37 protein-coding genes and 2 pseudogenes (1 of these 39 running past the window's edge) are annotated in these 57671 nt (G+C 71.9%); 29 read left to right on the top strand and 10 right to left on the bottom strand.

Going from position 1 to position 57671, the window contains the following annotated elements; all coding sequences use genetic code 11:
- Nucleotides 1–914: the 5' portion of a 4-aminobutyrate--2-oxoglutarate transaminase gene (gene gabT / locus SMA5143A_RS21400; protein ID WP_107464515.1), read on the bottom strand. Its footprint begins 421 nt before the window's first position; only the first 914 of its 1335 coding nucleotides appear in the window; the start codon lies at nt 912–914; its stop codon lies beyond the left edge, outside the window.
- 271 nt (nt 915–1185) lie between these two features.
- Between gabT and SMA5143A_RS21395 the strand changes: the two genes are divergently transcribed.
- The 3 genes from SMA5143A_RS21395 to SMA5143A_RS21385 all read left to right on the top strand — a co-directional run bounded on the left by SMA5143A_RS21395 (nt 1186) and on the right by SMA5143A_RS21385 (nt 7287).
- Nucleotides 1186–3306 (top strand): ATP-binding protein, encoded by a 2121-nt coding sequence (locus SMA5143A_RS21395; protein ID WP_107464514.1) that lies wholly within the window; start codon nt 1186–1188, stop codon nt 3304–3306.
- Nucleotides 3307–3545: 239 nt separating this feature from the next.
- Entirely contained in the window at nt 3546–5435 is a 1890-nt protein-coding gene (locus SMA5143A_RS21390; protein WP_107464513.1) for a PucR family transcriptional regulator, read from the top strand.
- Between the two features lie 406 nt (nt 5436–5841).
- A complete protein-coding gene (locus SMA5143A_RS21385) occupies nt 5842–7287 on the top strand; it encodes an aldehyde dehydrogenase family protein (RefSeq protein ID WP_107464512.1) in 1446 nt (481 codons plus the stop codon).
- A gap of 181 nt (nt 7288–7468) precedes the next feature.
- Here the strand turns inward: SMA5143A_RS21385 and SMA5143A_RS21380 are convergent, their stop codons facing one another.
- Complete coding sequence (locus SMA5143A_RS21380; protein ID WP_107464511.1) at nt 7469–10324, bottom strand: glycoside hydrolase family 3 C-terminal domain-containing protein; 2856 nt, start codon at nt 10322–10324, stop codon at nt 7469–7471.
- Nucleotides 10325–10699: 375 nt separating this feature from the next.
- Here SMA5143A_RS21380 and SMA5143A_RS21370 point away from each other — a divergent pair, with 375 nt between their 5' ends.
- The 6 genes from SMA5143A_RS21370 (at nt 10700) to SMA5143A_RS21345 (ending at nt 19878) form a co-directional block, all read left to right on the top strand.
- Nucleotides 10700–12385 (top strand): extracellular solute-binding protein, encoded by a 1686-nt coding sequence (locus SMA5143A_RS21370; RefSeq protein WP_107464509.1) that lies wholly within the window; start codon nt 10700–10702, stop codon nt 12383–12385.
- Nucleotides 12386–12412: 27 nt separating this feature from the next.
- The gene (locus SMA5143A_RS21365; RefSeq protein WP_107464508.1) at nt 12413–13450 is read left to right on the top strand and encodes an ABC transporter permease; all 1038 of its coding nucleotides are present in this window, start codon (nt 12413–12415) and stop codon (nt 13448–13450) included.
- Entirely contained in the window at nt 13447–14427 is a 981-nt protein-coding gene (locus SMA5143A_RS21360) for a carbohydrate ABC transporter permease (RefSeq protein WP_107464507.1), read from the top strand. The genes SMA5143A_RS21365 and SMA5143A_RS21360 overlap by 4 nt, the downstream gene beginning before the upstream one ends.
- Before the next feature lie 378 nt (nt 14428–14805).
- Entirely contained in the window at nt 14806–17037 is a 2232-nt protein-coding gene (locus SMA5143A_RS21355; protein ID WP_107464506.1) for a sialidase family protein, read from the top strand.
- Nucleotides 17034–19022: a beta-galactosidase gene (locus tag SMA5143A_RS21350; RefSeq protein WP_107464505.1), complete on the top strand. Its 1989-nt coding sequence runs from the start codon at nt 17034–17036 to the stop codon at nt 19020–19022. The genes SMA5143A_RS21355 and SMA5143A_RS21350 overlap by 4 nt, the downstream gene beginning before the upstream one ends.
- A gap of 121 nt (nt 19023–19143) precedes the next feature.
- The gene (locus SMA5143A_RS21345) at nt 19144–19878 is read left to right on the top strand and encodes a glycoside hydrolase family 12 protein (protein ID WP_107464504.1); all 735 of its coding nucleotides are present in this window, start codon (nt 19144–19146) and stop codon (nt 19876–19878) included.
- Between the two features lie 119 nt (nt 19879–19997).
- Here the strand turns inward: SMA5143A_RS21345 and SMA5143A_RS21340 are convergent, their stop codons facing one another.
- Nucleotides 19998–22262, bottom strand: coding sequence for an alpha-galactosidase (locus SMA5143A_RS21340; RefSeq protein ID WP_107464503.1), 2265 nt, complete (start codon nt 22260–22262; stop codon nt 19998–20000).
- Nucleotides 22263–22412: 150 nt separating this feature from the next.
- Here SMA5143A_RS21340 and SMA5143A_RS21335 point away from each other — a divergent pair, with 150 nt between their 5' ends.
- The 4 genes and pseudogenes from SMA5143A_RS21335 (at nt 22413) to SMA5143A_RS21320 (ending at nt 27851) form a co-directional block, all read left to right on the top strand.
- The gene (locus SMA5143A_RS21335) at nt 22413–23450 is read left to right on the top strand and encodes a LacI family DNA-binding transcriptional regulator (RefSeq protein WP_181361957.1); all 1038 of its coding nucleotides are present in this window, start codon (nt 22413–22415) and stop codon (nt 23448–23450) included.
- A 34-nt stretch (nt 23451–23484) separates the two neighbouring features.
- Nucleotides 23485–23592 (top strand): annotated as a pseudogene (locus SMA5143A_RS44010) (carbohydrate ABC transporter permease); the annotation flags it as partial.
- 112 nt (nt 23593–23704) lie between these two features.
- A complete protein-coding gene (locus SMA5143A_RS21325; RefSeq protein WP_107464501.1) occupies nt 23705–26176 on the top strand; it encodes a CBM35 domain-containing protein in 2472 nt (823 codons plus the stop codon).
- A 244-nt stretch (nt 26177–26420) separates the two neighbouring features.
- Complete coding sequence (locus SMA5143A_RS21320) at nt 26421–27851, top strand: non-reducing end alpha-L-arabinofuranosidase family hydrolase (RefSeq protein ID WP_107464500.1); 1431 nt, start codon at nt 26421–26423, stop codon at nt 27849–27851.
- Nucleotides 27852–27932: 81 nt separating this feature from the next.
- Here the strand turns inward: SMA5143A_RS21320 and SMA5143A_RS21315 are convergent, their stop codons facing one another.
- The 3 genes from SMA5143A_RS21315 to SMA5143A_RS21305 all read right to left on the bottom strand — a co-directional run bounded on the left by SMA5143A_RS21315 (nt 27933) and on the right by SMA5143A_RS21305 (nt 32688).
- Nucleotides 27933–28979, bottom strand: coding sequence for an AI-2E family transporter (locus SMA5143A_RS21315; RefSeq protein ID WP_107464578.1), 1047 nt, complete (start codon nt 28977–28979; stop codon nt 27933–27935).
- 307 nt (nt 28980–29286) lie between these two features.
- Nucleotides 29287–31344 (bottom strand): glycoside hydrolase family 31 protein, encoded by a 2058-nt coding sequence (locus SMA5143A_RS21310; protein ID WP_107464499.1) that lies wholly within the window; start codon nt 31342–31344, stop codon nt 29287–29289.
- A 333-nt stretch (nt 31345–31677) separates the two neighbouring features.
- Complete coding sequence (locus SMA5143A_RS21305) at nt 31678–32688, bottom strand: LacI family DNA-binding transcriptional regulator (protein ID WP_107464498.1); 1011 nt, start codon at nt 32686–32688, stop codon at nt 31678–31680.
- A 461-nt stretch (nt 32689–33149) separates the two neighbouring features.
- Here SMA5143A_RS21305 and SMA5143A_RS21300 point away from each other — a divergent pair, with 461 nt between their 5' ends.
- The gene (locus SMA5143A_RS21300; protein ID WP_107464497.1) at nt 33150–35090 is read left to right on the top strand and encodes an acyl-CoA dehydrogenase family protein; all 1941 of its coding nucleotides are present in this window, start codon (nt 33150–33152) and stop codon (nt 35088–35090) included.
- Nucleotides 35091–35227: 137 nt separating this feature from the next.
- Nucleotides 35228–37858: pseudogene (secA, locus tag SMA5143A_RS21295) on the top strand (preprotein translocase subunit SecA); the annotation flags it as partial.
- A 42-nt stretch (nt 37859–37900) separates the two neighbouring features.
- On the opposite strand, the gene SMA5143A_RS21290 reads toward secA, so the two are convergent.
- The gene (locus SMA5143A_RS21290) at nt 37901–38356 is read right to left on the bottom strand and encodes a lamin tail domain-containing protein (RefSeq protein WP_107464495.1); all 456 of its coding nucleotides are present in this window, start codon (nt 38354–38356) and stop codon (nt 37901–37903) included.
- A gap of 221 nt (nt 38357–38577) precedes the next feature.
- On the opposite strand from SMA5143A_RS21290, the gene dxr reads away from it, so the two are divergent.
- The 6 genes from dxr (at nt 38578) to SMA5143A_RS21260 (ending at nt 46166) form a co-directional block, all read left to right on the top strand.
- Entirely contained in the window at nt 38578–39852 is a 1275-nt protein-coding gene (dxr, locus tag SMA5143A_RS21285; protein ID WP_107464494.1) for a 1-deoxy-D-xylulose-5-phosphate reductoisomerase, read from the top strand.
- A complete protein-coding gene (locus tag SMA5143A_RS21280) occupies nt 39849–41153 on the top strand; it encodes a M50 family metallopeptidase (RefSeq protein WP_107464493.1) in 1305 nt (434 codons plus the stop codon). Before dxr ends, SMA5143A_RS21280 begins: the two co-directional genes overlap by 4 nt.
- Nucleotides 41154–41344: 191 nt before the next feature.
- On the top strand, nt 41345–42502 hold the full coding sequence (gene ispG / locus SMA5143A_RS21275; protein ID WP_107464492.1) for a flavodoxin-dependent (E)-4-hydroxy-3-methylbut-2-enyl-diphosphate synthase: 1158 nt from the start codon (nt 41345–41347) through the stop codon (nt 42500–42502).
- A 368-nt stretch (nt 42503–42870) separates the two neighbouring features.
- Nucleotides 42871–43725: a GNAT family N-acetyltransferase gene (locus SMA5143A_RS21270; protein WP_107464491.1), complete on the top strand. Its 855-nt coding sequence runs from the start codon at nt 42871–42873 to the stop codon at nt 43723–43725.
- A gap of 102 nt (nt 43726–43827) precedes the next feature.
- On the top strand, nt 43828–44358 hold the full coding sequence (locus tag SMA5143A_RS21265) for a GNAT family N-acetyltransferase (protein ID WP_107464490.1): 531 nt from the start codon (nt 43828–43830) through the stop codon (nt 44356–44358).
- 101 nt (nt 44359–44459) lie between these two features.
- On the top strand, nt 44460–46166 hold the full coding sequence (locus SMA5143A_RS21260; RefSeq protein WP_107464489.1) for a proline--tRNA ligase: 1707 nt from the start codon (nt 44460–44462) through the stop codon (nt 46164–46166).
- A 187-nt stretch (nt 46167–46353) separates the two neighbouring features.
- On the opposite strand, the gene SMA5143A_RS21255 is transcribed toward SMA5143A_RS21260, so the two are convergent.
- From SMA5143A_RS21255 to SMA5143A_RS21245, 3 genes are read right to left on the bottom strand one after another with little or no spacing between them, the layout of a single operon-like run.
- Nucleotides 46354–47283, bottom strand: coding sequence for an aminoglycoside phosphotransferase family protein (locus SMA5143A_RS21255; RefSeq protein ID WP_107464488.1), 930 nt, complete (start codon nt 47281–47283; stop codon nt 46354–46356).
- Nucleotides 47284–47311: 28 nt separating this feature from the next.
- Nucleotides 47312–47767: a ferritin-like domain-containing protein gene (locus SMA5143A_RS21250; RefSeq protein ID WP_258193657.1), complete on the bottom strand. Its 456-nt coding sequence runs from the start codon at nt 47765–47767 to the stop codon at nt 47312–47314.
- Nucleotides 47764–48324: a hypothetical protein gene (locus SMA5143A_RS21245; protein ID WP_181361956.1), complete on the bottom strand. Its 561-nt coding sequence runs from the start codon at nt 48322–48324 to the stop codon at nt 47764–47766. Before SMA5143A_RS21245 ends, SMA5143A_RS21250 begins: the two co-directional genes overlap by 4 nt.
- A gap of 233 nt (nt 48325–48557) precedes the next feature.
- On the opposite strand from SMA5143A_RS21245, the gene rimP reads away from it, so the two are divergent.
- The 8 genes from rimP to SMA5143A_RS21205 all read left to right on the top strand — a co-directional run.
- Nucleotides 48558–49067, top strand: coding sequence for a ribosome maturation factor RimP (gene rimP / locus SMA5143A_RS21240; RefSeq protein WP_107464486.1), 510 nt, complete (start codon nt 48558–48560; stop codon nt 49065–49067).
- Between the two features lie 2 nt (nt 49068–49069).
- Nucleotides 49070–50056, top strand: coding sequence for a transcription termination factor NusA (gene nusA, locus SMA5143A_RS21235; protein WP_055717682.1), 987 nt, complete (start codon nt 49070–49072; stop codon nt 50054–50056).
- A gap of 137 nt (nt 50057–50193) precedes the next feature.
- A complete protein-coding gene (locus tag SMA5143A_RS21230; RefSeq protein WP_107464485.1) occupies nt 50194–50472 on the top strand; it encodes a YlxR family protein in 279 nt (92 codons plus the stop codon).
- A gap of 147 nt (nt 50473–50619) precedes the next feature.
- Nucleotides 50620–53691, top strand: coding sequence for a translation initiation factor IF-2 (gene infB / locus SMA5143A_RS21225; RefSeq protein ID WP_107464484.1), 3072 nt, complete (start codon nt 50620–50622; stop codon nt 53689–53691).
- Nucleotides 53692–54079: 388 nt separating this feature from the next.
- On the top strand, nt 54080–54373 hold the full coding sequence (locus SMA5143A_RS21220) for a DUF503 domain-containing protein (protein ID WP_107464483.1): 294 nt from the start codon (nt 54080–54082) through the stop codon (nt 54371–54373).
- 74 nt (nt 54374–54447) lie between these two features.
- Nucleotides 54448–54894: a 30S ribosome-binding factor RbfA gene (gene rbfA, locus SMA5143A_RS21215; RefSeq protein WP_107464482.1), complete on the top strand. Its 447-nt coding sequence runs from the start codon at nt 54448–54450 to the stop codon at nt 54892–54894.
- Nucleotides 54891–55805, top strand: a complete 915-nt coding sequence (gene truB / locus SMA5143A_RS21210; RefSeq protein WP_107464481.1) for a tRNA pseudouridine(55) synthase TruB — start codon at nt 54891–54893, stop codon at nt 55803–55805. Before rbfA ends, truB begins: the two co-directional genes overlap by 4 nt.
- A gap of 291 nt (nt 55806–56096) precedes the next feature.
- A partial coding sequence (locus tag SMA5143A_RS21205) for a trypsin-like peptidase domain-containing protein (protein WP_181361955.1) occupies nt 56097–57671 on the top strand: 1575 nt, incomplete at its 3' end.

Below are 57671 nucleotides of genomic sequence, written 5' to 3'. Positions count from 1 at the left end.
ATCTCGGCGCGGCCGGTCACCGCGGCGAGCGGGAGACCGCCGGCGATGCCCTTGGCGGTGGTGATCAGGTCGGGGACGATGCCCTCGTCCTCGCACGCGAACCACTGACCGGTGCGGCAGAAGCCCGACTGGATCTCGTCGGCGACGAAGACGATGCCGTTGTCGGAGGCGAACTTGCTGATGGCCGGGAGGAAGCCCTTGGCGGGCTCGATGAAGCCGCCCTCACCGAGGACCGGCTCGATGATGATCGCGGCGACGTTCTCCGCGCCGACCTGCTTGGAGATCTGGTCGATGGCCTGGGCGGCGGCCTCCGGGCCCGCGTTCTCCGGGCCGGTCGGCCAGCGGTAGCCGTAGGCGACGGGCACGCGGTACACCTCGGGGGCGAACGGGCCGAAGCCGTGCTTGTACGGCATGTTCTTGGCGGTGAGCGCCATCGTCAGGTTGGTGCGGCCGTGGTAGCCGTGGTCGAACACGACGACGGCCTGCCGCCTGGTGTACGCACGCGCGATCTTCACGGCGTTCTCGACGGCCTCGGCGCCCGAGTTGAACAGGGCGGACTTCTTGGCGTGGTCGCCCGGGGTCAGCTCGGCGAGGGCCTCGGCGACCGCCACGTAGCCCTCGTACGGGGTGACCATGAAACAGGTGTGCGTGAAGTCCTGGAGCTGGGCGGAGGCCCGGCGGACCACGGCCTCGGCGGAGGCGCCGACGCTGGTCACGGCGATGCCGGAGCCGAAGTCGATCAGCCGGTTGCCGTCCACGTCCTCGATGATCCCGCCGCCCGCACGCGCGGTGAACACCGGCAGCACGGAGCCCACACCCGCCGCCACCGCGGCGGTGCGACGGGCCTGCAGCTCCTGCGACTTCGGTCCGGGAATGGCGGTGACTACGCGGCGCTCCTGCGGAAGTGCGCTCATGTGGGGCTCCTGGGGGCGTTACGGACGCTTGTCTTCTTTTCTCGCAGGCTAGGACCGAGGACGAGAGGTGGGCATGCTCCATGTGGGCGTTGTTGCGGAGTCCGCTTGTCCGTGGTGGACATGGCGCGTTGTCGGAGGTGAACCGGGCCGCTTCGGTCACGGACCGGCAGCTTCCGGGCGCACCCGGCCGCGTAAGCGGTGAACTCCCTTTCCGGGAGCGTTAGATTGACTCGCTGATGGTGGACGGAACGGCTGGTCAGGGGGCAAGGCGATGAACAGCGACGGGACGCGGGACGCACGGGGCACGCACGCGAATCCTGTGCCGCGTCCGGCGGGGTCGCCGGAGATGCCCGCGGTGCCTCCCATGCCCGCGGGCGTGCCCGGAGCGCCGCCGAGGCCCGACGGGAACACCTTCCTGACCTGGCTGCGGACCCCCCGGCCGGACGCGGCGCCCGGCGTCTGGCGGCTCGGCCACCGGCCGCGGCCCGAGGAGGAGCCCGAGATCGTCCCCGGCCGCCAGCTGCTCGGCGGCGCGGTCATCGCCTTCCTCGTCGGCTGGCTCATCTGGTCCCTGCTGTGGAACGGCTACCTCGGCGGCTGGTGGTTGGTACCGCTCTACGCGATGATCCCGGACTCCTGGGCCCCCGCCCACTCGTACTCCGCGGTCGTCCTCAGCTATGTCTGGTACGTCGTCGTCGCCCTGGCGATCATGATCGGCGTCGGGCGGCTCGGCCGCTGGGGCGAGGTCTGGCGCCGGTACGGCGCCCCGCGCTTCACACAGCCCCGGGAACGGCAGGTCCTCCCGCCGCCCGAGCGGGACCCCGCCGAATGGCCGCAGCTCAGGGAGGCCGGTGCGACCGATGTCGCCGATCGGCTCGGGGCCGAGGCGCGGGCCGGGCTCATGCGGGATGTGGATCACGCGCGGATCATGCGGGCGTGGCAGGGGGTGCGCAGCGGGCGGCACAGCATGGCGACGTTCAGCGGCGCGGTGCTGAAGGACGGCGCGGCGGCCTGTCTGCATCCGTCGGGCGAGCGGGACCTCCCGGGCCGGCTCGCGCAGCACGACATGGTGACCGGGCAGGTCCGGCTCGGCACGACCGCCGACGACCCCCGCAACCCGTACGCCTACCGCGGCACCGGCCTCGCCCTCGGTCCGGAACTGCTCGGTACGTCCCTGCTGGCCGTCGGGCCCGCCGGGTCGGGGAAGACCGGCGGCATCGTATGGCCCGTCGCCGAGTCGCTGTGCCTGCACGCGCTGGCCGGCCGGGCCGCCGTGGTGGTCGTGGGCGCGGCGGGCGCGGGCCTCGGCCCGGCCGACGCCTACGACGTCGTCGTCCGCATCGGCAACCCGGAGTCCGAGTACGACCTCGACCTCTACGGCGGCACCACCGACCCCGACGAGGCGGCCGCCGTCCTCGCCGAGGCGCTCGTCGGCGACCTGGCCGACCCGCACCCCGGCGCCGACAGCCGGCGTTCGACCACGGTCCTCGCGCAGTTGCTCGGCCCGTTCCGGGCGGTGCACGGGCGGTTCCCGTCGGTGCCGCAGCTTCGGCAGCTGCTCGACGGCGCCCCCGGCCCGCTGGGCGAGCTGCGCAAGGCGCTCCAGGACGCCGGGCAGGAGTCGCTGCTGCGGGAGCTGGACGCGCGGGAGCGGCAGCTCGGGCACCCCGGTGACGTCGGCTCCGTCCTCGCCGACCGGGTCGCCCTGCTGGACCGGCCCGCCTTCGCCGGGTTCTTCGACACCTCGGGCCAGTCCCGGCCCTTCTCCCTCCAGGCGCTCGACCACCCCGTACGGGTCCGGATCGACCTCCCCCAGCGCGGCCACGCCGACGCCTCACGCATCCTGGCCCGGCTGGTGCTCGCGCAGTTCACCGCGAGCGTGTCGGTACGGGAGGACCGCTCGCTGTTCGCCTGCCTGGTGCTGGACGACGCGACGGGCGTCATCACCCCCGAGGCCGTCCGCGGCATCCAGCGGCTGCGGTCCGCCAACGCGGGCACGGTCCTCACCCTGCGCACCCTCGACGACGTGCCCCGGCCGTTGCGCGGGCCGCTGCTCGGCGCGACCGGCTGCCGTATGGCGCTGTCCGGGATCACCCCGTGGGACGGCCAGGACTTCGCCGAGGTCTGGGGCAAGGAGTGGACCGAGGCGCGGGACGTCACCGACCGGCAGATCATCGCGGACTCCCCGGCGGGCAAGGCGTGGCACGCGCTGCGCCGGGTGATCACCGGGTCCGCGCCGACCGCCCGCGCGGTCACCGTGCGCCAGGTCGAGCGGGAGCGCTGGTCCGCGTCCGAGCTGGCGCACGCCGTGCCGCCCGGCCACGCGGTGCTGTCCCTGACGGATGTCCACGGCGAACACGCGCCGCCGCTGCTGGTGAACCTGCGGGGCTGAGGGAAGGGGCTGGGCGGCGGGGCTGAACGATGGAGGCCGTCGGAGGCCGTGGGGCGGGAAGGGGCGCGGGATCGGGCTTGAGGGGCGCGCGGCGACCGTACGGTGAGGCAGAATCGGCACAGGCCGTTCATACGCGGCGGCCAAAACGTACGACGGTGATCGTCGACCCGGCCGGGATCCCGATGCCCGACGCGGCGCGACGCCGCTCCGAGTAGTTTCCGAACCGTTCTGAAGGCCCGATGCCCCCGACGCTCGCCTCGCTCGTCCACCACTCCGCGCTCAAGCTGACCGTGCGGGCCGGTGGGGACCGCCTGGACGTACCCGTCCGCTGGGCCCACGTCAGCGAACTCGCCGACCCCGTCCCGTACATGGAGGGCGGCGAACTGCTGCTGATCACCGCGCTCAAGCTGGACGCGGAGGACCCGCAGGAGATGCGGCGCTATGTACGGCGGCTGGTGGGGGCCGGGGTCGTCGGGCTCGGCTTCGCCGTCGGGGTGAACTACGAGGAGGTCCCCGAGGCGCTCGTCGAGGCGGCGGACACCGAGGGGCTGCCCCTGCTGGAAGTGCCCCGGCGCACGCCCTTCCTCGCCATCAGCAAGGCGGTGTCGGCGGCCATCGCCGCCGACCAGTACCGGGCGGTGACGGCGGGCTTCGCCGCGCAGCGTGAACTCACCAAGCAGGCGCTGGGCTCCGGTCCCGAGGGGGTGCTCGCCGCGCTCGCCTCACAGGTCGACGGGTGGGCCGCGCTGTACGACGCCTCCGGTGCCGTGGTGGCCGCGGCGCCCGAGTGGGCGGAGCGGCGGGCGGGGCGGCTCACCGCCGACGTCGAACGGCTGCGGGACCGGCCCGCACCGGCCAGCGCGGTCGTCGGCGGCGAGGACCGCGTCGAGCTGCACTCCCTCGGCACCACCCGCCGGGCCCGCGCGGCGCTCGCCGTCGGCACGGCCGCCGCGCCGGGCACCGCCGAGCGGTACGCCGTCCACTCCGCGATCGCGCTGCTGACGCTGACGACGGAGCGGTCACGTTCCTTGCACGCCGCCGAGCAGCGGATCGGGGCGGCGGTGCTGCGGATGCTGCTGGCCGGGGAGTCGGACCACGCGCGGGCTGTCGCCGGGGACCTGTACGGGGAACTGCTGGACGCGCCGTTCCGGTTGATCCTCGCGGAGTCGGGCTCCGCGTCGGCGGCCCGGGCGCGGGCGGAGGGCGCGGCCGGTACGACCGGTGCGTCGACCGGGAGCGGCGCGGCCGCCGGCGGTGGCGGTGGGGCCGGCAACGCTGGCGCCGCCGGGACCGGCGGGGCGGCGGGCCGGGGGAGCGGGCGGTACCGGGCCGCGGCCCTGGCCGCCGCCACGGCGAACAGCGCCCCGCTCGCGCAGCTCGCCGAGGTCGTGGAGGCGGCGGCCGCGCGGGCCGGGGAGGCGGTGCTCGTCGTGCCCGAGGGGGAGCGGCTGGTCGTGCTCGCCGTGGACGGGGGCGCGGCGGTAGGCGCGTGCGGGGAGTTCGCGGCGGCGCTGGAGACGGCACGGGCGGCGACCGCGCGGGGCGCGGGGGGTACGGGCGGCACGTCGGCGTCGGCCTCGGGAGCCACCCCGGCCGCGGCCGGTCCCTCGGTCCCGGCCGGAGGTCCCGGCTCGGGCCCGGCCCCCCTGTCGGCCTCCGCCGCGGGCGCTGCCGCGGCCTCCGCGTTCACCGAGGAGGAGGAACTCGTCGTCGGCCTCTCCGCGCCCGCCGGGCCCATAGCGGTATCGGCCGCGTACAAGCAGGCCGAGCAGGCGCTGTCGGTGGCGCGGCGGCGGGGGCGGTGCCTGGTCGAGCACGAGGAACTGGCGGCCGGGTCCGTGCTGCCGCTGCTCGCGGACGACGCGGTGCGGGCCTTCGCGGACGGGCTGCTGCGCGCGCTGCGGGACCACGACGCGACCGGGCGGGGGGATCTGGTCGCCTCGTTGCGGGCGTGGTTGTCGCGGCACGGGCAGTGGGACGCGGCGGCGGCGGACCTCGGGGTGCACCGGCACACGCTGCGGTACCGGATGCGGCGGGTGGAGGAGATCCTCGGGCGGTCGCTGGACGATCCCGATGTACGGATGGAGCTGTGGCTGGCGCTGAAGGCGACGTCCGCGGCGGGGGAGTGACCGGGGGTTCCTCGCCCCCGCCGCCCCTACCCGTCCCATCCCAGGGGCTGCGCCCCTTCGACCCTGCCAGGGGGTTGTGGGCATGCGCGGGTGGGTGGGGGCTGGTCGCGCAGTTCCCCGCGCCCCTGAAGAAGGCCCTGCGGCCCCTTCATCAAAAGCGAGGGCCGCAGGCCCCGCTTTTTGAGAGGCGCGGGGAACTGCGCGACCGGCCCCCCACCCACCCGCGCCCGCCGATCGACGCGCACCCCCGAGTCACCAGGCGCCCGGCCCACCCGCCACCGCACCAAAGCGGAGCAACCCCCCCGCCCACTCATACGCCCCGGACAAACGACCCCCCGGCCTCCCGGCCCTACCGTGGAGCCGAGAAGAGGTTGTACAGAGACGCACCGAAGGGCCGGGAACCACTATGACCGCCACGCATGCCTTCTGGCTCGCCGGCCGCGAGGCCACCGGTGAGACCACGTTCGACGTCACGTCACCGTGGGACGACCGGCTCGTCGGCAGGGTGAGCGTGCCCACGGACGCGCAGGTCGAGGAGGCTGTCGCCGCCGCGTACGCCGTACGGGACGAGTTCGCGGCGACCCCGGCGCACGTACGGGCCGCCGCGCTGGACCACGTCAGCCGGCGTCTGGCCGAGCGGACCGAGGAGATCGCGCAGCTCATCTCCGCCGAGAACGGCAAGCCGATCAAGTGGGCCCGCGGCGAGGTCGGCCGTGCCGTGTCCGTGTTCCGGTTCGCGGCGGAGGAGGCCCGCCGGTTCAACGGGGGCGAGGCCCAGCGCCTCGACACCGACCTGGGCGGTCAGGGGCGGCTCGCGGTCACCCGCCGCTTCCCGAAGGGCGTCGTCCTCGGCATCGCGCCGTTCAACTTCCCGCTGAACCTGTGCGCCCACAAGATCGCCCCGGCGATCGCGGCCGGTGTGCCGATCATCCTGAAGCCCGCCCCGGCCACCCCGCTCTCCGGCCTCGTCATCGGCGAGCTGCTGGCCGAGAGTGAACTGCCCGCCGGCTCGTGGAGCATCCTCCCCGTCGCCAACGACCGCATGCCGGCCCTGGTGCAGGACGAGCGGCTGCCCGTCATCTCCTTCACCGGTTCCGAGAAGGTCGGCTACGCGATCATGGACTCGGTGCCGCGCAAGCACTGCACGCTGGAGCTGGGCGGCAACGGCGCGGCGGTCGTGCTCGCCGACTACGCCTCCGACGAGGACCTCGACTGGGCGGCGAACCGGATCGCCACGTTCTCCAACTACCAGGGCGGCCAGTCCTGCATCTCGGTGCAGCGGGTGATCGCGGACGCCTCCGTCTACGACCGGCTGCTGCCGCGCGTCGTGGCCGCCGTGGAGGCCCAGGTCACCGGCGACCCGTCGGACGCCGCCACCGACGTCGGCCCGCTGGTCAGCGAGGACGCCGCCAAGCGGGTCGAGACGTGGGTCCAGGAGGCCGTCGACGCGGGCGCCACCCTCCTCACCGGGGGCAAGCGCGACGGCGCCTCGTACGCGCCGACCGTCCTCGCCGACGTGCCCGCCGACGTCACGATCTCCTGCGAGGAGGTCTTCGGCCCCGTCCTCACCCTCCAGAAGGTGGACGGGGAGGCCGCGGCCTTCGCCGCCGTCAACGACTCCAAGTACGGCCTCCAGGCGGGCGTCTTCACGCACGACGTGCAGACCGCCTTCCGCGCCCACCGCGCCCTGGAGGTCGGCGGCGTGGTCATCGGCGACGTCCCGTCCTACCGCGCCGACCAGATGCCGTACGGCGGCGCCAAGCAGTCCGGCGTCGGCCGCGAAGGCGTGCGCTACGCGATGGACGACTACACCTACGAGCGGGTGCTGGTGCTGACCGGCCTCCAGCTCTGAGCCACCACGGGCGCCCTGGACCGAGGATCGAGAAGTCCTCAGAGCGCCTGTCCGGCGACGCCCACCCCTAGCTTCTGACAATCGTTTTCATGTAGTCTGGGGTCAGATCCCGGGATGAAGGGGCCCGGCACCGATGCCTTCCGGTGCCGGGCCCCTTCTGTGTCGGCCCGCTTCCGGACCCTCAACCGGAGAAGCCGACACGCGCGAGCCGCAGGGGGCCGCGCAGTGTGAGGTGGACGTCGTGCACACCGGCCGCCCGGACGGCGGCGTGCAGGGTGGTGTACGCGTACGGGTCCCCGGTGGGGGTGTCGAGCGTCAGGGTCGCCAGCACCGGGCCGTCGGCGAGGGAGAACTCGACGCTTCCCCCGCCCGTCACCTCGACCGACATCCCCGTGACGCCCGGCCCGAAGTCGCAGGCGTGGTAGATCAGTTCGCCCGAGGTGCCGCCCAGCGGGGTCACCGCGTCGCCGGACACCTTCGCACGGTCGACGATCTCCGTGCCGCGCTGCTCGTCGAAGTCCGCCGCGTCCAGGCCGCGTTCACGGACCGGGCGCGGGGCGAGCGGCTCGCCCTCGACCTCGACGGTCGTACGGAGACGGATGTCCTCGCTGGACGCGCCGGCCAGCACCTCGTAGGAGCCCGGCTCCAGCCGCAGGGTGCCGTGCGCCACGTCCCAGAACTCCAGTACCGACAGCGGCAGTCGGAAGGACAGCTCGGTCGCCGCGCCGGGTGTCAGGGTGACGCGGCGATGGCCGGCCAGCTCGCGGCGGGGGCGGGGGACCGACGGGTCCACGGCGCGGACATAGAGCTGGGCGACCTCGTCGGCGGTCACCGTGCCGGTGTTGGTGACCGTGAAGGACACCGTCAGCTCGCCCTCGCCGCCGCCTCCCTGCTCCACGCGGGCGTCGAGGTTGTCGTACGCGAACTCCCCGTACGACAGGCCGTGGCCGAACGGGAACAGTGGCTCGCCCTCGAAGTAGAGGTACGTCTGACGGCCGCCGATCACGTCGTAGTCGAGGAGGCCGGGCAGGTCCGCGTCGCAGGCGTACCAGGTCTGCGGGAGGCGGCCGGCGGGGGAGACGTCACCGGCGAGGACACCGGCCAGGGCGGTGCCCGCGGCCTGGCCGCCGTGCGCGGTCCACAGGGCGGCCGGCAGTTCGGCCGGGTCGACGGCGTACGGGTAGGCCGAGACCAGGACCAGGACCGTGTTCGGGTTGGCGGCGCGGGCCGCGCGCAGCAGGCGCTCCTGGTGGGCGGGCAGGGCGAGGGTGGTGCGGTCCTCGGTCTCGCGCCCGTTGATGTGCGGGTCGTTGCCCGCGACCACGACGACCACGTCGGCCCCGGCGGCAACCTCCGCCACCGCCTCCTCGCCGCGCTGCGCCACGACGAGCTCGAAGACCTCCGGATCCCCGTCGGCAACCTTCACGCCGTCGGCGGCGACAGTGACGTACCGGCCCGTCCCCGTGTGCCTGAGGAGGTGACCGTTCTCGTGCGGTTCCAGGTGGAACGTCTCCTGGACCACCCAGCCGCCCGGCTGGTCGGCGGCGGCGCGGACCCGGCCGTCCTCGGCGACCGAGAGATAACGGCCGTCCGGGGCGCGGAAGGTGAGGACGCCGTCGCCCCAGTCGACCAGGGCGAGTTCCGTACCGGTCGCGTCGGTGGTGAGCGGGGGCAGATCCGTACGGCCCGCGAGGAGCGCCGGATCGAGGGAACCCTCCGCGCCGCGCACCGCGTCGGCGGTGCCGCCGGACTCGGGGACGGCCAGGTACGCGCCGCCCGACGTGCGCAGCCTCACCCGGTCCACGCCCTCCGCGAACGTCACGCGCTCGGCGCCGAAGCGGTCGTAGAGGCCCTCCAGCGGGGTCGAGCGGTGGATGAGGGTGCCGCTGTACCAGTCGAGCTTGCACTCGTCGGCGAGGAGGCCGACGACGGCGATCCGGGTTTCCTCGGCGAGCGGCAGCAGACCGCCCTCGTTCTTCAGCAGGACGATCGCCTGCTCGGCGGCCTCCCGGGCGAGGGCCCGGTGGGCCGGGGTGTCGAAGTCCAGGGCGCCGGCGTACGGGTCGGCGTCGGGGTCGAACTCGCCGAGCCGGAAGCGGACGGAGAGCTGGCGGCGGACCGCCTCGTCGATGTCGTCCGCGGCCAGCAGGCCCCGGTCGAGGGCTCCCCGGATGCGCGCGATCATCGTCGAGCTGTCGGTGCCGTGGTCGGTGAAGCTGTCGACCCCGGCGCGCAGCGAGGCGGCGGTCGCCTCCTCGTGGGTGTCGAAGTAGTGCTCGGAGTCGACCAGATTGGACGGGGCGCCCGCGTCGGAGCAGACCAGCAGCGGTTCGTCGGTCCAGGTGCGCAGCTGCTCCGCCAGGTAGGGCGAGACATGGTTGGGGCGGCCGTTGACCAGGTTGTACGCGGGCATCACGCCGGCGACCGCGCCCGCCTCGACGGTCGAACGGAAGGCCCGCAGGTCGTACTCGTGCAGGACGCGCGGGCGGACCGAGGAGGAGGTCTCCGCTCGGTCGGTCTCGTTGTTGTGGGCCAGCCAGTGCTTGAGGACGGGGGCGGTGCGCCAGTACGTGGGGTGGTCGCCGCGCAGACCCCGGGTGTACGCGGTCGCGATCGCCGAGGTCAGTGCCGGGTCCTCGGAGTAGCCCTCCTCGTTGCGGCCCCACAGGGGGTGGCGCAGGAGGTTCACCGTCGGCGACCAGACGTTGAGACCGACGCGGTCGTCGCGCGCCCGCATGGCGCGGACCTCGGTGGAGACCGCCTCGCCGACCCTGCGGACGAGGTCCTCGTTCCAGGTGGCGCCGAGGCCGACGGCCTGCGGGAACACCGTCGCGGGGCCCATCCAGGCGACCCCGTGGAGGGCCTCCTGGCCGGTGCGGAACGCGGCCACCCCGAGCCGGTCGACGGCGGGAACGAACTGGTGCAGGAACGCGATCCTCTCGTCCGGGGTGAGCCGCTGGAGCAGGTCGTCGACGCGTTTCGCGATCGACAGCCGCGGATCACGGAACGGCGGCACGGGCGGCGTCTGAGCGGTCACGTGGGATCCCTTTGCGATGGAGCTGCGTGAGCCTTTCGAAGCGCTTCGATGCTCATTCGACCGTGGGGTGGGTGTCAAGAGACCAGGGCGCAACAGATCCGTTTCCTCGCTGTCACACAGCCCGGGTTCGAGTGCCGCGCCAGTGGTCCGTGCCTCCGGGGAATCTGGGAATCGACCCTTGTGCGCCCCCGGTCGTTCACTTAACCTCGCAGCAACATCGAAGCGCTTCGACTGTGGAGGGATCGCTTCGCTTGCCTCCCCCTCCCCTCCGCCGGTCATGGGTTCCATCGCTTCAGCACAGCCAGTTCCATTCAAGACACCGCAGCCGACGGCCACCGCCGGGTGTCCTGGTGTGCGCCATGAAGGGTTGACGCAATGACGCCGAACTCCGCCGCCCCCTCCGCCCCGAGCCGGAGAAGCTTCCTCGCCTCCACGGCGGTCGCCACCGCCGTCGTGGCGGGGGGCGTTCCCCTGCTGTCCGCCTGCGGCGGCTCGCAGGAAGGCCGCAAGGAGGGCACGACGTCGGGCAAGGACGCCAAGAAGATCCTCCCGGCCTTCGTCGCGTCGAACGTCGTGGCGCCCGACATCCCGTCGAAGAACGGCTCGGCGGCCGGCTTCACCAAGGCGATCCCCTCGGCCGACCTGAAGACCTCGGTCCCGGAGAAGCTGGGCAGCGGCGGCAGCCTGAAGATCATGTCGCCGTTCTGGGGGACCCCGCCCAAGGGCGACAACCCCTACTACAGGGCGATGAACGAAGCTGTCGGCGTCGATGTCACCTGGCAGAACCAGGACGGCATCACCTACGACCAGAAGCTCGGCGCCGTCCTCGCCTCCAGCGACATCCCCGACGTGGTGGTCGTGCCCGCCTGGAACCTGATGGGCAAGATACCCAGCGCCATCAACGCCAAGTTCGCCGACCTCGGCCCCTACCTCTCCGGCGACAAGGTCAAGGAGTACCCGAACCTCGCCGCCGTCCCCAGCGAGGCCTGGCAGCGCGCCATCTTCGGCGGCCGGCTCCGCGGGATCCCGATGCCCGGCTCGTACGTCACGAACATCGCGCCCCTCTACCGCAGGGACCTCTTCGGGAAGAAGGGCTACGAGGTCCCGAAGAGCCCCGACGAGTTCCTGTCCTGGGCGAAGGAGGCCACCGACGCCAAGTCGAAGCTGTGGGCCTGCGACGACATGAAGTGGGCGGCGTTCCACATCTACGGCGTCTTCCCCGGCGGTGACAGGGAGCTGTGGTGGAACCTGGTCGACGGGAAGCTGGTCAACCGCGTCGAGACCGAGGAGTACCTGGAGGCCCTGGAGTGGACGCGCAAGCTCTACGCGGCCGGCGTGGTCCACCCCGACGCCCTCAACACCAAGGCCGGTGGCACCGCGGGCAACCGCTTCACCGCCGGGGAGGTGCTGGTCTACAACCAGAACATCTCCGACTGGTGGGGCAAGACGGCCGAACAGCGCACCCAGAAACCCGACTTCGACATGGCCGCGTTCGACTACTTCGGCCCCGACGGCGGCGACCCCACGCTGTGGGCCGGTCAGCCGGCCAGCATCTTCACCTTCATCAGCAAAAAGGCGACCAAGCAGCAGATCAAGGACTTCCTCGCCCTCTGCAACTACTGCGCGGCCCCCTACGGCACCAAGGAGTTCATGCTCACCGCCTACGGCGTCGAGGGCACGGACTACGAGACGAAGAAGGGCCTGCCGGTCAAGACCACGCAGGGCGTCAACGAGGTCAACGGCGCCTACGACTACACCGGCAACCCCGCCCCGTACGTCGCCTACCCCGACCTGCCGGAGATCACCAAGGGCATCGTCGAGTGGCAGCAGCGCATGGGTGCCTTCACCAAGAAGACCCCCTTCTTCGGGCTGACCATCACCGAGCCCAACCGCTGGGCCAACCTCGCCGACAACTTCGAGCAGCTGGAGGACGACACCGTCCGCGGCCGCAAGAAGATCAGCGACGTCCAGCAGGCGGTGTCCGACTGGAAGAGCAAGGGCGGCGACAAGCTGCGCGACTGGTACAAGAAGCTGCTCGACGAGACCGGCTCGGCGAGCTGAGCCGGGGCCCGAGGCAAGGAGAAGGCCGTGTCCCACAGCACGGTGCCCCGGCCCAGGGCCGAGGCGAAGACCCCCGACCGGTCCCCGTCGTCCGATGCCGCCGCCAGGTCACGGCCCCCGGGGGAGAAACGCGTCAGAAGACTGAACCTCCGGCTGAGATTCCGGCGCGACCGCACGCTGATCCTGATGACGCTGCCCGCCGTCCTGCTCCTCCTGGTCTTCAACTACATACCGATCCTCGGCAATGTGGTGGCCTTCCAGGACTACGACCCCTATCTCAGCGACAACGGCTTCGTCGCCATGCTGGAGAGTCCCTGGGTCGGACTGGAGCAGTTCGAGCGGATCTTCGCGGACTCCGCCTTCTGGCTCGCGGTGCGGAACACGTTCGTGCTGTTCTTCCTCCAGTTGGTGCTGTTCTTCCCGGTCCCGATCCTGCTCGCGCTGCTCATCAACAGCGTGGTCAGGCCCCGGGTCCGGGCGGTCGCCCAGGCGGTGATGTACCTGCCGCACTTCTTCTCCTGGGTCCTCGTCGTCACCGTGTTCATGCAGATCTTCGGCGGTGCCGGCATCATCGCGCAGACCCTGCGCCAACACGGCGTCGACGGCTTCGACCTGATGACCAATCCGGAGGCCTTCAAGTACCTGGTCACCGTCGAGATGATCTGGAAGGACGCCGGTTGGGGCATCATCGTCTTCCTCGCCGCCCTCTCCTCCGTCTCCCACGACCTCTACGAGGCCGCGGCCATGGACGGTGCCGGGCGCTGGCGGCGCATGTGGCACATCACCCTGCCCGCCCTGCGCCCGGTGATCGCCCTGCTCCTGGTGCTCCGTGTCGGTGACGCCCTCACCGTCGGCTTCGAACAACTCCTCCTTCAACGCTCGGCCGTCGGCGTCGACGCCTCCGAGGTCCTCGACACCTACGTCTGGTGGAACGGCATCCGTAACCAGGACTTCAGCTACGCCGCGGCGGCGGGACTCATCAAGGGCGTGGTCGGCGTGTCCCTGGTCCTGGTCGCCAACAAGGTGGCCCATCTCATGGGTGAGCAGGGGGTGTACAAGAAATGAGCGCACTCGTCGACAAGGCGGCCAAGGCGGACAAGGCGGCCCGTCCGGCCGACGGGCGGCCGGTCGCCAGGAAGCCGGGCCGCTGGGCCGCCCCACCCCGCCCCGTCTGGGAGGAGGAACCCGCCAAGGCGGGACTCGCGGGCAAGGGCGTCGCCCTGGGCCTCGCCTGCTTCGCGATCCTCTTCCCCCTGTGGATCGTCGTCGTCACCAGCCTCCAGACGAAGAAGACCATCGACGAGGCGGGCGGCCTGGTGGTCGTCCCCAGGAGCATCACCTTCGTCGCCTACCAGGAACTCCTCGGCGGCGGCCAGGTGCAGCGGGCCGCGCTGGTCAGCGTCGGCGTCACCCTCGTCGGCACCCTGTTCAGCATGACCGTCTCGGTCCTGTGCGCCTACGGCCTCTCCCGCACGGGCTCCCTCGGCCACCGCTGGATCCTGATGACCCTGCTCGCGACGATGTTCTTCGGCGCGGGCCTGATCCCGACGTACCTCCTGGTCCAGGCCCTCGGCCTCACCGACACCTATCTCGCGCTCATCCTCCCCAGCGCGGTGAGCGTCTTCAACATCCTGGTCCTGCGGTCGTTCTTCATGGGCATCTCCCCGGAACTCATCGACAGCGCCCGTATCGACGGCGCCGGCGACTGGCGCATCCTGTGGAAGATCGTGATGCCCCTGTCGAGAGCGGTCCTCGCGGTCATCGCCCTCTTCTACGCGGTGGGCTACTGGAGCGCCTGGTTCAACGCGTCCATCTACCTCACCGACCAGGACATGATGCCGCTGCAGAACGTCATGATCCAGCTCGTCCAGAAGCAGGAACGCCCCGTCGGCCTCGCGGCCCAGATCAACACGGGCCAACTCTCCCCGCTCGCCATCCAGATGGCCGTCATGGTGATGGCCCTGCTCCCGGTCGCCGTCCTGTCGCCCTTCGTTCAGAAGCACTTCAAGAAGGGCATGCTCACCGGGGCGATCAAGGGCTGACCCGCACCGCCCGCCAGACCCCCGCCGTGTTCGGCCGTGCCTGTCACCCGGCCGAGCGCGGCGGGCCCAGCGGCCGGGCGCCTTCCGCCCGAGAACCATCCGGGTGCCTGTGTCAGCGGGGCCTCGCCCCGCCGAAGGGCGCAGCCCTTCCAGGGGCGCGGGGAACTGCGCGACCGGCCCCGAACGACCCGCAGTCGCCGTCCTTCCCCGGCACCCCGAGCTCTCAGGCGCCGAAGCCCGCATCCCGAGGCCCCTGCACCCCCCGCCGCACCCCTCCCAGCCCTTCTCTCCCTCCCCTCCCGCCGCACCCCTCCCGACGCCCCCTCTCCGTCCCCTCCGGACGAACCCCTCCCCCCCTCCCGACGCCCGAGGTATGCCATGCGCACGCCCCACCCGAGCCGCCGCACCCTACTCACCGCGACCACAGCCGCAGCAGCCCTCACCACCCTCCCCGCACTCCCCACCCCGGCCCACGCCACCGAGGCTCGAAACGGCCCGACCGCCGGCGGCTACCGCTGGCGCACCGCCGTGATCGGCGGCACCGGTTTCATCACCGGCGTCCTGTTCCACCCCTCCGTCCGCGGCCTCGCCTACGCCCGCACGGACATCGGCGGCCCCTACCGCTGGGACGACCGCAAGGCCCGCTGGACCCCGCTGACCGACCACCTCGGCTGGGACGACTGGAACCTCCTCGGTGTGGAGGCGATCGCCGTCGACCGGGCCCACCCGAACCGCGTCTACCTCGCCCTCGGCACCTACACCCAGTCCTGGGCCGGCAACGGCGCGATCCTCCGCTCCGACGACCGGGGCGCCACCTGGACCCGTACCGACCTCACCGTGAAGCTCGGCGGCAACGAGGACGGCCGGGGCACGGGCGAGCGCCTGCTCGTCGACCCCCGGGACAGCGACACCCTGTGGCTGGGCACCCGACACGACGGCCTCCTCAGGTCGACGGACCGGGGCGCCACCTGGGCGAGGGCCACCGGCTTCCCGGCCACACCCACCGCCACCGGACAGGGCGTCACCCTGCTCGTCGCCGCCGGCCGCGCCCTCTACGCGGGCTGGGGCGACGGCGACGGCACCACCGCCACGGCCAACCTGTACCGCACGACCGACGGCACCACCTGGGAGGCGGTCCCCGGACAGCCGGTCGGCGCCTCCGCCAAGGTCCCGATCCGCGCCGCGTACGACCGGCACGCGCGTGAGCTGTACGTGACGTACGCCAACGGGCCCGGCCCCAACGGGCAGTCCGACGGCAGTGTGCACAAGCTGCGCACCACCAGCGGCACATGGACCGACGTCACCCCGGTGAAGCCGGGCGGCACGGCGGCCGACGGTTCCGCCGACGCCTTCGGCTACGGCGGCGTCGCCGTGGACGCCCGCTGCCCCGGCACCGTCGTCGTGTCGACCAACAACCGCTGGGCGGACATCGACACGGTCTTCCGCTCCACGAACGGCGGCCGCACCTGGACCTCCCTGAAGGACTCCGCCGTCCTCGACGTGTCCGAGACCCCCTACCTCAAGTGGGGCGCGGACAAGCCAAAGTTCGGCTGGTGGATCCAGGCGCTGGCGCTCGACCCGTACGACTCGAAGCATGTCGTGTACGGCACCGGGGCGACCCTCTACGGCACCCGCGACCTCAGGCACTGGGCGCCGCGGATCCGGGGGCTGGAGGAGACCGCCGTGCGCCAGCTGATCTCGCCGCCCGTCGGACAGGCGCACCTGATCAGCGGGCTCGGGGACATCGGCACGATGTACCACGAGCGGCTCACGGCGTCCCCGTCGCGCGGCATGGCGACGAACCCCGTGTTCGGGTCGGCGACCGGCCTCGCGCTGGCCGCGAGGAAGCCGTCGTACGTGGTCCGCACCGGCTGGGGCGACCACGGCAACGGTGCCTTCTCGAACGACGGCGGGCGGACATGGGCGCCCTTCGGGAGCCAGCCCGCCCTCGCCAAGGACGCACCGGGACCGATCGCCGTCAACACCGACGCGACCGTGCTGATCTGGTCCTTCGTCCACTGGGACGGCACCAGGTATGCGGCCCATCGCTCCGGCGACGGCGGTGCGACCTGGGACGAGGTGCCCACCTTCCCCAAGGGCGCCACCCCGGTCGCCGACCCGGCGGACGCGACGCGCTTCTACGCGTACGACACGGACACCGGCACGGTGTACGCCAGCACCGACGGCGGCCGCTCCTTCACGGCGGGCGCGACGGGTCTGCCCTCGGGGGACAGCCAGTACAAGCTGGCCGCGGCCCCGGGACGCACCGGCGACCTGTGGCTGAGCACCAAGACGAACGGCCTGTACCGGTCCACCGACGGCGGTGCCTCCTTCACCAAGGTCGCCGGCTGCCGCGCCTCGCACGTCCTCGGCTTCGGCAAGGCCGCGCCCGGCGCCGCCTACCCGGCGATCTACCAGATCGGGGCCGTCGACAGCCTCACCGCCGTCCTCCGCTCCGACGACGGCGCGCGGACATGGACCCGCGTCAACGACGACGCCCACCAGTGGGGCTGGACCGGCGAGGCCATCGCCGGCGACCCGCGGCTGTACGGCCGCGTCTACGTGGCGACGAACGGCCGCGGCATCCAGTACGGGGACCCGCTCCGATGACCCGGCGGCGGCACACCGGGCCCACCCTCGCCGACGCCACCCGCGGCCGGCTCCTCTTCGGCGGTGACTACAACCCCGAGCAGTGGCCCGAGGAGGTCTGGTACGAGGACGTCCGCCTCATGAAGGAGGCGGGTGTCAACTCCGTCACCCTCGGCGTCTTCTCCTGGGCGAAGCTCGAACCCCGGCCCGGCGCCCGGGAGTTCGGCTGGCTGGACACCCTGATGGACCTGATGCACGAGCACGGCGTCGGGGTCGTCCTCGCCACCCCCACCTCCTCCCCACCGCCGTGGATGGGCCGCCTCCACCCCGAGACCCTCCCGCGCGACGAGAACGGGCAGGTCGAGTGGTGGGGCTCCCGCCAGCACTTCTCGCACTCCAGCACCGTCTACCGCCGTCACGCCGCCGCCATCACCGAGGACCTCGCCGCCCGCTACGGCTCCCACCCCGCCCTCACCCTGTGGCACATCAACAACGAGTACTGCACCTACGACTGGGGCGACGAGGCCGCGACCACCTTCCGCGACTGGCTGCGCCGGAAGTACGGCACGCTCGACGCGCTCAACGAGGCCTGGGGGACGGCCTTCTGGAGCCAGGGCTACGACGGCTGGCACGAGATCCTCCCGCCCCGCCGCGCCCACTACATGAGGAACCCCACCCAGGTGCTGGACTTCAAGCGCTTCACGAGCGACATGCTCCTGGAGTGCTACGTCATGGAGCGCGACATCGTCCGCCGGCACACCCCCCACATCCCGGTCACCACCAACTTCATGCCGCTGTGGGTGGGCCAGGACGCCTGGCGCTGGGCCGAGGAGGAGGACGTCGTCTCGGTCGATCTGTACCCGGACCCGCGTGACCCGCTGGGCGCCCAGCACGGCGCGCTCATCCAGGACATGACCCGCTCGCAGGCGGGCGGCGGCCCCTGGGTGCTCATGGAACAGGCCGCCGGGCCCGTGAACTGGCGCGGGGTGAACCATCCCAAGCCCCGAGGGCTGAACCGCCTCTGGTCCCTCCAGGCCGTCGCCCGCGGCGCCGACGCCGTCTGCTACTTCCAGTGGCGGCAGTCCCGGCAGGGCGCGGAGAAGTTCCACTCCGGGATGGTCAGTCACGCGGGCGAGCAGGGCCGCACCTTCCAGGAGGTCAAGCGGCTCGGCGCCGACCTCGCCGCGATCGGCGCCGAGGTGTCCGGCCGGCCCCTCACCGCCGACGTCGCCGTGCTGTTCGACTGGAACTCCTGGTGGGCCGGCGCGCAGGACGGCCGCCTGTCGTCCGAGGTGGACCTCCCCCAGGTCGTCCGGGACTGGCACCGCGCCCTCTGGGAGGCCCACCTCACCACCGCCTTCGCCCACCCCGAGCACGACCTGTCGGCGTACCGGCTCGTCGTCGTCCCCCAGCTCTACCTCCTCACGGACACCGCCGTCGAGAACCTCGTCGCCCACGTCCGCGGCGGCGGCACCCTCGTCTGCGGCTTCCAGACCGGAGTCGCCGACGAGGACGACCGGGTCCGACCCGGCGGCATGGACGCCCGGCTCCGCGATCTCCTCGGCATCCGCACCCTGCACGAGTGGTGGCCGCTGGAGGCCGGGGAGGAGGTCCGCTGCGACGGCTTCCGGGGCACGCTGTGGTCCGAGGAGCTGGAGGCGGCCGACGCGGACGAGGTGATCCCCTACCGGGGCGGTGAACTCGACGGCCTTCCGGCGGTGCTGCGCAAGGGCCGCGCCTGGTACGTCTCCACGCTGCCCGAACCCGCCGCGCTGCGCGCGCTGCTGACCCGGATCGCCGACGGAGCCGGGGTGCGGCCGGTGCTCGACGGGCTGCCCGACGGGGTCGAGGCGGTGCGCAGGGGAGACGTCCTCTTCCTGCTCAACCACGGCCGCGACGAGGCCACCGTCGAGGTGCCGGGCACCCACCGCGACCTCCTGACGGGCACGACGGTCACCGGCCCGCTGTCCCTCGGACGGTACGGGGCGGCGGTGCTCGCACCCTGACCGAGTCCGAGACTTCTTCCGGCGCTGAGCCGCTCCCACCGCTCGCCGGAGAAGACCACGCCCTCCCCACAGGGGCGTGGTGATCCTCCCCGCAGTTCCCCCCACCCGTGGAAGGAAAGCCATGGCACTACGCACCCGCACCCGGAGCAGGATCGGCAACGTCCTGCTCGCCCCCACGCTCGCGCTCGGCGCCACCGTCGGTCTCGCCGCCGCCCCCGCCTCCGCCGCCGTCTGGAACAGCTGTGACCAGTGGGGCAACACCAGCCTGGGCGGCTACACCCTCTACAACAACATCTGGGGCGGCGGCGCCGGCAGCCAGTGCATCTGGGCCAACTCCGGCACCAACTGGGGTGTCTGGGCCAACCACCCCAACACCGGCGGCATCAAGTCGTACCCCAACTCCAAGAAGGTGATCAACAAGTCGATCACCTCGCTCGGTTCGCTCAACAGCAACTACAACGTCACGGTCCCGTCCTCGGGCGCGTACAACACCTCGTACGATGTCTGGGACACGGACCACGACTACGAGATCATGCTCTGGGTCAACTACAACGGCGCGGTCGGCGCACTCGGCGACTACCAGGGCAACGTGACGCTCGGCGGCCACAACTGGAACGTCCACAAGGGCCGCGTGTACCGGAGCAACGGCACGTACTGGGACGTCTTCTCCTTCCTGCGGACGGCGGACTCCACGTCCGGCTCGGTCCAGATCCTGCCCGTCCTGAAGTGGCTCAAGGACACCAAGGGCTGGATGGGCAACGAGACCATCGGTGACGTGCAGTTCGGCTTCGAGATCACCTCGTCGTCCGGCGGCCTGAACTTCCAGACCAACAATCTGACCGTCAGCAGCGGCTGACCCGACCCGCCCGAGCCGGTGCCGGCCCCCCACACGGCCCCGGCTCGGGCCCGTCCGTCCCGGCACGGCCCAGGCTCCGGCCCGTCCGTCCTCGGCCAGGAGCGGCGGGCGGCGGCCGTTCAGCCGGTCCCGGCGTGGAGGCGGATCAGCAGGGCGGTCGGGGTGCGGGGGAGCGACACCCGCAGCGTGTGCCCGTCCCGGTTCCAGACCACCGAGCCGCCGCTTCCCGCGGACGGGTGCAGGATCTCCGGACGCACATCGCGGCCCGCCAAGTGGCCGAGGGGCAGCGACACGTCCGCCTCCCCGCCGCGCCGCCACACCGACACGTACGACGGCCCCTCCGGCACCCGCAGGCCCAGCGCCAGCCACGGGTCCGCCCACCCCGGCAGACCGAGCGGCCAGAAGGGCACGGCCCGCGCCAGGTCCCCGCGGATCGACTTGTACGTGTCCACGGCGTCGCGGACGAGCCCGAGTTGGCGCTCCGACATCCGGTTCAGATGGCCGGAGAGATGGATGCGGCCGAGGAGCGCGCCGCCCAGGGTGAAGCCGATCAGGTCGTCGTCGAACCCGGGCTGCGGATAGGCCCAGACGGCGCCCTGTTCCGGCGGGACCGCCGTCGGCGCGGCGGCGGCGATCGCGGGGAAGCGCAGCGGGTCCTGCTGGTCGCTGAGGGACTGGAGCTGGGCGACGGCCAGGGTGGCGCCGTCCATGCGCATGCCCCCGGAGGCGCAGTTCTCGACGACGAGCCCGGGGTGGCGGTCCAGGACGTCGGACAGCCACTCCAGGTAGGCGTGGGCGTGGCCGAGGAGCCCGGCGCCGGGGGAGAGGTCGCCGGGGGCGCACGTGCCCGGGTCGACGACGATGTTGTAGTCCAGCTTCAGATAGCCCACGCTCCAGTCGCCGGCGATCCGGTCCACCGTCCTGTCGAGGTGCGCGCGGGCGGCGGGGTGGCGCAGGTCGAGCTGGTGGCGGCCCTGCTCGGTGATCCGTACGCCGTCCCGCTGGAAGAAGGCGTCCGGGGGGAGCGTCGAGGCGACCGGGCTGTGCACGCCGACGACCTCCGGCTCCAGCCACAGCCCCGGCACCATCCCGCGCTCCCGGATCCGGTCCAGCACGGCCTCGATGCCGCCGTCGGGGAAGCGGCGCGTCGACGGCTGCCACGCGCCGACGCCGTCCCACCAGCCGCCGTCCACGGTGTCGTCGTACCAGCCGGAGTCGACGCAGAAGTACTCCGCGCCCGCGCGCGCCGCCGCGTCGATCAGCGGCAGCAGCTTCTCGGTGGTCGGGTCGCCCATCAGCGTGTTCATGTAGTCGTTGAAGACGACGGGCAGCGCGCCATGGTCCGGATGCGGCCGCCGCACGGCCCGCCGGTACGCGGTCATGGCTGCCCACGCCGCGTCGAGCGCCGAGCCGACGCCCGGAGAGGGCACCGAAGGCCCCGCCCGGTCGGCCGCCGGGGCCGCGGTCGAGTCGGCACCGGAGCCGAGCCCGGCGTCAGCCTCCGGCGAGCCGCCCCCCGCCCCCTGCCCGGTGTCAGCCCCCGTCGCGACCGCCGCCCACACCGTCGTGATCTCCTCGCCCGGCGCCAGCCGCACCCGCCACTGGTGTTCGGCGTCCGTGGGGCCGTTCAGCGCGAGGTAGGTGCCGTGCGCTCGTTCGCCCAGGTCCCAGCGCCAGCCGACCGGTGACTCCACCTGCCACACCCAGGCCCGGCCACCGTCCCGCTCCGTCAGCGCCCCCATCGGCAGATGACCGTCGGTGGGCCAGCTGCCGCGCCCGGTGAGGGTGAGCGCGGCCCGGCTGTCGTGCTGGTGGGCGTCGACGCCGATGTCGGCGACGCTGTCGCGCAACGGTTCGGCGTACCAACGGCACTCGGCGAGCCAGTCGTTGCGGGCCCGGTGGACGTCAAGGACATCGGGGGAGGGCAGCCCGCCGAGGAGGAGACTGCTGACGGACTGCACGACGAGGGGGTCCGTGCCGTCGTTGCGGAGCCGCACCCGGGAGCGGAGCACCGGCAGCCCGATCGGGGAGGTCAGCTCGACGAAGGCGGTCAACGCCGTCACCGGGTCGTGGAGTTCGACGGTCAGCCGAGCCCAGTCGGAGGAGCCGGCGTCACGGTGCCCGCGGTAGGCGAGCCGCGACCCGAGAGCCGTGCCGGTGAACCGGGGCCCGGACCAGCCGCTCCCGTGCCCGACCGCCGTCAACTCGACGAGGGGCAGGGCGACCTCCGGATCGACGGCGGTCCCGGTGGGGCCCAGCCGGACCAGACGCGGGGTGCCGTCCGCCGCCGCGGCGAACTCCGCGCGCAGCGCCGGATGCCCCCAACCGAACGTCGGGGAGGAGGTGGTGGAGGCGTCCGCCGTCCGGTCCGCCGTACTGGTCAAGTCGCTGCCCTCCCGAGCCGCCGCGCTCACGCACGCCGCCCCCGGGCCGTCGCCGGCGGGCGGTCCAGATCCTCGCGGGGGGCGGTCGCTCGCGGGAATCCCGCTTGACGTTCTCTTGACGCTCCCAGTGTGACCGGTCACAATCCTGACATGATGGTGACCGGTCACACAAGGCGTCCCGCGAGTATCCGGGACGTCGCGACCGCCGCCGGTGTCTCGTACCAGACCGTCTCGCGGGTGATCAACGGCCACCCCAGCGTCAAGCAGTCCACGCGGGAGCGGGTGCTGGCGGCCATCGACGAGCTGGGCTTCCGCCGCAACGCGACCGCACTGGCCCTGGCCAGCGGCCGCAGCCGCGCGGTGACCGTGCTGACCGCGAACACCACCCACTACGGCTACGCGTCGATCCTCCAGGGCGTCGAGGAGGCGGCCCGCGCGGCGTCGTACGCGGTCGGGATCGGCGTCCTGGAGTCGGCGGAGGAGGCGGTCGTCGCCGCCGAGGTGCGGCGGGCGGCGGACGCGGGCGGCGGACTGATCGTGATCGCCTACGATCCGGCCGGTGTCGGCGCCCTGGCCGCCGTGCCCGCCGAGCTGCCCGTCGTCGGTGTCGTCGAGACCCCGGCCACCCGGCCCGACGGCGACCGCCCGTGGGTGTGGACCGACGACCGCGAGGCCGCGCACGCGGTCACCCGCCATCTGCTCTCCCTCGGCCATGAGACCGTGCACTACGTCGCCATCCCGTCCAGCACCCGCCGCACCAGCGCCCGTACCACCGGCTGGCGGCAGGCGCTCCGGGAGGCGGGGGCGCCCGAACCACGCCCGCTCCAGGGCAACTGGGGCCCGGCGGGTGGCCACCGCGCCGGCCGGAAACTGGCGGAGGACCCCTCGGTCACGGCGATCCTCTGCGGCAACGACGACCTGGCGCTCGGTGTGCTCCGCGCCCTGCACGAGAACGGCCGGTCCGTTCCCGGCGACGTCAGCGTGGCCGGCTTCGACGACGCCCCGCACTCCGCGTATCTGACCCCGTCCCTGACGACCGCGCGCCTGGACTTCACCGGCCTCGGCCGGGCCGCGTTCGCCCTGTTGTACGGCGTCCTGGAGCAGTCCGCCCCGATCGCCCCGCACCGGGTCTCCGTACCGGAGCTGGTGGTCCGGGAGAGCTCGGGGCCGCCGCCCGCCCGCGTCTGACCGGTCCGGCGCCCGCGCCGGACCGCCTCACCGGCATCTCGTCCTCGCGTACGTCGTGGCGACGAGCCTGCCGATGGTCGCCGTGTTCCTCGTCGGCCAGCGAAAGATCGTGTCCGGAATCACCAGTGGAGCCGTCAACTGACCGGAGGTCCGACCGCGTGATCACCCCCACCCGCACACGTGCCCGTGAACGAACCCGCATCAGGTCCCGGGCGCGAACCGCCCTGATCACCGCAGTCCTTGGAGTCACCGCCATGGCAGGCACCCTTCCCGCCTCCGGGGCCCCCGCGGCCGCCGCCGCGGACCCGCAGCGCCTCACCGTCGACCTCTCCGCCTCCGAGGGGCCCGTCATGCGGGGCGCCAACGGCGCGTTGTACGGGCTCAGCGACGACGGGGTGCCCAGCGACGCCGCCCTCGCCCCTCTGAAGATCACCAGCATCTCGCAGAAGCCGGAGGGCGGCGCCCAGCACCCCAACGGCGACGCGCTGACCGTGTCGAAGTCGTTCTTCCGCAACGGCGGCGGCGAGATCAACGTGATGATGCAGGACATCTACGCCAAGTGGCCCTACGAGGACCTCGGCATCGACGACTACCTCCCCAAGGTCGACAGGATCGCCGAGGAGATCGCGGCCGACCCGAACAGCGACCGCTTCGTCTACGTCCCCTTCAACGAGCCCGATCAGATCTGGTACAAGCTCGACGTCGCCGACCAGGCCCAGTACGAGAAGAACCGCGACCGGTTCTTCCGGGACTGGAAGACCGTGTACCAGCGCATCCGCGCCGTCGACCCCGGCGCGCGGATCGCCGGCCCCAACGAAGCCTCGTACCACACCAGGCTGTTGAAGGACTTCCTCGCCTTCGCCCAGCGCGAGGACGTCCTGCCGCAGATCATGACCTGGCACGAACTGGGCTCCGGCTCGCTCCGTGACTTCCAGGGCCACTACGACGACTACCGGTCCCTGGAACGGCAGTTGGGCATCGCCCCGCTGAAGATCAACATCGATGAGTACGCCAACCGCCGCGATCTGTCCGTCCCCGGCCAGCTCGTGCAGTGGGTCTCGATGTTCGAGAGGAACAAGGTGTACGCCAACCAGGCGTACTGGGACGCCGCCGGGAACATGGACGGCAACGTCGTCCGCTCCAACATCCCCAACGGCGGCTGGTGGTTCTTCCGTTGGTACGCGGGCCTCACCGGCGACACCGTGAAGGTCACCCCGCCGCGGGCGAACACCATCGACACCCTTCAGGGCCTCGCCTCCCTCGACACCTCCCGCCGCCAGGCCCAGGTCCTGCTGGGCGGATCGGCCGGCGACACCGACGTCGTCGTCCGCGAGGTCCCCCGGTCCCTCTTCGGCCGTACGGTCACCGCGACCGTGGCCGAGGCCGCCTGGTCCGGCTACGAGGGACAGCACGCCACGCCCCGCGTCCTCGCCCGCACGAAGGTACGGGTCGCCGACGACGGCACGGTGACCGTCCCCCTGCGCGGTCCGCACCGGATGTCCGCCTACCGGATCGTCCTCACCCCCGGCGGCTCCGGCACCCCCGCCGCCCCCACCGTGCCCTGGACCGCGTCCTACGAGGCCGAGGACGCCGCCGTCACCGACGGCAAGGTCTACACCCAGGGCACCGTGAGCAACGCCAACGGCTACGCCGCCTCCGGCACCAAGGACGTCGGCTCCCTCAACCAGGCGGGCAGCAAGGTCGACTTCACGGTGACCGTGCCCGAGGACGGCCGTTACGACCTGGCGATCCTCTACGGCAACCAGTCCGGCGCCCCCGCCACCCAGAAACTGTCCATCGACGGCGGCGATCCGGTCACGGTCACGTACCCCTCCACCGAGAACTGGACCTACCGCGCCAAGAAGGACGTCCGCGTGGAGCTGTCGGCCGGCAGCCACACCCTGACCCTCGCCAAGGGCGCCGCCGAGGTCACCCTCGACCGGATCGACCTCACCGCCCGCACCGCGGCACCCGCCGCCTCCTACGAGGCCACGCTCGCCGACATCAGCGGCAGGCCGTCGTACGACTACTCCTCGTCGGCCGGCGTCGGCACCGGCGCCCTCGTCCTCGGCCCCGGCGACAAGGCGGTCTTCGACGTGTACGCCCCGCGCGACGGCTACTACCGGGTGGTGCCCCGCGCGTCGGCGCCGGTGCGGCTCGCCCTGCACGGGCAGACGGTGGCGGCGGTGCCCGGCCGTCCGTTGAAGCTGTACCTCGTCGCGGGCAACAACCGGATCGAGACGACCGCCAAGCACTCCGCCGTGCGCTCCCTCGACGTCCGCGGTGACGGTTCGTCCGACGGCGCCCTCTCCTACGGGGCCGCCGCCGCCACGCTCACCGGCGGGGCCGGGCTGGTCGACTCGGCGCACGCCTCCACCGGCTCCTACATCGGCCGGCTCGGCAACAGCGCCGACAGCGCGGCGGAGTTCACGGTGGACGCGCCCACCGCCGGCCGCTACGTACTGGTCGTCCACTACGCCCACAACGACCGCCGGGACAACGGCCACGCCTACAACACCGACATCATGTCCCGCACGGCGGACATCACCGTCGGCACCGGTGCCCCACGGAAGGTCACCTTCAAGAACACCTGGAGCGGGGACGACTACTGGACCGTCGGCGTCCCCGTCGACCTGAGGAAGGGCCCCAACAAGGTCGCCTTCGCCAACGCGACCGCCTGGGCCCCGAACATCGACCGCATCGAACTGGGCCGGGTCATCGGCTAGGCCGTCCGCTGTGGGGAGGGCGGCCCGGCGATGGTCGGCATCCGCCGCCCCCGGTCCGCCGGGGGCGGCGGAGGGTGAATCCGGTGAGAAGTATTGACGCCGCTGGCCGGATCTTTATGATCCATCTGCTCGACACTTCGACATATGTTCGATATCACGAACTTGCGGGGTGTCGTGCCGCATCACCCTTCGCACAGCCTCCGAGGGGCCGGCAGAGCCGCGCACCAAGAAACACGAGGTCCCCATGCACAGACTCGGCTTCCGCCGCAGACGTCCGTCCGCGGTGCTCGCGGCCACGACCGCCACCCTGGTCTCGCTGGCGGCGCTGCTCGTCGCCGGCCCCGCCGCCCAGGCGGCCTCCAGTGGCGCCCTGCGCGGCACCGGTTCCGGCCGGTGTCTCGACGTGCCGGGCGCCAGCCAGACCAATGGCACCGCCACCCAGATCTATGACTGCTGGGGCGGGACCAACCAGCAGTGGACGCTGACGGACAGCAACCAGCTGACCGTGTACGGCAACAAGTGCCTGGACGTCCCGGGCCACGCCACGACGTCCGGGACCCGGCCGGTGATCTGGGACTGCAACGGCGGTACGAACCAGCAGTGGCGGGTGAACACGGACGGCACGGTCGTCGGCGTGGAGTCCGGGCTGTGCCTGAGCGTCGTGGGTGCCGGTACCGCCAACAGCACCGCGGTGGAGATCGCGACCTGCAACGGCGGCAGCAACCAGAAGTGGACCGGCCTGTCCGCCTCGGGTACCACGTGTTCCCTTCCGTCGACGTACAACTGGAGCTCGACCGGCGCGCTCGCGCAGCCGGCGAACGGGTGGTACTCGATGAAGGACTTCACCACCGTGACGTACCAGGGCAAGCACCTGGTCTACGGGACGTACGCCGACGCCAGCGGCTGGAAGTCGATGGGCTTCGGCCCCGTCACGAACTGGTCGGACATGGCGACGGCCCCCCAGACCGGCATGAGCCAGGGTGCGGTGGCGCCCACGCTGATCTACTTCGCGCCCAAGAACATCTGGGTGATGGCCTCCCAGTGGGCAGGCGGCTGGAAGTTCAACTACCGCACGTCGAGCAACCCGGCCGACCCCAACAGCTGGTCCGCGCCGCAGGCGCTGTTCACCGGCGAGCTCCCCAAGACCGAGAGCTCCGTGGGAGCGCTCGACCAGACCCTGATCGCCGACGACCAGAACATGTACCTGTTCTTCGCCGGTGACAACGGCAAGATCTACAAGACGAGCATGCCGCTCGGGAACTTCCCCGGCAACTTCGGCTCGTCGTACACGACGGTCATCAGCGACACCGTGGACAAGGTGTTCGAGGCGCCGGAGGTCTACAAGGTCCAGGGCCAGAACCAGTACCTCATGATCGTCGAGGCACGGGGCGCGAACGGGCGCTACTTCCGCTCGTACACCGCCACCAGCCTGAACGGTCCGTGGACCGTGCAGGCCGGCAGCGAGAGCAGCCCCTTCGCGGGCAAGGCCAACAGCGGCGCCACCTGGACCAACGACATCAGCCACGGTGACCTGGTCCGCAACAACCCCGACCAGACCAAGACCATCGACCCCTGCAACCTTCAGTTCCTCTACCAGGGCAGGGGCGCCACCCCGAGCGGTGCCGACTACCTGACGTGGCCGTACCGGCCGGGTGTCCTCACCCTCCAGCGCTGACCCGCCGGATACGCACCGCCTGAAGGAACCCCAGCCGCACGTCGGCTGGGGTTCCCCCCTTTTGGCCTGCGGGCGCGGCGGTCATCCCGCCGTTCCGGCGACCTCCTTCGGCCGCGCCGGTTCGGCCAGGTCCGCCCCGTCGCCGTACCGGGACCGCAGCTCCGACAGCACACCGAACGCCGCCGCCGTCAGCGGCACCGACAGGAGCATGCCGAGGATGCCGGCGATGGAGGCGCCCGCGGTGAGCGCCAGCAGGATCGCCGCCGGATGCATCTGCACGGTCCGGCTGTGGATCATCGGCTGGAGCACGTTGCCTTCGAGGATCTGCACCGCGAACACCACGCCGACCGCCCACAGCGCCGTCACCAGCCCCCGGTCGGCGAACGCCACCAGGATGGCCACCGCGCCCGACAGGAACGCGCCGAGATACGGGATGTACGCGCCGACGAACACCAGCGCGCCCAGACCGACGGCACCCGGCACCTGGAGGATCAGCAGACCGATGGCGATGCAGACGCCGTCGATGAACGCGATGAGTGTCGTGCCCCGCATGAAGCCCTCGATCGCCTGGAACGCGCGCCGGGCCATCACCTCCAGCGTCTCCCCGCGGCCGCGCGGCGCGAGGGAGTGCAGCGAGGCGACCGCCTTGTCGGAGTCACGCAGGAAGAAGAACATCAGCAGCAGCGCCAGGATCGCCATCGCGACGAACGAGCTGACGGCGCTGACCCCGGTGAGCACTCCGGAGGCCGCCGTCCCGCCGAACTTCGACAGCAGTTCCTTGGCGTTCTTCGCGAGGTCGTCCAACGACGTCCCGGCCAGCCCGAACTCGTCGCTCAGCGACTTCGCCGCGTCCCGCAGCGAGGCGATGATCTGGTCGCCGGTGTCGATGAGCGCCGCCACCACGATGTACGCGGCGCCGCCCATCACCACGACCACGGCGGCGCACGTCAGTCCGGCGGCGAGGGACTTGTTGAACCGCATCGCCACCAGCCGCCGGTAGAACGGGCCGAGCAGCGCCGTGCCGAGCAGCGCGAGCAGCACCGGCGTGACCGCCGTCTGGAACGTCACGCAGATCCACACGCCCACCGCCACGACACCGGTGACGAGCAGCGTCAGCGCGCTCCACACCGCCACGTGCCGCGCGGGCCCCGGCAGGAAGCCACCGGGGACGACCGGCGCCGGTGGGGCGACCGTCGGCGGCAGCTCCACAGGGCCGCCGGTGGTCCGTATCGTCGTCCGCGTCCGGTGCAACGGTCTGCGCGCGGGACCGCCCCGCCGCCCCTGCCGTCCCCCGCGCACCCGGCGAGGGTCTCCCGTACGGCTGTTCATGTCTGGTCGTCTCCGCTCACTCAGGGGGTCGCGCACACCCCCTGAAGATCACGGGATGGCCGTGGCGCCATAGCGTAGACCCGGCCTCCGAACAGCCGCCGCCCGCCTACTCGGTGACCGGCAACGACGCCCCGTCCCGCAGGAACAGCGGGATGCGGTCCAGCGGCGCGTCCACGGTCACGGACGCGCCCCCGTCGTACGTCTTCCCGGTCCACGCGTCGGTCCAGCGGGCGCCCGCCGGGAGATACGTCGTCCAGGTCGTCGCGCCCGCCTCCAGCACCGGCGCGACCAGCACGTCGGGGCCGAACAGATACGCGTCGTCGACCGACCAGGCCCGCTCGTCCCCGGGGAACTCCAGGAACAGCGGGCGCATCACGGGCAGTCCGTCCTCGTGTGCCTCGCGCATGACCCGCAGGACGTACGGCTTGACGCGCTCGCGCAGCCGCAGATACCACTCCAGGATCGCGCCGGCCTCCTCGCCGTACGACCAGACCTCGTTGGGGCCGCCGGTCATGGCCGGGCCGAGCGGCATGCCGGGCTCGCGGAAGCCGTGCAGGCGCATCAGCGGGGAGAACGCGCCGAACTGGAACCAGCGGACCATCACCTCGCGGTACGCCGGGTCGTCCGGGTCGCCCCCGTGGAAGCCGCCGATGTCGGTGTTCCACCAGGGGATGCCCGAGAGCGCGGTGTTGAGGCCCGCCGCGATCTGCCGGCGCAGGGTCGGGAAGTCGGTGCCAATGTCACCGGACCACAGGGCCGCCCCGTAACGCTGACTGCCCGCCCACGCCGAGCGGTTGAGGGAGACGATCTCCTCCTCGCCGGCCGCCCTCAGCCCCTCGTAGAAGGTGCGGGCGTTCTCCGCCGGGTAGAGGTTGCCGACCTCCAGGCCGGGGCCCGCCCAGTACCGCAGGTTCTCCTGGAAGCCCGGCTTCAGCTCCGGCTCGCAGGCGTCCAGCCAGAACGCCGTGATGCCGTACGGCTCCAGGTAGTTCTCCTTCACCCGCGCCCACACGAACGCGCGGGCCTCGGGGTTCGTCGCGTCGTAGAAGGCCACCTGGACCGTGGAGGCGACCTCCTTGTCGGGCCAGTCGGCGTGGGCCGTCGGACCGTACTGCGTGCCGATGAAGTAGCCGCGCTGGTCCATCACCGGGTGGTTCTCCGACAGCGGCGACACCGACGGCCACACCGACACCACCAACTTGATGCCCATCCCGGCCAGTTCGTCCACCAGCGCCGCCGGATCGGGCCACTCGCTCCGGTCGAACTTCCACTCGCCGAGATGCGTCCAGTGGAAGAAGTCGCACACGATCACATCGATCGGCAGACCCCGGCGCTTGTACTCCCGTGCCACGGTGAGGAGTTCGTCCTGGGTGCGGTAGCGCAGCTTGCACTGCCAGAACCCGGCCGCCCACGCGGGCAGCATCGGCGTACGGCCCGTCACCGCGCTGTAGCGGCGCTGCGCCTCGGCCGGTTCGCCCGCGGTGATCCAGTAGTCGATCTGCCGGGCCGAGTCCGCGACCCAGCGCGTCCCGTTGCCCGCCAGCTCGACCCGGCCGATCGCGGGGTTGTTCCACAGCAGGGTGTAGCCGCGGCTGGAGGTCAGCACCGGGATGCCCACCTCGGCGTTGCGCTGCACCAGGTCGAGGACCAGCCCCTTCTGGTCCAGCCGTCCGTGCTGGTGCTGGCCCAGGCCGTACAGCTTCTCGTCGTCGTACGCGGCGAAACGCTGCTCCAGCCGGTGGTGGCCGTTGCCGACGGCCGTGTAGAGGCGGGGGCCGGGCCACCAGAAGTGGGCGCGCTCCTCCGAGAGCAGTTCACGGCCGTCGGCGGTGCGGGTGAACCGGACCAGGCCCTCGGCGCTGACCTCGGCGGTGAGCGCGCCGACCGTCAGCCGTCCCCGCCCCTCCTCGATCTTGACGCTGCTCTCGGTGCTCTCCACCTCGTCGAGCAGGGCGCCCGGCAGCCCGTCGAGGAGGGGGCCGCCCAGCCGGGCACGGACCCGGACCGCGTCCGGCCCCCACGGCTCGATCCGCAGGGTCTCCTGGCGTCCGCTCCACTCCAGGGCACCGTCCCGCTCACGGAACGTGCCGACGGTGGGGGAGGACTGGGCGAGGCTGACCGCGCCCGTCGGGGTCTGGTTCTCGTTCTCGGCGGACTGATTCACGAGGCGGCTCCTGGGAGGAAGGAGTGACGGCCCACCCGGCACGACCGCTGCGGCCGGGGGAGTGGGGGGCGGGGGCAGGGGCGAGGAGCGCAGGGCTCGCCGCCCGGACGACGTGCGGGTCGGCGGGAGAACGTGCCGGACGAGTGGCGGGTCGGTGGGCGGGTCGGTGGACGCCGGACGGCCGGAGACCGGGGTCGGGTCCGGAGCCGCGCGGGGCGGGCGGAGAAGCAGGACCGACGCCGGGTGGCGGAGGAGGCCGTCGGCCCACGGGAGCTGGTCCCCGCCTGCCGTGCCCCGCCCCCGATGTCAGCCGCCGGTCAGCCGCCGCCGATGTCAGCCGCCCGTCAGCGGTCCCGTGCTCGCGCGGACCGTCAGCTCGGGGGCGAGCAGCACCACTTCGTCCGTCTCCCGCCCGTCGAGCTTGGCGACGAGCTGCTCCACGGCCCGCCGCCCCATCTCCTGGGCGGGGATGGCGACCGAGGTCAGCCGCACCGACGCCTGCATGGCGACCTGCTCGGGACAGACGGCGATCACCGAGACGTCCTCGGGCACCGCCCGGCCCTGCTGGCGCAGCAGCGCGAGCAGCGGCTCGACCGCGGACTCGTTCTGCACGACCAAGCCCGTGGTGCCCGGCCGTTCGTCGAAGATCCGGGCCAGCGTCGCGGCCATCGCGTCGTACCCGCCCTCGCAGGGCCGGTGCAGCACCCGCAGCCCCAGCTCGCGTGCCCGCGACCGCAGCCCGTCGAGGGTGCGCTCGGCGAAACCGGTGTGCCGCTCGTACACCGCGGGGGCCTCGCCGATGACGGCGATCTCGCGGTGGCCGAGCATCGCCAGGTGCTCCACGCACAGCGCGCCGGTCGCCCCGAAGTCGAGGTCGACGCAGGTCAGGCCGCTGGTGTCGGCCGGCAGCCCGATGAGCACGGACGGCTGGTCGGTGTCGCGCAGCAGCGGCAGGCGTTCGTCGTCCAGCTCGACGTCCATCAGGATCATCGCGTCGGCGAGGCCGCTGCCGGTGACCCGGTGGACCGCGTCGGGACCCTCCTCGCCGGTGAGCAGCAGCACGTCGTAGCCGTGGGTACGGGCCGTGGTCGCCACCGCGATGGCGATCTCCATCATCACGGGCACGTACATGTCGGTCCGCAGCGGGACCATCAGCGCGATGATGTTGGACTTGCTGCTCGCCAGGGCCCGCGCCCCGGCGTTCGGGTGGTAGCCCAGCTCCTGGATGCTCCTTTCGACCCGCTGGCGGGTCCCGGCGGAGATGGAGCGCTTCCCGCTGAGGACATAGCTCACCGTGCTCGCCGAGACTCCGGCGTGCTGGGCGACCTCGGCGAGGGTGACCATCCAGCTCTCCCAGCGTGTTTAAGCGCTTCGACTGCGCGTCGGTTCCATACAGGGTGATGTGAGGGTGACTCGACACTAGCTCGGAGGTGAGTGCGTGTCCATAGGCTGTCGAAGCGCTTCGATACCGCTCCCGGCGCGTAAGGGGTGGGGGGAAGGGTGTCGTACGGCGGCCGCGGGTTGGTGGGGGCTTGTCGCGAGGTTCCCCGCGCCCCTTTCGGGCGCCCGCTGCTTCGAGTGGCGCAGTGTGCCTCAGCTTAGGGCCGGGGGACGGCTTTCGGCCGTGGATGGCGAGGAGTGGCCGGTTCGGGGGTCGGGCGGTACTCGGCCGCCGGCGGCCGAACGCGGACGCGAGGGGTGGCGGGGGGCGTCCGGATCGGGTACCAACGATCGAGTAGCACCCATCGGTAACCAATCAGGTACTCATCCGGTACAAGATCCCGATTCGCGGCGAGGTGACCCTCATGTCCGCACCACCCCTCAAGAAACCCGTCGTCACCGAACGCGAGGCCCGCCAGGTGGCGGAGGCAGCCCGCGAGCGGGACTGGCGCAAGCCCAGCTTCGCCAAGGAACTGTTCCTGGGCCGGTTCCGCCTCGACCTCATCCACCCCCACCCCCTGCCCACCGACGAGGCCGTCCGGCGCGGTGAGCAGTTCCTGACCAAGCTCCGCGCGTTCTGCGAGACGAAGGTCGACGGCGCCCTCATCGAGCGCGAGGCCCGGATCCCCGACGAGGTGATCAACGGCCTCAAGGAACTCGGCGCCCTCGGCATGAAGATCGACCCCAAGTACGGCGGCCTCGGCCTCACCCAGGTGTACTACAACAAGGCGCTGGCCCTGGTCGGCTCGGCCAGCCCGGCGATCGGTGTGCTGCTCTCCGCGCATCAGTCGATCGGCGTACCGCAGCCGCTGAAGATGTTCGGCACCCCCGAGCAGAAGCAGAAGTTCCTGCCGCGCTGCGCCCGCACCGACATCAGCGCCTTCCTCCTCACCGAGCCCGACGTCGGCTCGGACCCGGCCCGGCTGGCGACGACCGCGGTGCCCGACGGGGACGACTACGTGCTCGACGGCGTGAAGCTGTGGACGACGAACGGCGTGGTCGCCGACCTCCTGGTCGTCATGGCGCGGGTGCCGAAGTCCGACGGCCACAAGGGCGGCATCACCGCCTTCGTCGTGGAGACGGACACGCCCGGGGTCACCGTCGAGAACCGCAATGCCTTCATGGGCCTGCGCGGCATCGAGAACGGCGTCACCCGCTTCCACCAGGTCCGCGTCCCTGCGGCGAACCGCATCGGCCCGGAGGGCGCGGGGCTGAAGATCGCGCTGACCACCCTCAACACCGGTCGGCTCTCGCTGCCCGCTTCCTGTGTGGCCGCCGGCAAGTGGTGTCTGAAGATCGCCCGCGAATGGTCGGAGGCCCGTGAGCAGTGGGGCAAGCCGATCGCCCACCACGAGGCCGTCGGCGCCAAGATCAGCTTCATCGCGGCCACCACCTTCGCCCTGGAGGCGGTGCTCGACCTCTCCTCGCAGATGGCCGACGAGGACCGCAACGACATCCGGATCGAGGGCGCCCTCGCCAAGCTCTTCGCCTCGGAGATGGGCTGGCGCATCGCCGACGAGCTGGTCCAGATCCGCGGCGGCCGGGGCTTCGAGACCGCGGAGTCCCTGCGGGCGCGCGGCGAACGGGCCGTGCCCGCCGAGCAGATGCTCCGCGACCTGCGGATCAACCGCATCTTCGAGGGCTCCACGGAGATCATGCACCTGCTGATCGCCCGCGAGGCGGTCGACGCCCACCTGTCCGTGGCCGGAGACCTCATCGACCCCGAGAAGTCCCTCTCCGACAAGGCCAGGGCCGGCGCCAACGCGGGCGTCTTCTACGCCAAGTGGTTGCCCAAGCTGGTCACGGGCACCGGCCAACTCCCGCGCGCCTACCCGGAGTTCCATCCGGCGGGCCACCCCGATCTCTCGGCCCACCTGCGCTACGTCGAGCGCTCCGCCCGCAAGCTGGCCCGTTCCACCTTCTACGCCATGTCCCGCTGGCAGGGCCGGATGGAGACCAAGCAGGCCTTCCTGGGCCGGATCGTGGACATCGGTGCCGAGCTGTTCGCGATGAGCGCGGCCTGCGTCCGCGCCGAGCTGCTGCGCACCACGGAGGGCCACGGCCGCGAGGCGTACCAGCTCGCCGACGTCTTCTGCCGGCAGTCCCGCCTCCGCGTCGAGGAACTCTTCGGCCGGCTGTGGAGCAACACCGACGACGTGGACCGCAAGGTGGTCAAGGGCGTGCTCGGCGGTGCGTACGAGTGGCTGGAGCAGGGGGTGATCGACCCCTCCGGTGAGGGCCCGTGGATCGCGGACGCCACACCGGGCGCCAGTGAGAAGGAGAACGTCCACCGCCCCATCCGCTGACGCGCCTCCGTCACCGACCGCCGCGTGCGGAACGCACCGTCGCCCCGCTCCGCCGTCCCGCTGCTTGCCGCGCTCACCCCACGAGCCGACAATCGAAGGGACGGCGGACGGGGCGACAGCGCCGAGGTGATGCTGCGATGTCCGAACTCGGCATGAATTCCCTCACCCACAAGATCATGCGTGCGGGCGAGGGCCGGATACTGCGCCGGCTGCACCGGATCGCCGACGAGGTCGCCTCGGTCGAGGAGGATGTCGCGGCCCTGGACGACACCGGCCTGCGCGCCCTCACCGACGAGTACCGGCAGCGGCTGGCGGACGGCGAGACCCTCGACGACCTGCTGCCGGAGACCTTCGCCACCATGCGGGAGGCCGCCCGCCGCACCCTCGGCATGCGCCCCTTCGACGTCCAGGTCATGGGCGGCGCGGCCCTGCATCTCGGCAATGTCGCCGAAATGCAGACGGGCGAGGGAAAGACCCTGGTGGCCACTCTTCCCGTCTATCTGAACGCCCTCACCGGAAAAGGCGTCCATGTCGTCACCGTCAACGACTACCTCGCCCGCCGGGACGCCGAATGGATGGGAAAGGCGTATGAGTTCCTCGGGCTGACCGTCGGCGTCGTCCGCTCCGAATCGACCCCGGACGAACGCCGGGCGGCGTACGCCTGCGATGTCACCTACGGCACGAACACGGAGTTCGGCTTCGACTATCTCCGCGACAACATGGCCTGGTCGCGAGCCGAACTCGTGCAGCGCGGCCATCACTTCGCGATCGTCGACGAGGCCGACTCCATCCTCATCGACGAGGCCCGCACCCCGTTGATCATCTCGGGCCCGGCCGACCCGGCCACACACTGGTACGAGGCCTTCGCGACCCTCGTGGGCCCGATGAGGGGCGTCGAGATCCAGGAGGAGCGCTTCACCCGCCCCGCCGACAAGGACCGGCTGGAGCGACTGCGCGCGAGCCACCACTACGAGTACGACCCGCGCAAGCACACCGTCGCGATCCTCGACCCCGGCGTCGAGTACGTCCAGGACCAGTTGGGCATCGACAGCCTCTACGAGTCCGACCACACCCCCCTGATCGGGCACCTCAACAACGCCCTCAAGGCCAAGGAACTGTTCCGGAGGGACCAGGAGTACGTCGTCATCGACGGCGAGGTCCTGATCGTCGACGAGCACACCGGCCGCCTGCTCCCCGGCCGCCGCTACAACGAGGGCCTCCACCAGGCGATCGAGGCCAAGGAGGGGGTGTCGGTCAACGCCGAGAACCAGACCCTCGCCACCATCACCCTGCAGAACTTCTTCCGTCTCTACGACAAGCTCTCCGGCATGACCGGCACGGCGATGACGGAGGCCGCCGAGTTCCACCAGATCTACGAGCTGGGGGTCGTCCCCGTCCCCACCAACCGGCCCATGATCCGCGAGGACCGGCCGGACCTGATCTACCGGACCACCGACGCCAAGTTCGCGGCGGTCGTCGACGACATCGCGGAGCGGCACGCCAGGGGCCAGCCGGTACTGGTCGGCACCACCACGGTCGAGGTCTCCGAGGCGCTCTCCGCCCGACTGCGCGCCCGCCGCGTCCCGCACCAGGTCCTCAACGCCAAGAACCACCGCCTCGAAGCCATGATCGTCGCCCAGGCCGGGCGCAGGGGAGCGGTGACGGTCGCCACCAACATGGCGGGCCGGGGCACCGACATCATGCTCGGCGGCAATCCGGAGGCCCTGGCCCGGGCCGCGCTGCCCGACGACGCGGACGACGAGGAGCGCCGGGCGGTCCTCGACCGGATCACCGCCCAGGTGGCGGCCGAGCACACCGAGGTCACCGCACTCGGCGGCCTCTACGTCCTCGGCACCGAACGCCACGACGCCCGCCGCGTCGACCACCAGCTGCGGGGCCGTTCCGGCCGCCAGGGCGACCCGGGGGAGTCCCGCTTCTACCTCTCCCTCCAGGACGATCTGATGCGGCTGTTCCAGGCCCAGCTCGTCGAGCGCGTCATGGCCGCGACGAACGTGCCCGAGGACGTCCCCATCGAGAACAGGATCGTCACCCGTGCCGTGGCCTCCGCCCAGGCCCAGCTGGAGCGCCAGCACTTCGAGTCCCGCAAGGACGTCCTGAAGTTCGACGAGGTCCTCAACCGCCAGCGCCGGCTGATCTACGCCCAGCGCCGCCGCGTCCTGGAGGGCGAGGACCTGCGCGGCCAGCTGCTGCGCTTCATGGACGACACCGTCGAGGCGTACGTCGCCGCCGAGACCGCCGAGGGGTACCCGGAGGAGTGGGACCTGGACGCCCTGTGGCGGGCGCTCGGGCAGCTCTACCCGGTCGGGGTGACGATCGAGGACCTGGAGCGGGAGCACGGCGGCCGCGCGAACCTCACCGCCGGGGACCTGGTGGCGGCCCTCACGGACGACATCCGCGCCCACTACGCCGAGCGTGAGGCGGAGCTGGGCGAGGGCACGCTGCGCGAGCTGGAACGCCGGGTGGTGCTGTCCGTCCTGGACCGCACCTGGCGCGAGCACCTCTACGAGATGGACTATCTCCGCGACGGCATCGGGCTGCGCTGGACCCTGGGCCGCGAACCCATCGTCGAGTACGAGCGCGAGGGCTTCGACATGTTCGTCGCCATGACCGACGCGATCAAGGAGGAGTCCGTCGGCTACGTCTTCCACCTCGACTCCGCCTCCGCCGGCCTCGCCCCCTCCCGCGACGAGGACGCCCTCCACTTCACGGCCCCGACCGTCGACACGGCGGAGGGCGTGGTGGAGGGCGCCCGGCGGTCGTAGCCGGTCAGCGGTGCGTACCGCCGCCGCTCAGCAGTACTTGTCGCTCGCGTCGCGCGTGGTCCACGAGCACGAGTCGACCTTGGTCCCGCCCGCCCGCAGCAGAGTCGCCGTGTCGCTGGTGTTGTTCCAGACGTAGGCCCTGCGGTTCTGGTACTTGGTCGCGCTGGTGTCGGTGCCCGAGCCGGTGCGGACCTTGAGGTACTTGCCCGCCCCGATCTTGACGTCCGGGAACGTGTACTTGTGGTTGTCGGGGTCCTTCAGCACCCAGCCCTTCAGCGAGACGGCCGCCGCGCCGGTGTTTCTGATCTGCACCCATTCGCCGTTGAGGCTCGTGTTGGTCCGGGTGTCCTTGCCGGGACTGTCGAAGTACACGCGGTGGATGGTGACGCCCCCCGCCGCCTCCGCCGGGCTGCCCAGCACCGTGCCGGTGAGTGCCACGGCTCCGGCGAGCGCGGGCAGGGCGGCGCGAATGCGCTTGCGCATGGATTCCCCCCAGGGTCCTCGTACACGATCGCCGTCGTCCTTCAGCGGCACAGCGATCGGCTGATACGACTTTCGGATCAGCTGGGAAGTAGTCATATCACCCTGCCTTCACACCTGCTTCACAAACGGAGAAACCGCATCGTCGACGGCACACCACCCGAAGTGGGTCAACAGGGGGCCGCGCGGTCCTGCCGGACACCGGATGCGGCAACAATGGGGGGATGAGTGACAGTCCCGCCCCTCTCGCCGATCCCCATCTCGTCTTCGACCCCGTCGACGGGGTCCGGGACGTGGTGATCCTCGGATCGACCGGCTCGATCGGCACCCAGGCCATCGACCTCGTCCTGCGCAACCCGGACCGCTTCCGGGTCACCGGGCTCTCCGCCGCCGGAGGGAGGGTGGAGCTGCTGGCCGAGCAGGCGCACCGACTGCGGGTGCGGACCGTCGCCGTCGCCCGCGAGGACACCGTCCCCGCGCTGCGCGAGGTTCTGACCGCCGCGTACGGCACCGGCGAGCCGCTCCCCGAGATCCTCGCGGGCCCCGGCGCCGCCGCCGAGCTCGCCGCCTCCGACTGTCACACGGTGCTCAACGGCATCACCGGCTCCATCGGCCTCGCGCCCACCCTCGCCGCCCTGGAGGCGGGCCGCACCCTCGCGCTCGCCAACAAGGAGTCGCTCATCGTGGGCGGCCCGCTGGTGAAGGCCGTGGCCAAGCCCGGCCAGATCATCCCGGTCGACTCCGAGCACGCCGCCCTCTTCCAGGCCCTCGCCTGCGGCACCCGCGCCGAGGTGCGCAAGCTGGTCGTCACCGCCTCCGGCGGCCCGTTCCGCGGCCGCACCAAGGCGGAACTGGCGGACGTCACCCCCGCCGACGCCCTCGCCCACCCCACCTGGGCCATGGGCCCGGTCATCACGGTCAACTCCGCGACCCTCGTCAACAAGGGCCTGGAAGTCATCGAGGCGCACCTCCTCTACGACATTCCCTTCGATCGCATTGAGGTCGTCGTCCACCCCCAGTCGTATGTCCACTCGATGGTTGAGTTCACGGACGGATCGACAATGGCGCAGGCCACGCCCCCGGACATGCGCGGCCCCATCGCCATCGGCCTGGGCTGGCCGCAGCGCGTCCCCGACGCCGCGCCCGCCTTCGACTGGACCAAGGCGTCCACCTGGGAGTTCTTCCCCCTCGACGACGACGCGTTCCCCTCGGTCGGCCTCGCCCGGCACGTGGGCCGGCTCGCGGGCACGGCCCCGGCGGTGTTCAATGCGGCCAACGAGGAGTGCGTGGACGCGTTCCTGCACGGCGGTCTCCGGTTCGACGCGATCATGGAGACGGTGACCCGGGTCGTCGAGGAGCACGGCACCCCCGCCACGGGAACTTCCCTGACCGTGGCGGACGTCCTCGAAGCGGAGACCTGGGCGCGCGCCCGCGCCCGTGAACTGACCGGTTCCCCAGGCAAACCCACCGAGCGGACGACCGCGGAGGCCCGTGCATGACGACCCTGATGTTCATCCTCGGCATAGTGGTCTTCGTGATCGGCCTGGCCTTCTCGATCGCCTGGCACGAGCTGGGCCACTTCTCGACGGCCAAGATGTTCGGCATCCGCGTGCCCCAGTTCATGGTGGGCTTCGGCCCGACCATCTGGTCCCGCAGGAAGGGTGAGACGGAGTACGGCGTCAAGGCGATCCCGCTCGGCGGCTACATCCGCATGATCGGCATGATCCCGCCCGGCGACGACGGCCGCATCGAGAGCCGCTCCACCTCTCCGTGGCGCGGGATGATCGAGGACGCCCGCGAGGCGTCCTTCGAGGAGCTCCAGCCCGGCGACGAGCAGCGCCTCTTCTACACGCGCAAGCCGTGGAAGCGCGTCATCGTGATGTTCGCCGGGCCCTTCATGAACCTGATCCTCGCCGTCGTGATCTTCGTCGGCGTGATGATGTCCTTCGGCGCCAAGACCCAGACGACCACGGTCAGCAAGGTCTCCGACTGCGTCATCTCCGCCAGCGAGAACCGCACCAAGTGCAAGGACGGCGACAAGGAGGCCCCGGCCAAGGCCGCCGGCCTCCAGCCCGGCGACAAGATCGTCGCGTTCGACGGAGCCCCCGTCACCGACTGGTCGGCCCTCCAGGCCGACATCCGCGACAACCCCGGCAAGAAGATCGTCCTCACCGTCGAGCGTGACGGAAAGCAGGTCGACATCACCCCCACCCTCATCAAGAACGATGTCGCCCAGACCGACGGCCAGGGCGGCTACGTCGAGGACAAGTTCGTCTCCGCCGGCTGGCTCGGCTTCACCCCCGCCGTCGACATCGTCCCGCTCTCCTTCGGCCAGTCCGTGGACCGCATGGGCGACATGATGGAGAACGGCGTCCAGTCCCTGATCTCGCTGCCCGCCAAGATCCCCGCCCTGTGGGACGCCACCTTCGGCGACGGCGAGCGCGCGGCGGACTCGCCCATGGGCGTGGTCGGGGCCGCCCGCGTCGGCGGTGAGATCTTCACCATGGACATCCCCGCCACCCAGCAGCTCGCCAGCTTCCTCATCCTGCTGGCCGGCTTCAACCTCTCCCTCTTCCTGTTCAACATGCTCCCGCTCCTCCCGCTCGACGGCGGGCACATCGCGGGCGCCCTGTGGGAGTCGGTGCGCCGGAACACCGCCAAGGTGCTCCGCCGGCCCGACCCCGGCCCCTTCGACGTGGCGAAGCTGATGCCCGTCGCGTACGTCGTGGCCGGCGTCTTCATCTGCTTCACGCTGCTGGTCCTCATCGCGGACCTCGTGAACCCGGTGCGCATCTCGTAGACACCCCGCGTTCACGGCGGCCGGGCACCCTGGGGTGCCCGGCCGCTTCGCTGTCCCGCCCCGGCCTTCCCTTACGGGTGGGTTTACGGCCCGTGATGTGCTGGGGCCCAGGGCCGTGCCGTAATCTCGAAGCCTGGAGCCCGCCTGTTCCGGGACCCGATCCTGATCCACAACTTGGGGTTGCACAGCAGATGACTGCGATTTCTCTCGGCATGCCGTCCGTTCCGACCAAGCTCGCCGAGCGCCGCAAGAGCCGGCAGATCCAGGTGGGGTCCGTGGCGGTCGGCGGGGACGCACCGGTGTCGGTCCAGTCCATGACCACCACGCGTACGTCCGACATCGGCGCCACGCTCCAGCAGATCGCCGAGCTGACGGCCTCCGGCTGCCAGATCGTCCGGGTCGCCTGCCCGACGCAGGACGACGCCGACGCCCTGCCCGTCATCGCGAAGAAGTCGCAGATCCCGGTCATCGCCGACATCCACTTCCAGCCGAAGTACGTGTTCGCCGCGATCGAGGCCGGCTGCGCCGCCGTACGGGTCAACCCCGGCAACATCAAGCAGTTCGACGACAAGGTCAGGGAGATCGCCCAGGCGGCCAACGACCACGGCACCCCGATCCGCATCGGTGTCAACGCCGGTTCCCTCGACCGCCGTCTCCTGCAGAAGTACGGCAAGGCCACCCCCGAGGCCCTGGTCGAGTCGGCCCTGTGGGAAGCCTCCCTCTTCGAGGAGCACGGCTTCCGGGACATCAAGATCTCGGTCAAGCACAACGACCCGGTCGTCATGGTCAACGCCTACCGTCAGCTCGCCGCCCAGTGCGACTACCCCCTCCACCTCGGCGTCACCGAGGCGGGCCCCGCCTTCCAGGGCACGATCAAGTCCGCCGTGGCCTTCGGCGCGCTCCTCTCCGAGGGCATCGGCGACACGATCCGGGTCTCCCTCTCCGCGCCCCCGGTGGAGGAGGTCAAGGTCGGCAACCAGATCCTGGAGTCCCTCAACCTCAAGCAGCGCGGCCTGGAGATCGTCTCCTGCCCCTCCTGCGGCCGCGCCCAGGTCGACGTCTACAAGCTCGCCGAAGAGGTCACCGCCGGCCTCACCGGCATGGAGGTCCCCCTCCGTGTCGCCGTCATGGGCTGCGTCGTCAACGGCCCCGGCGAGGCCCGCGAGGCGGACCTCGGCGTCGCCTCCGGCAACGGCAAGGGCCAGATCTTCGTCAAGGGCGAGGTCATCAAGACCGTCCCCGAGTCCAAGATCGTCGAGACCCTCATCGAAGAGGCCATGAAGATCGCCGAGGAGATGGAGAAGGCCGGCATCACCTCGGGCGAACCGACGGTGGCGGTAGCGGGCTGAGAACACCGAGGGCGCCCCACGGGGATTCGGGGCGCCCCAGTCACCTCCCAAGGGCCGCAGGGTTCGTCTCAGGCAGGCCTCTTGAGGGGCGCGGGGAACTGCGCGACAAGCCACGACGGACCCGCACCCGCCAGAGCACAGGCACTCCCGAGCCGTTGGGCGCCCGGCGGCGGCACGGGCCGCCACACGCGCCCGTGAGGGGCCCGGGGAACCGCGCGACCAGCCAGGAAGCACTCGCACCCGCCAGAGCACTGATACCCCGAGGCCCCTGGGCGTCCGGCCCGTGGCACAGCCACAGGGGCGCCCGGCCACAGCCCCGCAGGGTATCGTGCGGACATCAGCGCAGACCAAGGGTGAGGCCCCCGCACGTGTTGACCCAGACCACCACCCGGGTCCTCGAACCGAGTGACCTGGACGCCGCACTCGCCGTCCTCGACCGCGAGCCCGTCGCGAACGCCTTCGTGACGTCCCGCGTCCAGATCGCCGGCCTGGACCCCTGGCGGCTCGGCGGCGAGATGTGGGGCTGGTACGAGGACGGCGCCCTCACCTCCCTCTGTTACGCCGGCGCCAACCTCGTCCCCATCTGCGCCACCCCGCGCGCCGTTCGCGCCTTCGCCGACCGGGCCCGCCGGGCCGGCCGCCGCTGCTCCTCGCTCGTCGGCCCCGCCGAACCCACCGCCCAGCTCTGGCGCCTGCTGGAGCCCAGTTGGGGCCCTGCCCGCGAGGTGCGCGCGCACCAGCCGCTGATGGTCACCGACCGGCTTCCCGACCCCGCCGAGGTCGCCCCCGACCCGTACGTCCGCCGGATCCGCAAGGACGAGATGGAAACGATCATGCCGGCGTGCGTGGCGATGTTCACCGAGGAGGTCGGTGTCTCCCCGATGGCCGGGGACGGCGGCCTCCTCTACCAGGCCCGTGTCGCCGAACTCGTCGGCTCCGGACGCTCCTTCGCCCGCCTCGACGCCGACGGCCGTGTGGTCTTCAAGGCCGAGATCGGCGCCGCCACCCCCCAGGCCTGCCAGATCCAGGGCGTCTGGGTGGCCCCCGAGTACCGCGGCCGGGGCCTGGCAGGGCCCGGCATGGCGGCGGTCCTGCGCTACGCCCTCGCCGACGTGGCCCCTCTGGTCAGCCTCTACGTCAACGACTTCAACACGGCCGCGCGGCGCACCTACCGCAGGGTGGGCTTCCAGGAGGTCGGCGAGTTCATGAGCGTCCTGTTCTGACGAAGGCCGACACACCCCGTCCCGGACACGGGGAACCGCCGGGTCGGCCACATCCGACCGGCCCCCCGCGCACCACCCGAACCCCCCTGTAGCATCCGCAACATGAGCCTCGTCATCGGCCCCCTGGACCTCCCCGCCCACGTAGACGAGGCCCTGGCCGTCCAAGCCGTGGCCTTCGGTCTCGGCGCCGACGAGGTGGCCGTACGCCGCCAGATCGTCCTGCGCCACATGACCTACCCCGGAGCGAGGGCACTCGGCGCCACGGCCGGCGGCCGTCTCGTCGGGTTCGTCTACGGCATGCCCAACGACCGCACCCACTGGTGGTCCACCGTCGTGGAGCCCTACCTCCGCGCCCGGGGCCACGAGGACTGGCTGGACGGCTCCTTCGTGATCACCGAGCTGCACGTCCACCCCGCCTACCAGAACCGAGGCGTCGGCCGCTCCCTGATCACCACCATCACCGACAGCGCGAACGAGCCCCGCTCGATCCTCTCCGCGATCGACATCGACAGCCCCGCCCGGGGCCTGTACCACTCCCTCGGCTACGAGGACCTCGCCCGCCAGGTCCTCTTCCCCAGCGCCCCGAGGCCCTACGCCGTCATGGGCGCCCCCCTTCCCCTGCGCCGCAGGTAGCCGCCCTCCCGGCCCCGTACGCCACCGCCGGATTTCCACGGTCCCCCGCCCCCCGGCTAACCTCCTGCCATCAACCGACCCGCAGCAGGAGTACGAGAACCATGGCGAACGCACCGGTCCAGCGCATGTCCCAGTTGATGGCGAAGACGCTGCGCGACGACCCGGCGGACGCCGAGGTACTCAGCCACAAGCTGCTGGTCCGCGCCGGCTACGTCCGCCGCACCGCCGCCGGCGTGTGGACCTGGCTGCCCCTCGGCAAGCGGGTCCTCGCCAACGTGGAGCGCATCGTCCGCGAGGAGATGGACGCGATCGGCGCCCAGGAGGTGCTGCTCCCCGCCCTGCTGCCGAAGGAGCCCTACGAGGCGACCGGCCGCTGGGACGAGTACGGCCCGGAGCTGTTCCGCCTCCAGGACCGCAAGGGCGGCGACTACCTCCTCGGCCCCACCCACGAAGAGATCTTCACGCTGATCGTGAAGGACCAGGCGTCGTCCTACAAGGACCTGCCGGTGATCCTCTACCAGATCCAGACGAAGTTCCGCGACGAGGCCCGCCCCCGCGCCGGCATCCTGCGCGGCCGTGAGTTCCTGATGAAGGACTCGTACTCCTTCGACCTGGAGGACGAGGGCCTCGCCCAGTCGTACGCCCTGCACCGCCAGGCGTACCAGAAGGTGTTCGAGCGCCTGGGCCTCGACTACCGCATCTGCGCCGCCACCGCGGGCGCGATGGGCGGCTCCAAGTCGGAGGAGTTCCTCGCCCCGGCCGGCGCCGGCGAGGACACCTTCGCGGACTGCCCCCACTGCGACTTCGCCGCCAACACCGAGGCGATCACCTACGAGTTGAAGCCGGTGGACGGGGACGGCGTGCCCGCCCTCGAAGAGATCCCCACCCCCGACACCCCCACCATCGAGACCCTCGCCGCCCACCTCGGCGTCCCGGCCTCCGCCACCCTGAAGAACCTCCTCGTGAAGGTCGACGGGGAGATCGTCGCCATCGGTGTACCCGGTGACCGCGAGGTCGACATGGGCAAGGTCGAGGCGCACTTCGCCCCGGCGGTCGTCGAGATGGTCACCGAGGACGACTTCGTCGCCCACCCCGAGCTGGTCCGCGGCTACGTCGGCCCGCAGGGCCTCGGCGAGAAGGTCACCTACGTCGCCGACCCGCGGGTGGCCCCCGGCACCTCCTGGATCACCGGCGCCAACAAGGGCGGCACGCACGCCAAGAACGTCGTCGCGGGCCGTGACTTCGAGGTCGGCGCGTACGTGGACGTCGTGGTCGTCCAGGAGGGCGACCCGTGCCCGAAGTGCGGCACCGGCCTGCGGCTGGACCGCGCCATCGAGATCGGCCACATCTTCCAGCTCGGCCGCAAGTACGCCGACGCCCTCAAGCTCGACGTGCTCGGCCAGAACGGCAAGCCCGTCCGCGTCACCATGGGCTCGTACGGCATCGGCGTCTCCCGCGCGGTGGCGGCCCTCGCCGAGCAGACCGCCGACGACAAGGGCCTGTGCTGGCCCGCCGAGGTCGCCCCGGCCGACGTGCACGTGGTCGCCGCCGGCAAGGCCCTCCAGACCGAACTCGCCCTGGAGGTCTCGGAGAAGCTGCGGGCCGCCGGCCTGCGCGTCCTCGTCGACGACCGCGCCGGGGTCTCGCCGGGCGTGAAGTTCACCGACTCCGAGCTGATCGGTGTGCCGCAGATCCTGGTCGCGGGCCGCCGCTCGGCCGAGGGCGTCCTGGAGCTGAAGGACCGCCGCACCGGCGAGCGCGAGGAACTGACCGTCGACGAGGCGATCGCCCGGCTGACGGCGGCCTGACCCGGCACCGGCGTCGAGCGGGTGCGTGGGGGGCTGTTCGCGCGGTTCCCCCGCACCCGGAACGCCCCTGCGGGCCGATGAGGAGCGCGGGGCGCAGCCCCGCTTCTCAGGGGCGCGGGGAACCGCGCGACCAGCCCCCACGCACCCGCGTCCGTCGACGAACCCCAACCGCTTCCGAGGGGTGACCTCAGAGCCAGCCGGCGAACTCCAGCAGCAGCTCGGCGTCGCGCGGGCGCCCCACGCGCCGGGCCCGAACCCCCGACTCCACGGCCCGGAACAGCGTCCACCCCCGCAGCCGCTCCTGGTCCACGTCCAGCGAGTCGGCCAGCTTCCTCACCCGTCGCCGTGTCGTCGCCGCCCCCGACGGGGAGGCGATCAGGTCCTCCACCCGGTCCCGCACCAGCCGCGCCAGATCGAACGCGCACTCCCCGACCACCGGATCGGGCCCCACCGCCAGCCACGGCAACCGGTCCCCGGCCAGCACCTTGCTCTGCCGGAAGGTCCCGTGCAGCAACCGCTCCTCGGGAGCGGCGGTCAGCAACTCCTCCCGCGCGGCCAGAGCCGCCTCGACCAGGCCCCGGACCTCACCGTCGGCCTCGGCGCCCGCACGCATCGCCTCGGCCTGACGGCCCGTCCGCTCACCCACGGTCTCGAACACATGCGCCTCGGGCGGCTCGACCCACAGCCGCCGCAGCGTGGCCGCCGCCTCCAGCAGCGCCTTCGCCTCGGGCAGCGACCGCACCGACAGGTCCGGGCGCAGCCGCTCCAGGAGCAGCACACCCTGACTGTCCCCGGGGTTCAGCAACTCCACCGCGCCCCGCCCGTCCCAGTGGGCGAGCGCCGACCGCTCGCTCTCCGGCCGCGCCCGCTCGGGCGCCAGCTTCAGCACGGCCGGGGTGCCGTCGATCTGCCGTACGAGCAGCACCAGACTGCTGCGGCCGCCGGGTGCCTGCACCCGCTCGACGGTCAACTCGCGTAGATCCAGGGCCCGTTGAAGGAGGTCAGGCAGTCGCGACAGCCACTCCTCGGCGCCGTCGCCCCCGCTCTGCCGGGTCTCGGCGAGCGCCCGCACAAGCCGCTGCGGCGGTTCGAAAGCCTCGAAAGCCCTGCGCGTCATGTGCGAGTCGTTCCCTTCCAGGCCGTGATCAGGTGCGCGGTGCCGCCGAGGCGGTGGCACCGGCCGCCCGCTCGGCGAGACCAGGGAAGGCTACGCTTGCCCCGCGCCACCTGACCGCCCGCACCGCCGCTTCCCGCAGCGCCTCGGCCGCCGAGGCGCGCCGCTCCCCGGTCGCCGCCCGCACCAGGTCGGAGTACACCCCGGCCACCCCCTCCTCCAGCCGCACGGCCAGCCGTACGGCGGAATCCGCGTCCGTCACCGGGAAGGGCAGCGCGTACGCGGCCGCCGAGGCCTCGGGCCGCCCGTCGAGGTCCCGCACCGCCCGCGTCAACAGGTCCCGCCGGGCCCGATGGGCGTCGTACGCCTCCCGCGCCTCGCTCTGCCGCGCGTCACCGATCTTCCCGCCGACGATCCCGTACCCGTACACGGCGGCGTGCTCGGCCCCGAGCGCCGCCTGCATCGCCTTCAGCTCCGCGCCGCTCACTTCGCGCCCTCCGTCAACATGTACGCGTGCCCGGCCCCCGCCGCGGCCACCGACGCCAACAGCCGGGCCAGCTCGCCCGGCACCTCCTCCAACGCCTTGCCCCGCCGGTCGGCGAGCTTCCGCTCGGCCGCGGCCAGCTCGGCGAGCGCCGCCTTCGGCTCGGCCGGTACGGGGTCGGGCCCGCCGGAGGGCGAGACCGACGCGGACGCGGACGGCGACGGCGACTGCGACTGCGAGGGGGACGCGGAGGGCTTCGTCGCGCGCTTCCCGCCCCCGAACGCCTCCGCGTGGCGTACGGCCTCCGCCCGCAGCGGCGTCAGCAGTCCGGCCAGATCGGGATGGGCGGCGAGCACGGCGTCGTACCGCTCGACGAGTGCCTCACTGTCCCGCGCCGCCCCGGCGCGCGCCTTCTCGGTCGCCGAAGGACTCCCCCCGGCGGCATCCGACCCCTCGCCCCCGGACGAGCACCCCACGAGGAGGCCCAGACCCGCGGCCCCGGCGAGCAAAGTCCTTCTGCGCGGCCCCGACGGGGCACGCGACGGCAGGCTGAACGACACAGCAGACGTCCTAGGGGGGTCGTACGAACAAAAGAGCGGTGTGATCACGTTACCCGGCCGCGCCCCACGCGGGGCGCGGGGAACCGCGCGACCGGCCGCGGACAACCCGCTCGCGCCAACGGACCGCGTCCCTCGAGTGTGCGGGCGGACGGCAACACCCCAGCGGAGCGGCTACCCTTTGACCTGACACGCGCCCTACCCACAACAGCACACGCGGCCGAGGAGTCACCCGGATGAGCACCACCCAGAGCGAGAGGCTGCGAGAGCTGCTGGAACCCCTCGTACGCTCCCAGGGTCTGGACCTCGAAGAGATCGCCGTGGACGCGGTCGGCCGCAAGCGGGTGCTGCGTGTGACCGTCGACTCCGACGAGGGCGCCGATCTGGACACGGTCGCCGACGTCAGCCGCGCGCTCTCGGCCAAGCTGGACGAGACGGACGCGATGGGCCAGGCGGAGTACACCCTGGAAGTCGGCACGCCGGGCGCCGAGCGCGCCCTCACCGAACACCGCCACTATCGGCGGGCCGTGGACCGACTGGTGAAGTTCCAACTCCGCGAGGGCGGGGAACTGATCGCCAGAATCCTGACCGTGGACGACGACGGCCTCGACCTCGAGGTGCCCGGAGTGAAGGGCCGCAAGGCCACCACCCGCAGGCTCGCCTTCGACGAGATCGACAAGGCCCGCGTCCAGGTCGAGTTCAACCGCAAGGACAAGAACGACATGAAGGAAGAGGAGGAGGCGTAGCCGTGGACATCGACATGAGTGCCCTCAGGGGCCTGGTGCGGGAGAAGGAGATCTCCTTCGACCTGCTCGTCGAGGCGATCGAGGCGGCCCTCCTCATCGCCTACCACCGCACCGAGGGAAGCCGCCGCCACGCGCGCGTGGAGCTCAACCGGGAGACCGGCCATGTGACCGTGTGGGCGAAGGAGGACCCCGAGGACCTGGAGGAGGGGCAGGAGGCACGCGCGTTCGACGACACCCCGTCGGACTTCGGGCGTATCGCCGCCACCACCGCCAAGCAGGTGATCCTTCAGCGTCTGCGGGACGCGGAGGACGACGCGACGCTCGGCGAGTACGCCGGCCGCGAGGGCGACATCGTCACCGGTGTGGTCCAGCAGGGCCGCGACCCGAAGAACGTGCTCGTCGACATCGGCAAGCTGGAGGCCATCCTGCCCGTGCAGGAGCAGGTCCCCGGGGAGACGTACCCGCACGGAATGCGGCTGAGGTCGTACGTCGTTCGGGTGGCGAAGGGTGTGCGCGGTCCGTCCGTCACCCTTTCGCGCACGCACCCCAATCTGGTGAAGAAGCTCTTCGCCCTGGAGGTGCCGGAGATCGCCGACGGGTCCGTCGAGATCGCCGCCATCGCACGGGAGGCCGGTCACCGGACGAAGATCGCCGTCAGGTCCACCCGTTCGGGCCTGAACGCCAAGGGTGCCTGCATCGGCCCCATGGGCGGTCGTGTGCGCAATGTCATGGGCGAGCTGAACGGCGAGAAGATCGACATCGTCGACTGGTCCGACGACCCGGCCGAGATGGTCGCCAACGCGCTCTCCCCGGCCCGGGTCTCCAAGGTCGACGTGGTGGACCTCGCGGCCCGCTCCGCGCGGGTCACGGTGCCCGACTACCAGCTGTCGCTGGCGATCGGCAAGGAGGGCCAGAACGCCCGCCTCGCCGCCCGTCTCACCGGCTGGCGCATCGACATCCGCCCGGACACCGAGCAGCCGTCCGAATAGCGGAGGACGACCGGCCGGCGCATGATCGGGAATAGATCCAAGCCGCAGGTCGCTCAGATCACGTCAGTTATATGCGCGGCAACTGTTCGATTCTTGCCCCAAAGGGGTGAGGTCGGTGCGGGGAGGTAGACTTAGCGGTGTCTGGCCGGACGTGTGCCCGCGCATGCCCTGAACGCACCTGTGTGGGGTGCAGGCAACGAGCGGCCAAGACCGAGCTGCTGCGCGTCGTGGCGATCGAGGGCGAATGCGTCCCCGATCATCGCGGTACGCTGCCCGGCCGGGGTGCGTACATCCACCCCGCCCTGGTCTGTCTCGACCTGGCGGTTCGCCGCCGGGCGTTTCCGCGGGCGCTTCGTGCCCCGGGACCGCTCGACAGCGCGGCGTTGCGCCTCACCGTCGAGCAGGCAACACAGTAAGACGCGTCGCATGGAACCTCCGTGCGGCCCTGGTACCCCGCGAGTTGGAAGTAGGTCGAGATTGCGATGAGCACTCGATGAGCACGCGATGAGTACGCCCATGAAGTAGCGACGGTCCGGCGTCAACCCGGACCTAAAAGGAGCGAAGTGGCTAAGGTCCGGGTATACGAACTCGCCAAGGAGTTCGGGGTTGAGAGCAAGGTCGTCATGGCCAAGCTCCAAGAGCTCGGTGAATTCGTCCGTTCGGCGTCCTCGACGATCGAGGCGCCTGTAGTACGCAAGCTGACTGACGCCCTCCAGCAGGGCAGCGGTGGCGGCAAGCCCGCCCCGCGCAAGGCCGCCCCGGCCCGTCCGGCGGCCCCCTCTCCGACGCAGGCCGCCCGTCCGGCTGCCCCGCGTCCGGGTCCGGCGGCTCCGAAGCCGCCCGCCGCGGAGAGGCCCGCGGCGCCGGCCCCGGGTCCGCGCCCCGTGCCCGGCCCGAAGCCGCCGACGCCGAAGCCCGCTCCGGCCTCCCCGGCTCCGAGCGTGCCCGAGTTCCAGGCGCCCCCGTCGGCCCCGGCCGCCCCGTCCCCGCGTCCGGGCGCCCGTCCCGGCCCCGGTGCCCCGCGCCCCGGTGGCCAGCAGCGTCCGTCCGGCCCCGGCCAGGAGCGCGGCGAGCGCCAGGCGCCCCGCCCCGGCGGTCAGCGTCCCGGCGGTGCCGGTGCGCCCAAGCCCGGCGGCGCCCGTCCGGCCGGTCCGCGTCCCGGTAACAACCCCTTCACCTCCGGTGGCTCCACCGGCATGGGCCGCCCGCAGGCGCCCCGTCCCGGCGGTGCGCCGCGTCCCGGTGGCCCCGGTGCCCCCGGCCCGCGTCCGCAGGCTCCCGGCCAGGCCCCCCGTCCGCAGGGTGCGGCCGGTGGCGGTCCGCGTCCCCAGGCTCCGGGCGGTCCCCGTCCGACGCCCGGTGGCATGCCTCGTCCGCAGGGCGGTCCCCGTCCCGGTGGCGGCCCCGGCGGCCCGCGTCCGAACCCCGGCATGATGCCGCAGCGTCCCGCTGCCGGCCCGCGTCCCGGTGGTGGCGGTCCCGGTGGTCGTGGCCCCGGTGGCGGCGGTCGTCCCGGTGGTGGCGGCGGTCGTCCGGGTGGCGGCGGCTTCGCCGGCCGTCCCGGTGGCGGCGGTGGCGGTTTCGCCGGTCGTCCCGGTGCTCCCGGTGGTGGCGGCGGCTTCGCCGGCCGTCCCGGTGGTCCGGGTGCGGGCGGTGGCGGTCGTCCCGGCTTCGGTGGCCGTCCCGGTGGTCCGGGTGCCCGTGGTGGCACGCAGGGCGCCTTCGGTCGTCCCGGCGGTCCGGCGCGTCGTGGCCGCAAGTCGAAGCGGCAGAGGCGCCAGGAGTACGAGGCCATGCAGGCCCCGTCGGTCGGCGGCGTGATGCTGCCTCGCGGCAACGGCGAGTCCATTCGCCTGTCGCGCGGTGCGTCCCTCACCGACTTCGCGGAGAAGATCAACGCCAACCCGGCGTCGCTCGTCGCGGTCATGATGAACCTCGGCGAGATGGTCACCGCGACCCAGTCCGTCTCCGACGAGACGCTCCAGCTCCTCGCCGACGAGATGAACTACACGGTTCAGATCGTCAGCCCGGAGGAGGAGGACCGCGAGCTGCTCGAGTCCTTCGACCTGGAGTTCGGCGAGGACGAGGGCGACGAGGACGACCTGGTCGTCCGCCCGCCGGTCGTCACCGTCATGGGTCACGTCGACCACGGTAAGACCCGACTGCTCGACGCCATCCGCAAGACGAACGTCATCGCGGGCGAGGCCGGCGGCATCACCCAGCACATCGGTGCCTACCAGGTGGCGACCGAGGTCAACGACGAAGAGCGCAAGATCACCTTCATCGACACCCCGGGTCACGAGGCGTTCACCGCCATGCGTGCCCGTGGTGCCCGGTCGACGGACATCGCGATCCTGGTCGTCGCGGCCAACGACGGCGTCATGCCGCAGACGGTCGAGGCGCTCAACCACGCCAAGGCGGCCGACGTCCCGATCGTCGTCGCGGTCAACAAGATCGACGTCGAGGGCGCGGACCCGACCAAGGTGCGCGGTCAGCTGACCGAGTACGGCCTGGTGGCCGAGGAGTACGGCGGCGACACGATGTTCGTCGACATCTCCGCCAAGCAGGGTCTGCACATCGACTCGCTGCTGGAAGCGGTCATCCTGACCGCCGACGCCTCGCTCGACCTGCGGGCCAACCCGAAGCAGGACGCGCAGGGCATCTCCATCGAGTCCCGCCTCGACCGCGGCCGCGGTGCCGTGGCGACGGTCCTCGTCCAGCGAGGCACGCTGCGGGTCGGCGACACGATGGTGGTCGGCGACGCGTACGGCCGCGTCCGTGCCATGCACGACGACAACGGCAACAACGTGCTCGAGGCGGGCCCGTCGACGCCGGTGCAGGTCCTGGGTCTCACCAACGTCCCGGGTGCGGGCGACAACTTCATCGTCGTGGACGAGGACCGTACGGCCCGTCAGATCGCCGAGAAGCGCGCCGCCCGTGAGCGCAACGCCGCGTTCGCCAAGCGCACGCGCCGCGTCTCGCTCGAGGACCTGGACAAGGTGCTCAAGGCCGGCGAGGTCCAGCAGCTCAACCTCATCATCAAGGGTGACGCTTCTGGTTCCGTCGAGGCCCTGGAGTCCTCCCTGCTCCAGCTGGACGTCGGCGAAGAGGTCGACATCCGCGTCCTGCACCGCGGCGTCGGTGCGGTCACGGAGTCCGACATCGACCTGGCGATGGGCTCCGACGCCATCGTGATCGGCTTCAACGTGCGCGCCGCCGGGCGTGCGCAGCAGATGGCCGAGCGCGAGGGCGTGGACGTCCGCTACTACTCGGTCATCTACCAGGCGATCGAGGAGATCGAGGCGGCCCTCAAGGGCATGCTCAAGCCGGAGTACGAAGAGGTCGAGCTCGGTACGGCGGAGATCCGCGAGGTCTTCAAGTCGTCCAAGCTGGGCAACATCGCGGGTGTTCTCATCCGCTCCGGCGAGGTCAAGCGGAACACCAAGGCCCGCCTCATCCGCGACGGCAAGGTCGTCGCGGAGAACCTCAACATCGAGGGTCTGCGTCGCTTCAAGGACGACGTCACCGAGATCCGCGAGGGCTTCGAGGGTGGTATCAACCTCGGAAACTTCAACGACATCAAGGTGGACGACGTCATCGCGACGTACGAGATGCGGGAGAAGCCGCGGGCGTAAGCCGAGGTTCATGCCGGCCGGGGGTGCGATGGCACCGCCGGCCGGTGTGGCCGTTTTCCGGGGGCTGCCGCCCCCGGGCCTCCTTTTGAGCACACGAGAAGAGGGGGTGGATCGGTCGTCGTGAGACTGCCGGTCGGATGTGGCTTGTCGCGCAGTTCCCCGCGCCCCTGAAAAGCACGGGCCGGGCCCGGGGGTGTCAGGGGCGCGGGGAACTGCGCGAACAACCCCCACCCACCCGCACCCGCCAAAAGAACCCGCATCCCCCGAGTCACTGGGCGCCCGATATCCCGTCGAGCCGCACCGCGGGTTCGGGGTACGGTTCAGATGTTCCTGCCCGGACACGGCGCAGGCCATCTACCCCGGCCCGGCGGGTTAACCGGCTACACACATGTACGTGGGGACTCTGTCCTTCGACCTCCTGCTCGGCGACGTACGGTCGCTGAAGGAGAAGCGCTCCGTCGTCCGCCCGATCGTGGCCGAGCTCCAGCGGAAGTTCGCGGTGAGCGTGGCGGAGGTCGACCATATGGATCTGCACCGCCGGGCCGTCATCGGGCTGGCGGTTGTCTCCGGTGACACGGGGCACCTGTCCGACGTACTGGACCGGTGCGAGCGGCTGGTCGCCGGTCGTCCCGAGGTGGAACTGCTCTCGGTCAAACGGCGGCTGCACGGCGGCGACGACTAGACCGGTCGCGGAGCCGGATCGCAGGGACAATTCAAGAAACAGCGGTAACGCAGAACGAGCTAGGAGACGGACCAGTGGCCGACAACGCGCGCGCCAAGAGGCTGGCGGACCTCATCCGAGAGGTGGTGGCCCAGAAGCTGCTGCGCGGGATCAAGGACCCGCGGCTCGGCTCACACGTCACCATCACGGACACCCGGGTGACCGGGGATCTGCGGGAGGCGACCGTCTTCTACACGGTGTACGGGGACGACGAGGAGCGGGCGGCGGCCGCCGCCGGACTGGAGAGCGCCAAGGGCATCCTCCGTTCCGAGGTCGGCCGGGCCGCGGGCGTGAAGTTCACCCCGACCCTCACCTTCGTGGCCGACGCCCTCCCGGACACCGCCCGCACCATCGAGGACCTCCTCGACAAGGCGCGGACCTCGGACGCCAAGGTGCGCGAGAGCGCCTCGGGCGCGAAGTACGCCGGTGACGCCGACCCGTACAGGAAGCCGGGCGACGACGAGGACGACGCCGCCGAATGACCGAGCAGCGCCAGAAGAACACCACGCCCGACGGACTTGTCATCGTCGACAAGCCGTCGGGCTTCACTTCGCACGACGTCGTCGCCAAGATGCGCGGCATCGCACGGACCCGCCGGGTCGGGCACGCGGGCACCCTGGACCCCATGGCCACCGGTGTGCTCGTCCTCGGTGTCGAGAAGGCCACCAAGCTCCTCGGCCATCTCGCGCTCACCGAGAAGGAGTACCTGGGCACCATCCGGCTCGGGCAGACCACCGTCACCGACGACGCCGAGGGCGAGATCACGGCGTCGGTCGACGCGTCGAAGGTCACCCGCGACGCCGTCGACACCGGGGTCGCCAAACTGACCGGCGACATCATGCAGGTGCCGTCCAAGGTCAGCGCCATCAAGATCAACGGGGTGCGCTCGTACAAGCGGGCCAGGGACGGCGAGGACTTCGACATCCCCGCCCGGCCCGTCACCGTCTCCTCCTTCGCCGTGTACGACATCCGTGACGCGGTCGCCGAGGACGGCACGCCCGTCCTCGACCTGGTGGTGTCGGTGGTGTGCTCCTCCGGGACGTACATCAGGGCCCTCGCCCGTGACCTGGGCGCCGACCTCGGTGTCGGCGGCCACCTCACCGCCCTGCGCCGGACCCGCGTCGGCCCGTACAAGCTGGACTCGGCCCGGACTCTCGACCAGCACCAGGAGGAGCTGACCGTGATGCCGATCGCCGAGGCGGCCGCCGCCGCGTTCCCCCGCTGGGACGTGGACACCAAGCGGGCCCGGCTGCTGCTGAACGGGGTGCGCCTGGAGATGCCCGAGGAGTACGCGGGTGCCGGCGCCGTCGCGGTCTTCGACGCCGACGGCCGCTTCCTGGCCCTGGTGGAGAACCTGAAGGGCAAGGCCAAGAGCCTGGCCGTCTTCGGCTGAGGGCCGGAGGGTCCGCGGGCCTCGGGTGCGCCGCGGGCCCGGGAACCGGGGTGGGGTCCGGTGGAGCGAGCGTGGAGCGACGGTCACGGGGCTTGCTGTTCCCGCCGCTCCACGGTCCCCCCTCGGTTCCCCCACCCAGAGGTGTATCCATCCGCCCACGTCTATTCACCCCTTCGTGCAGGCGCTCGGAGTGAACCGAGGGAGCGGAAGGGGGCGCGTTCGCGGAGCGGTCTGTCCTGCTGATCTTCGCTTGCCTACCGTCGGAACAGAGGTACGACGGGGAGGTCAGGGATGGCGGTACGGGGCCGTCGGGCGACGGGCGACGGCCGGGCCGCGCGGGACGAGGTCCTGGTGCGGGTCGCCGATCCTGCGGGACGGCCGCGCGGCACGGGCTTCGTGGCCGATCACCACGGCACGGTCGTCACCAGCCACGAGGCGGTGGACGGGCTGGCCCGGATCGTGCTGCACACCACCGGGGACCGCACCTGTGTGGTGACCTCCGACGCGGTGACCCCGCTGCCCTCCCTCGATCTCGCGCTGATCCGCGCCGAGGGGCTCCGCGTCGATCCGCTGCCCCTCGCGCCGGGCCACGAGGTCGAGGTCGGCGCCTATGTCCGCATCGCCGCCGCCGGCTGGCGCGAGGCCCGTGTGCTGGGTACGGCGGACGTCACCTACACCGCGCCGGACGGCTTCCATCTCCTGCCCGGTGCCCTGGAGTTGGCGATCGGGACGGCGGGCAGCGAGGCGTTGCGACCGGGCGGGGGAGCGGCCGGCGGGCCCGTCCTCGACATGACCACCGGGACCGTGGTGGGAGTCCTCGGCACCGCACTGGAGGCACCCCACCGGTCCACCGGCTTCGCCGTGCCCCTGAGCGGATGGCGGGCCGTACCGCCGCTGGCCGACCTCCTCGCGCGCAACGCGGCGACCGTCCCGGCCTACGGGACGGATCTGAACCTCGCCGGGGTCCTGGAGTTGACGGCCACCACGGTGGGGTCCGACGGGCCCCGACCGCCGGCGGGGCCCAGCGCGGCGGTCACCGCGGAACCCGTCGAACGCGCCGCAAGTGTGCGGGAGTTCGCCGACTTCACCGACGGACCGGCCACCGTCCTCGGGCTCGTCGGGGCGCCCGGCAGCGGTCGTACGACAGCCCTCGCGGCCCTCGCCGCCCGACGTGCCCGGGGACCCGAGCCCACCCCCACGTTGTGGCTCCGGGGTGCCGACCTCCTCGCCGACGACGGATCGGTGGCCGACGCGGCACGGCGGTCCCTGGAGCGGGCGGGGCGGATCGTGGCCGCGTCCCCCGGTACGGGCACTTCCACCGCGCCGGACGACCCGTTCGGTGCCGTGGTCGATCCGTTCGGCTGCGTGGCCGGGCAACCGGTGGCGGGCGGGCGGTACGACGGTGCGTTGGGGGACATCCGGCCGGAGCGGCTCGCTCGGCTCGCGTCGCAGGAGGGGCGGCCGTTGCTGCTGCTGCTCGACGGTCCCGAGGAGATGCCGCCCGCCCTCGCGCACCGGCTGGCGGAGTGGACCGACGGCACGGTCGCCTGGCTGCGGGCGAACGGGGCACGGCTCGTGGTGGCGTGCCGGGCCGAGTACTGGGAGCAGGCGGGGGCGCAGTTCCCGCCGGAGGCGCTGCACGGGGGTGGGCCGGAGGGTGAGGGGAGGTCGCTGCCGCCGTGCGTACGGCTGGGTGAGCTGACCGAGAGTGAGGCGCGGCGGGCGCGGCTGCGGTACGGGATCCCGCAAGGGGCGCTCGCGGGGGCCGATGCCCGGCATCCGCTCACCCTGCGGCTCCTGTCGGAGGTACGGGCGGCGCTGCCGGAGCGGGGCACCGGGCGGTGCGGCGGGGATGGCGCCCCCGCC

The sequence above is a fragment of the Streptomyces sp. MA5143a genome (genome assembly GCF_900290235.1).
GTDB lineage: Bacteria > Actinomycetota > Actinomycetes > Streptomycetales > Streptomycetaceae > Streptomyces.
Note: the sequence above shows the minus strand (reverse complement) of the source record. Positions and strands in the feature narration are given on the sequence as shown.

What these genes read in the sequence shown, in the direction of transcription:
- SMA5143A_RS21305 (WP_107464498.1), bottom strand. Translation starts at nt 32,688, where the DNA reads ATGGTCACCCTCGCCGAGGTCGCCCAGCACGCCGGAGTCTCGGCGAGC.
- SMA5143A_RS21290 (WP_107464495.1), bottom strand. Translation starts at nt 38,356, where the DNA reads ATGCGCAAGCGCATTCGCGCCGCCCTGCCCGCGCTCGCCGGAGCCGTG.
- SMA5143A_RS21300 (WP_107464497.1), top strand. Translation starts at nt 33,150, where the DNA reads ATGTCCGCACCACCCCTCAAGAAACCCGTCGTCACCGAACGCGAGGCC.
- SMA5143A_RS21350 (WP_107464505.1), top strand. Translation starts at nt 17,034, where the DNA reads ATGACCCGGCGGCGGCACACCGGGCCCACCCTCGCCGACGCCACCCGC.
- dxr (WP_107464494.1), top strand. Translation starts at nt 38,578, where the DNA reads ATGAGTGACAGTCCCGCCCCTCTCGCCGATCCCCATCTCGTCTTCGAC.
- SMA5143A_RS21390 (WP_107464513.1), top strand. Translation starts at nt 3,546, where the DNA reads ATGCCCCCGACGCTCGCCTCGCTCGTCCACCACTCCGCGCTCAAGCTG.
- SMA5143A_RS21335 (WP_181361957.1), top strand. Translation starts at nt 22,413, where the DNA reads ATGATGGTGACCGGTCACACAAGGCGTCCCGCGAGTATCCGGGACGTC.
- SMA5143A_RS21395 (WP_107464514.1), top strand. Translation starts at nt 1,186, where the DNA reads ATGAACAGCGACGGGACGCGGGACGCACGGGGCACGCACGCGAATCCT.
- SMA5143A_RS21265 (WP_107464490.1), top strand. Translation starts at nt 43,828, where the DNA reads ATGAGCCTCGTCATCGGCCCCCTGGACCTCCCCGCCCACGTAGACGAG.
- SMA5143A_RS21355 (WP_107464506.1), top strand. Translation starts at nt 14,806, where the DNA reads ATGCGCACGCCCCACCCGAGCCGCCGCACCCTACTCACCGCGACCACA.
- SMA5143A_RS21260 (WP_107464489.1), top strand. Translation starts at nt 44,460, where the DNA reads ATGGCGAACGCACCGGTCCAGCGCATGTCCCAGTTGATGGCGAAGACG.
- SMA5143A_RS21345 (WP_107464504.1), top strand. Translation starts at nt 19,144, where the DNA reads ATGGCACTACGCACCCGCACCCGGAGCAGGATCGGCAACGTCCTGCTC.
- SMA5143A_RS21220 (WP_107464483.1), top strand. Translation starts at nt 54,080, where the DNA reads ATGTACGTGGGGACTCTGTCCTTCGACCTCCTGCTCGGCGACGTACGG.
- SMA5143A_RS21385 (WP_107464512.1), top strand. Translation starts at nt 5,842, where the DNA reads ATGACCGCCACGCATGCCTTCTGGCTCGCCGGCCGCGAGGCCACCGGT.
- SMA5143A_RS21255 (WP_107464488.1), bottom strand. Translation starts at nt 47,283, where the DNA reads ATGACGCGCAGGGCTTTCGAGGCTTTCGAACCGCCGCAGCGGCTTGTG.
- SMA5143A_RS21325 (WP_107464501.1), top strand. Translation starts at nt 23,705, where the DNA reads ATGGCAGGCACCCTTCCCGCCTCCGGGGCCCCCGCGGCCGCCGCCGCG.
- truB (WP_107464481.1), top strand. Translation starts at nt 54,891, where the DNA reads ATGACCGAGCAGCGCCAGAAGAACACCACGCCCGACGGACTTGTCATC.
- SMA5143A_RS21360 (WP_107464507.1), top strand. Translation starts at nt 13,447, where the DNA reads ATGAGCGCACTCGTCGACAAGGCGGCCAAGGCGGACAAGGCGGCCCGT.
- SMA5143A_RS21370 (WP_107464509.1), top strand. Translation starts at nt 10,700, where the DNA reads ATGACGCCGAACTCCGCCGCCCCCTCCGCCCCGAGCCGGAGAAGCTTC.
- rimP (WP_107464486.1), top strand. Translation starts at nt 48,558, where the DNA reads ATGAGCACCACCCAGAGCGAGAGGCTGCGAGAGCTGCTGGAACCCCTC.
- SMA5143A_RS21320 (WP_107464500.1), top strand. Translation starts at nt 26,421, where the DNA reads ATGCACAGACTCGGCTTCCGCCGCAGACGTCCGTCCGCGGTGCTCGCG.
- SMA5143A_RS21280 (WP_107464493.1), top strand. Translation starts at nt 39,849, where the DNA reads ATGACGACCCTGATGTTCATCCTCGGCATAGTGGTCTTCGTGATCGGC.
- ispG (WP_107464492.1), top strand. Translation starts at nt 41,345, where the DNA reads ATGACTGCGATTTCTCTCGGCATGCCGTCCGTTCCGACCAAGCTCGCC.